This is a genomic window from Methanobacterium sp. BRmetb2 (assembly GCA_003491285.1).
Taxonomy (GTDB): domain Archaea; phylum Methanobacteriota; class Methanobacteria; order Methanobacteriales; family Methanobacteriaceae; genus UBA117.
On the sequence record CP022705.1, the window covers coordinates 617,501 to 675,171 of the forward strand.

Annotated in this window: 60 protein-coding genes, 2 tRNA genes and 1 pseudogene (2 of these 63 running past the window's edge); 33 read left to right on the forward strand and 30 right to left on the reverse strand. The window is 34.7% G+C overall.

Annotated elements, in window-relative coordinates; all coding sequences use genetic code 11:
* From CIT01_02990 to CIT01_03045, 12 genes are all read left to right on the forward strand, one after another.
* Positions 1-1,267, forward strand: the 3' portion of a protein-coding gene (locus tag CIT01_02990) for a DNA-directed RNA polymerase subunit B'' (GenBank protein AXV37237.1). Its footprint begins 281 nt before the window's first position; the window shows 1,267 of its 1,548 coding nt (coding positions 282-1,548); its start codon lies off the left edge, out of view; it ends in the stop codon at positions 1,265-1,267.
* A 16-nt stretch (positions 1,268-1,283) separates the two neighbouring features.
* Positions 1,284-3,095 carry a DNA-directed RNA polymerase subunit B gene (rpoB, locus tag CIT01_02995; GenBank protein ID AXV37238.1) on the forward strand — a complete coding sequence of 604 codons (1,812 nt, stop codon included), beginning with the start codon at positions 1,284-1,286 and terminating at the stop codon, positions 3,093-3,095.
* A 45-nt stretch (positions 3,096-3,140) separates the two neighbouring features.
* A complete protein-coding gene (gene rpoA1 / locus CIT01_03000) occupies positions 3,141-5,750 on the forward strand; it encodes a DNA-directed RNA polymerase subunit A' (protein ID AXV37239.1) in 2,610 nt (869 codons plus the stop codon).
* 12 nt (positions 5,751-5,762) lie between these two features.
* Entirely contained in the window at positions 5,763-6,965 is a 1,203-nt protein-coding gene (gene rpoA2, locus CIT01_03005; GenBank protein AXV37240.1) for a DNA-directed RNA polymerase subunit A'', read from the forward strand.
* A gap of 10 nt (positions 6,966-6,975) precedes the next feature.
* Positions 6,976-7,272, forward strand: coding sequence for a 50S ribosomal protein L30e (locus CIT01_03010; GenBank protein AXV37241.1), 297 nt, complete (start codon positions 6,976-6,978; stop codon positions 7,270-7,272).
* A gap of 5 nt (positions 7,273-7,277) precedes the next feature.
* A complete protein-coding gene (locus CIT01_03015; protein ID AXV37242.1) occupies positions 7,278-7,709 on the forward strand; it encodes a transcription elongation factor NusA in 432 nt (143 codons plus the stop codon).
* Between the two features lie 77 nt (positions 7,710-7,786).
* A complete protein-coding gene (locus CIT01_03020; GenBank protein ID AXV37243.1) occupies positions 7,787-8,212 on the forward strand; it encodes a 30S ribosomal protein S12 in 426 nt (141 codons plus the stop codon).
* A gap of 5 nt (positions 8,213-8,217) precedes the next feature.
* Positions 8,218-8,778: a 30S ribosomal protein S7 gene (locus CIT01_03025; GenBank protein ID AXV37244.1), complete on the forward strand. Its 561-nt coding sequence runs from the start codon at positions 8,218-8,220 to the stop codon at positions 8,776-8,778.
* A gap of 35 nt (positions 8,779-8,813) precedes the next feature.
* Positions 8,814-11,006 carry an elongation factor EF-2 gene (locus CIT01_03030; protein ID AXV38706.1) on the forward strand — a complete coding sequence of 731 codons (2,193 nt, stop codon included), beginning with the start codon at positions 8,814-8,816 and terminating at the stop codon, positions 11,004-11,006.
* A 167-nt stretch (positions 11,007-11,173) separates the two neighbouring features.
* Entirely contained in the window at positions 11,174-12,415 is a 1,242-nt protein-coding gene (tuf, locus tag CIT01_03035; protein AXV37245.1) for a translation elongation factor EF-1 subunit alpha, read from the forward strand.
* A gap of 50 nt (positions 12,416-12,465) precedes the next feature.
* Entirely contained in the window at positions 12,466-12,774 is a 309-nt protein-coding gene (locus CIT01_03040) for a 30S ribosomal protein S10 (protein AXV37246.1), read from the forward strand.
* A 45-nt stretch (positions 12,775-12,819) separates the two neighbouring features.
* A tRNA-Ser gene (locus CIT01_03045) sits at positions 12,820-12,904 on the forward strand.
* A 301-nt stretch (positions 12,905-13,205) separates the two neighbouring features.
* On the opposite strand, the gene CIT01_03050 is transcribed toward CIT01_03045, so the two are convergent.
* Together CIT01_03050 and CIT01_03055 are read right to left on the reverse strand one after the other, a co-directional pair.
* The gene (locus CIT01_03050) at positions 13,206-13,508 is read right to left on the reverse strand and encodes a hypothetical protein (protein ID AXV37247.1); all 303 of its coding nucleotides are present in this window, start codon (positions 13,506-13,508) and stop codon (positions 13,206-13,208) included.
* Positions 13,505-15,265: a hypothetical protein gene (locus CIT01_03055; GenBank protein ID AXV37248.1), complete on the reverse strand. Its 1,761-nt coding sequence runs from the start codon at positions 15,263-15,265 to the stop codon at positions 13,505-13,507. Before CIT01_03055 ends, CIT01_03050 begins: the two co-directional genes overlap by 4 nt.
* A gap of 79 nt (positions 15,266-15,344) precedes the next feature.
* On the opposite strand from CIT01_03055, the gene CIT01_03060 reads away from it, so the two are divergent.
* Complete coding sequence (locus tag CIT01_03060; GenBank protein AXV37249.1) at positions 15,345-15,539, forward strand: hypothetical protein; 195 nt, start codon at positions 15,345-15,347, stop codon at positions 15,537-15,539.
* A 192-nt stretch (positions 15,540-15,731) separates the two neighbouring features.
* Positions 15,732-16,209: pseudogene (locus CIT01_03065) on the forward strand (hypothetical protein).
* A 104-nt stretch (positions 16,210-16,313) separates the two neighbouring features.
* On the opposite strand, the gene CIT01_03070 reads toward CIT01_03065, so the two are convergent.
* Together CIT01_03070 and CIT01_03075 are read right to left on the reverse strand one after the other, a co-directional pair.
* Positions 16,314-16,640 (reverse strand): hypothetical protein, encoded by a 327-nt coding sequence (locus CIT01_03070; protein ID AXV37250.1) that lies wholly within the window; start codon positions 16,638-16,640, stop codon positions 16,314-16,316.
* A 42-nt stretch (positions 16,641-16,682) separates the two neighbouring features.
* Positions 16,683-17,039, reverse strand: a complete 357-nt coding sequence (locus CIT01_03075; protein AXV37251.1) for a hypothetical protein — start codon at positions 17,037-17,039, stop codon at positions 16,683-16,685.
* 114 nt (positions 17,040-17,153) lie between these two features.
* On the opposite strand from CIT01_03075, the gene CIT01_03080 reads away from it, so the two are divergent.
* Positions 17,154-18,575, forward strand: coding sequence for a hypothetical protein (locus CIT01_03080; protein ID AXV37252.1), 1,422 nt, complete (start codon positions 17,154-17,156; stop codon positions 18,573-18,575).
* Between the two features lie 55 nt (positions 18,576-18,630).
* Here the strand turns inward: CIT01_03080 and CIT01_03085 are convergent, their stop codons facing one another.
* The 12 genes from CIT01_03085 to CIT01_03140 form a co-directional block, all read right to left on the reverse strand.
* Complete coding sequence (locus CIT01_03085; GenBank protein ID AXV37253.1) at positions 18,631-19,869, reverse strand: aldo/keto reductase; 1,239 nt, start codon at positions 19,867-19,869, stop codon at positions 18,631-18,633.
* 51 nt (positions 19,870-19,920) lie between these two features.
* Positions 19,921-20,481: a TetR family transcriptional regulator gene (locus CIT01_03090; protein AXV37254.1), complete on the reverse strand. Its 561-nt coding sequence runs from the start codon at positions 20,479-20,481 to the stop codon at positions 19,921-19,923.
* 117 nt (positions 20,482-20,598) lie between these two features.
* Positions 20,599-21,153: an NADPH-dependent FMN reductase gene (locus CIT01_03095; GenBank protein ID AXV37255.1), complete on the reverse strand. Its 555-nt coding sequence runs from the start codon at positions 21,151-21,153 to the stop codon at positions 20,599-20,601.
* Positions 21,154-21,240: 87 nt separating this feature from the next.
* A complete protein-coding gene (locus tag CIT01_03100; protein ID AXV37256.1) occupies positions 21,241-21,798 on the reverse strand; it encodes a hypothetical protein in 558 nt (185 codons plus the stop codon).
* A gap of 97 nt (positions 21,799-21,895) precedes the next feature.
* Positions 21,896-22,120: a hypothetical protein gene (locus CIT01_03105; protein ID AXV38707.1), complete on the reverse strand. Its 225-nt coding sequence runs from the start codon at positions 22,118-22,120 to the stop codon at positions 21,896-21,898.
* Positions 22,121-22,837: 717 nt separating this feature from the next.
* On the reverse strand, positions 22,838-24,769 hold the full coding sequence (locus CIT01_03110) for a hypothetical protein (protein AXV37257.1): 1,932 nt from the start codon (positions 24,767-24,769) through the stop codon (positions 22,838-22,840).
* Positions 24,770-25,299: 530 nt separating this feature from the next.
* On the reverse strand, positions 25,300-25,605 hold the full coding sequence (locus CIT01_03115; protein ID AXV37258.1) for a hypothetical protein: 306 nt from the start codon (positions 25,603-25,605) through the stop codon (positions 25,300-25,302).
* A gap of 30 nt (positions 25,606-25,635) precedes the next feature.
* Positions 25,636-25,926, reverse strand: a complete 291-nt coding sequence (locus tag CIT01_03120; GenBank protein ID AXV37259.1) for a transcriptional regulator — start codon at positions 25,924-25,926, stop codon at positions 25,636-25,638.
* A gap of 394 nt (positions 25,927-26,320) precedes the next feature.
* Entirely contained in the window at positions 26,321-26,785 is a 465-nt protein-coding gene (locus CIT01_03125) for a hypothetical protein (GenBank protein AXV37260.1), read from the reverse strand.
* A 70-nt stretch (positions 26,786-26,855) separates the two neighbouring features.
* On the reverse strand, positions 26,856-27,524 hold the full coding sequence (locus tag CIT01_03130; protein ID AXV37261.1) for a hypothetical protein: 669 nt from the start codon (positions 27,522-27,524) through the stop codon (positions 26,856-26,858).
* A 111-nt stretch (positions 27,525-27,635) separates the two neighbouring features.
* Positions 27,636-27,866 (reverse strand): hypothetical protein, encoded by a 231-nt coding sequence (locus tag CIT01_03135; GenBank protein AXV37262.1) that lies wholly within the window; start codon positions 27,864-27,866, stop codon positions 27,636-27,638.
* A gap of 280 nt (positions 27,867-28,146) precedes the next feature.
* Positions 28,147-29,514, reverse strand: coding sequence for a hypothetical protein (locus tag CIT01_03140; protein ID AXV37263.1), 1,368 nt, complete (start codon positions 29,512-29,514; stop codon positions 28,147-28,149).
* Positions 29,515-29,868: 354 nt separating this feature from the next.
* On the opposite strand from CIT01_03140, the gene CIT01_03145 reads away from it, so the two are divergent.
* From CIT01_03145 to CIT01_03160, 4 genes are all read left to right on the forward strand, one after another.
* Positions 29,869-29,954 (forward strand) — tRNA-Ser (locus tag CIT01_03145).
* A gap of 91 nt (positions 29,955-30,045) precedes the next feature.
* Positions 30,046-30,735: a methyltransferase type 12 gene (locus CIT01_03150; GenBank protein ID AXV37264.1), complete on the forward strand. Its 690-nt coding sequence runs from the start codon at positions 30,046-30,048 to the stop codon at positions 30,733-30,735.
* A gap of 399 nt (positions 30,736-31,134) precedes the next feature.
* Positions 31,135-32,586, forward strand: a complete 1,452-nt coding sequence (locus tag CIT01_03155; GenBank protein ID AXV37265.1) for an MFS transporter — start codon at positions 31,135-31,137, stop codon at positions 32,584-32,586.
* A 10-nt stretch (positions 32,587-32,596) separates the two neighbouring features.
* Positions 32,597-33,391, forward strand: coding sequence for a hypothetical protein (locus CIT01_03160; GenBank protein AXV37266.1), 795 nt, complete (start codon positions 32,597-32,599; stop codon positions 33,389-33,391).
* Positions 33,392-33,533: 142 nt separating this feature from the next.
* On the opposite strand, the gene CIT01_03165 is transcribed toward CIT01_03160, so the two are convergent.
* The 3 genes from CIT01_03165 to CIT01_03175 are packed head-to-tail and all read right to left on the reverse strand — an operon-like array spanning position 33,534 to position 35,590.
* Entirely contained in the window at positions 33,534-34,487 is a 954-nt protein-coding gene (locus tag CIT01_03165; GenBank protein AXV37267.1) for a Fe-S cluster protein, read from the reverse strand.
* 32 nt (positions 34,488-34,519) lie between these two features.
* On the reverse strand, positions 34,520-35,023 hold the full coding sequence (locus CIT01_03170; protein ID AXV37268.1) for a hypothetical protein: 504 nt from the start codon (positions 35,021-35,023) through the stop codon (positions 34,520-34,522).
* Positions 35,024-35,038: 15 nt separating this feature from the next.
* Positions 35,039-35,590: a nitroreductase gene (locus CIT01_03175; protein ID AXV37269.1), complete on the reverse strand. Its 552-nt coding sequence runs from the start codon at positions 35,588-35,590 to the stop codon at positions 35,039-35,041.
* A gap of 617 nt (positions 35,591-36,207) precedes the next feature.
* Here CIT01_03175 and CIT01_03180 point away from each other — a divergent pair.
* The 7 genes from CIT01_03180 (at position 36,208) to CIT01_03210 (ending at position 40,701) form a co-directional block, all read left to right on the forward strand.
* On the forward strand, positions 36,208-36,666 hold the full coding sequence (locus tag CIT01_03180) for an AraC family transcriptional regulator (protein ID AXV37270.1): 459 nt from the start codon (positions 36,208-36,210) through the stop codon (positions 36,664-36,666).
* Between the two features lie 51 nt (positions 36,667-36,717).
* Positions 36,718-37,155, forward strand: a complete 438-nt coding sequence (locus tag CIT01_03185; protein ID AXV37271.1) for a hypothetical protein — start codon at positions 36,718-36,720, stop codon at positions 37,153-37,155.
* 68 nt (positions 37,156-37,223) lie between these two features.
* Positions 37,224-37,787 carry a hypothetical protein gene (locus CIT01_03190; protein ID AXV37272.1) on the forward strand — a complete coding sequence of 188 codons (564 nt, stop codon included), beginning with the start codon at positions 37,224-37,226 and terminating at the stop codon, positions 37,785-37,787.
* Between the two features lie 252 nt (positions 37,788-38,039).
* Complete coding sequence (locus CIT01_03195) at positions 38,040-38,531, forward strand: TIGR00288 family protein (protein AXV37273.1); 492 nt, start codon at positions 38,040-38,042, stop codon at positions 38,529-38,531.
* 139 nt (positions 38,532-38,670) lie between these two features.
* Entirely contained in the window at positions 38,671-38,988 is a 318-nt protein-coding gene (locus CIT01_03200; protein AXV37274.1) for a hypothetical protein, read from the forward strand.
* A 53-nt stretch (positions 38,989-39,041) separates the two neighbouring features.
* Positions 39,042-40,205, forward strand: coding sequence for a hypothetical protein (locus CIT01_03205; GenBank protein ID AXV37275.1), 1,164 nt, complete (start codon positions 39,042-39,044; stop codon positions 40,203-40,205).
* 34 nt (positions 40,206-40,239) lie between these two features.
* Entirely contained in the window at positions 40,240-40,701 is a 462-nt protein-coding gene (locus tag CIT01_03210) for an AraC family transcriptional regulator (GenBank protein ID AXV37276.1), read from the forward strand.
* A 41-nt stretch (positions 40,702-40,742) separates the two neighbouring features.
* Here the strand turns inward: CIT01_03210 and pscS are convergent, their stop codons facing one another.
* The 6 genes from pscS to CIT01_03240 form a co-directional block, all read right to left on the reverse strand.
* Positions 40,743-41,879: an O-phospho-L-seryl-tRNA:Cys-tRNA synthase gene (pscS, locus tag CIT01_03215; protein AXV37277.1), complete on the reverse strand. Its 1,137-nt coding sequence runs from the start codon at positions 41,877-41,879 to the stop codon at positions 40,743-40,745.
* A 63-nt stretch (positions 41,880-41,942) separates the two neighbouring features.
* Positions 41,943-42,512: a nucleoside triphosphatase gene (locus tag CIT01_03220; protein ID AXV37278.1), complete on the reverse strand. Its 570-nt coding sequence runs from the start codon at positions 42,510-42,512 to the stop codon at positions 41,943-41,945.
* 76 nt (positions 42,513-42,588) lie between these two features.
* Positions 42,589-43,569 (reverse strand): radical SAM protein, encoded by a 981-nt coding sequence (locus CIT01_03225; GenBank protein AXV38708.1) that lies wholly within the window; start codon positions 43,567-43,569, stop codon positions 42,589-42,591.
* Between the two features lie 67 nt (positions 43,570-43,636).
* Complete coding sequence (locus CIT01_03230; GenBank protein ID AXV37279.1) at positions 43,637-44,935, reverse strand: peptidase; 1,299 nt, start codon at positions 44,933-44,935, stop codon at positions 43,637-43,639.
* Between the two features lie 87 nt (positions 44,936-45,022).
* A complete protein-coding gene (locus tag CIT01_03235) occupies positions 45,023-45,688 on the reverse strand; it encodes a phosphoglycolate phosphatase (protein ID AXV37280.1) in 666 nt (221 codons plus the stop codon).
* 59 nt (positions 45,689-45,747) lie between these two features.
* A complete protein-coding gene (locus CIT01_03240) occupies positions 45,748-46,794 on the reverse strand; it encodes a hydrogenase formation protein HypD (protein AXV37281.1) in 1,047 nt (348 codons plus the stop codon).
* A gap of 189 nt (positions 46,795-46,983) precedes the next feature.
* On the opposite strand from CIT01_03240, the gene CIT01_03245 reads away from it, so the two are divergent.
* Positions 46,984-47,655 (forward strand): TIGR00266 family protein, encoded by a 672-nt coding sequence (locus tag CIT01_03245; GenBank protein AXV37282.1) that lies wholly within the window; start codon positions 46,984-46,986, stop codon positions 47,653-47,655.
* A 255-nt stretch (positions 47,656-47,910) separates the two neighbouring features.
* Positions 47,911-48,360 (forward strand): phosphatidylethanolamine-binding protein, encoded by a 450-nt coding sequence (locus CIT01_03250; GenBank protein AXV38709.1) that lies wholly within the window; start codon positions 47,911-47,913, stop codon positions 48,358-48,360.
* Positions 48,361-48,456: 96 nt separating this feature from the next.
* Here CIT01_03250 and CIT01_03255 read toward each other — a convergent pair whose 3' ends face one another.
* Complete coding sequence (locus tag CIT01_03255) at positions 48,457-49,872, reverse strand: glutamate decarboxylase (protein ID AXV37283.1); 1,416 nt, start codon at positions 49,870-49,872, stop codon at positions 48,457-48,459.
* A gap of 295 nt (positions 49,873-50,167) precedes the next feature.
* On the opposite strand from CIT01_03255, the gene CIT01_03260 reads away from it, so the two are divergent.
* Positions 50,168-50,608: a signal peptidase I gene (locus CIT01_03260; GenBank protein ID AXV37284.1), complete on the forward strand. Its 441-nt coding sequence runs from the start codon at positions 50,168-50,170 to the stop codon at positions 50,606-50,608.
* A gap of 18 nt (positions 50,609-50,626) precedes the next feature.
* Here CIT01_03260 and CIT01_03265 read toward each other — a convergent pair whose 3' ends face one another.
* Positions 50,627-51,055 (reverse strand): hypothetical protein, encoded by a 429-nt coding sequence (locus CIT01_03265; protein AXV37285.1) that lies wholly within the window; start codon positions 51,053-51,055, stop codon positions 50,627-50,629.
* A 133-nt stretch (positions 51,056-51,188) separates the two neighbouring features.
* Between CIT01_03265 and CIT01_03270 the strand changes: the two genes are divergently transcribed.
* Positions 51,189-51,518, forward strand: a complete 330-nt coding sequence (locus tag CIT01_03270) for a hypothetical protein (GenBank protein ID AXV37286.1) — start codon at positions 51,189-51,191, stop codon at positions 51,516-51,518.
* 170 nt (positions 51,519-51,688) lie between these two features.
* Here CIT01_03270 and CIT01_03275 read toward each other — a convergent pair whose 3' ends face one another.
* Together CIT01_03275 and CIT01_03280 are read right to left on the reverse strand one after the other, a co-directional pair.
* Positions 51,689-52,453, reverse strand: coding sequence for a daunorubicin ABC transporter permease (locus CIT01_03275; GenBank protein AXV37287.1), 765 nt, complete (start codon positions 52,451-52,453; stop codon positions 51,689-51,691).
* The gene (locus CIT01_03280) at positions 52,453-53,394 is read right to left on the reverse strand and encodes an ABC transporter ATP-binding protein (GenBank protein AXV37288.1); all 942 of its coding nucleotides are present in this window, start codon (positions 53,392-53,394) and stop codon (positions 52,453-52,455) included. Before CIT01_03280 ends, CIT01_03275 begins: the two co-directional genes overlap by 1 nt.
* A gap of 168 nt (positions 53,395-53,562) precedes the next feature.
* Between CIT01_03280 and CIT01_03285 the strand changes: the two genes are divergently transcribed.
* Together CIT01_03285 and CIT01_03290 are read left to right on the forward strand one after the other, a co-directional pair.
* Positions 53,563-54,930 (forward strand): MBL fold metallo-hydrolase, encoded by a 1,368-nt coding sequence (locus tag CIT01_03285; GenBank protein ID AXV37289.1) that lies wholly within the window; start codon positions 53,563-53,565, stop codon positions 54,928-54,930.
* 58 nt (positions 54,931-54,988) lie between these two features.
* Positions 54,989-55,459, forward strand: coding sequence for a pyridoxamine 5'-phosphate oxidase (locus CIT01_03290; GenBank protein AXV37290.1), 471 nt, complete (start codon positions 54,989-54,991; stop codon positions 55,457-55,459).
* Positions 55,460-55,506: 47 nt separating this feature from the next.
* Here CIT01_03290 and CIT01_03295 read toward each other — a convergent pair whose 3' ends face one another.
* Entirely contained in the window at positions 55,507-56,193 is a 687-nt protein-coding gene (locus CIT01_03295) for a DNA alkylation repair protein (protein AXV37291.1), read from the reverse strand.
* 188 nt (positions 56,194-56,381) lie between these two features.
* On the opposite strand from CIT01_03295, the gene CIT01_03300 reads away from it, so the two are divergent.
* Positions 56,382-57,671 carry the 5' portion of an MFS transporter gene (locus tag CIT01_03300; GenBank protein ID AXV37292.1) on the forward strand. 111 nt of this gene lie beyond the right edge of the window, so only the first 1,290 of its 1,401 coding nucleotides appear in the window; its start codon is at positions 56,382-56,384; its stop codon lies off the right edge, out of view.

Below are 57,671 nucleotides of genomic sequence, written 5' to 3' on the forward strand. Positions count from 1 at the left end.
GATGGCTTTGATAAAAAAAGGAGAAGAAGAACCTGACTTTGAAAAAGTATACATCGGCGAACTACCTTTAATGCTTAAATCAGACATATGCCATCTTAATGGACTAAATTACGATGAACTAATAGAAAAAGGAGAAGATCCTCAAGACCCCGGAGGATATTTCATTGTGAATGGTTCAGAAAGAGCCATTGTAACTATGGAAGAAATAGCTCCAAACAAGATAATATTAGAAAGAATTGGCGAGGTAGAAGATAGAAGAGCCAGAGCCATAGTAACCTCTATAAAGAGTGGTTTTAGAGCCAGAATTTCATTAGAATACCGGAAACCTAGAAAAAGCGGAGTTTTTCTTAGGATATCATTCCCATATGTTCCAGGGGAAATACCACTAGTTGTTCTACTTAGAGCACTGGGACTGGGAACAGATGAGGAAATTATAACTAAAATTTCAGATGATTTCAACTTCCAGATGGTTGTGGCCGACGATATACAGGTTTCAGAACCTACACTCAAACTTGAAACAGAAGCAATGGAAGAATTTTCCATGGAAGAGAAGAGGGAATACCTGATTAACAGTGCCATTAAATACATAGGAAACCGCGTTGCTAAGGGTATGACTGAAGAATATCGTATTAAAAGAGCAGAAGATGTTATAGACAGATATCTACTGCCACATATCGGTGTCGAACCAGAACATAGAGCAGAAAAAGCAACTTATCTGGCGGAAATGACTGAAATGTTACTTCAAGTAATTTTTGAAATGAGAGAACCACACGATAAAGATCATTACACTAACAAAAGACTCAGAGTATCTGGAGACTTAATGGAAGATTTATTCAGAGTTGCATTTACCAGCCTGACTCGAGACATGACTTACCAATTGGAAAGGAGTTTAGCGCGTGGTAAAGAACCATCAGTTAAACAGGCCGTTAGGTCTGATGTTTTAACTGAGAATATTAAACATGCAATTGCCACTGGAAACTGGGTTGGTGGAAGAGCTGGTGTAAGCCAGCTGTTGGATAGAACCAGTTACATGGGAACATTATCACATTTAAGAAGAGTAGTATCTCCCCTAAGTAGAAGTCAACCTCACTTTGAGGCAAGAGATCTTCACCCCACACAGTTTGGAAAGATATGTCCCAACGAAACACCAGAGGGTCCTAACTGTGGTCTGGTGAAAAACCTGGCGCTTTTATCAAAAATATCAGAAGGTTCAGATCCTGAAGAAATTGAAAATATGATTAAGAAGATGGGAATTTTAGATTCTTAAGCTGGAGGAAGATTTTGTGGAAAAAGCTAAAATTTACATTAATGGTAAACTTATAGGAAGCTGCGAAGAACCTGAAGAATTTGTCCAAGAGATTAGGAAAAAGCGAAGATCAGGCGAAATTTCAGAAGAAACCAATATAACTTATTATAACGATACCAACGAAATTTACATATTTAACGACCCCGGAAGGGCTAGAAGACCTCTTATAATAGTAAACGACGGTCAATCAATGTTAGAAGATGAAATTCTATCTAAACTAAAGCAGGGCGAGATGGAATGGAAAGATCTTCTAAATGATGGTATAATCGAATATTTAGACGCTGAAGAAGAAGAAAACGCTTACATTGCCATGTCTTCGGATCAATTAAACGATGAACACACCCACCTAGAAATAGATCCCTCTACCATGCTGGGGATATGTGCCGGTATTATTCCTTATGCCAATCACAATTCCTCTCCAAGAAATACCATGGAAGCAGGGATGACTAAACAGGCACTGGGTCTATATGTTTCAAATTATAATTTAAGGACAGATACACGAGCTCACCTTTTACATCACCCCCAACTACCTTTAGTCAAAACTAGAATCATCGATGCAACTGCTTATGATAAACGACCTTCTGGCCAAAACTTTGTAGTGGCTGTGATGAGTTATGAAGGATACAACATGGAAGATGCTCTTATCCTCAATAAAGCATCTATTGAAAGAGGATTGTCACGATCATCATTTTTTAGATCATACGAAGCTTCAGAGCGAAGATATCCTGGTGGACAGGAAGACCGGTTTGAAGTGCCAGAAAAGGGTGTTAGAGGATACAGATCCGAGGAAGTTTACAAGCATTTAGATGAAGACGGAATAGTAAACCCCGAGTCGGAAGTAAAATCTGGTGATGTTCTGATTGGTAAAACATCTCCACCCCGATTTTTAGAGGAAATAGACGAATTTGGAACTGTGGCTGAAAGAAGAAGAGAAACCTCAGTAACTGTACGACACGGAGAAAAAGGAATTGTGGATGCAGTACTATTAACTGAAACCGTGGAAGGAAGTAAACTTGCTAAAATACGGGTGCGTGACCAACGTCAACCTGAATTTGGGGATAAATTTGCTTCAAGACACGGACAAAAAGGTGTTGTAGGTTTAATAGTTTCACAAGAGAACATGCCCTTTACAGAAGAAGGTGTTGTTCCAGATCTAGTGGTCAACCCCCACGCTATCCCTTCAAGGATGTCTGTAGGACAGGTTCTTGAGATGATAGCAGGTAAAGCTGGTTGTTTAGAAGGAAAACGAATGGATGGAACACCTTTCAGTGGAGACCATGAAGGAGAAATAAAAGAACTGTTAAAATCCAATGGATTTGAAACAGCGGGTGTTGAATCACTGTATAACGGTATAACCGGTGAAAGAATAGAAGCAGAAATATTCATTGGAGTAGCTTACTACCAGAAATTGCACCACATGACCTCCGACAAAGTTTATGCCAGATCCAGAGGACCGGTCCAGGTATTAACCAGACAACCAACTGAAGGTAGAGCAAGAGAAGGTGGTCTTAGATTTGGAGAAATGGAAAGAGACTGTCTAATAGCACATGGTGCTGCTCTGGCCTTAAAAGAAAGATTATTAGACGAATCAGACAAGTACGAAGCTATTGTTTGTGGTGAGTGTGGAATGATTGCTGTGTATGATCGAATCAGGGATAAGAAATACTGTCCAATATGTGGAGAATCTGATTCATTCCCTGTAGAAATTTCCTACGCATTTAAATTATTACTTGACGAACTTAAGAGCCTATGTATATACCCAAGACTGGTTTTAGAAGATAAAGCATAATCTAAACATTATATATTATGGAGAAAATTAAAGGAGAGAATATTCTTGAGAGGAATTTTAAAAAAGATTTCCCAAATTAATTTTGGATTAATGTCTCCAGACAATATTAGGAAAATGTCAGTGACCAAAATTATGACACCTGACACCTATGATGAGGATGGATACCCTATAGAAAATGGTCTCATGGATCCCCGCCTAGGAGTAATTGACCCGGGACTTAAATGCAGAAGCTGTGGATCTAAAGGTGGTGAGTGTCAAGGGCACTTTGGTAGTATAAACCTGGCAAGGCCAGTTATTCACGTAGGTTTCGCAGATACCATTCACAAAATACTAAGATCCACCTGCAAAAGCTGTGGAAGAGTACTTTTAACTGAAACTGAAATATTCAATTATAAAGAGAAAATAGAAAACCTGATCAAAAATGAGGAAAGTTTAACTCCAATTATAAAGGAGATTTACGCAGAAGCCAGGAGAGACAAATGTCCTCATTGTGAAGAAGAACAAGAAGATGTGAAAATAGATAAACCAGTCTCTATTGTGGAAGGGAATTACAAACTAACACCTAGCGAAGTAAGGGAAAGGCTGGAAGTAATTCCTCCTGAAGATGCACTTATCCTCGGAGTAAATCCAGAAGTTGCAAAACCAGAATGGATGGTTTTAACTGTTCTACCAGTTCCACCGGTAACAGTGCGACCTTCCATAACCCTGGAAACTGGTGAAAGATCTGAAGATGATTTAACCCACAAACTGGTAGATATTTTAAGGATTAACCAGAGACTAAAAGAAAACATGGAAGCAGGAGCGCCTCAACTCATTGTAGAGGATCTTTGGGAACTGTTACAGTACCACGTTACCACTTACTTTGATAATGAAGCATCAGGAGTACCTCCTGCACGACACAGGTCAGGAAGACCATTAAAAACACTTGCTCAGCGGTTAAAAGGTAAAGAAGGAAGATTTAGAAGTAATTTGTCCGGTAAAAGAGTTAACTTTTCAGCAAGGACTGTTATATCTCCTGATCCAAATATCAGTATAAATGAAGTAGGAGTTCCTGAATTAATAGCAAAAGAAGTTACTGTTCCAGTATATGTAACTGATTGGAATGTTGAAGAGTTAAAAGAATACATCAACAACGGCCCGGATATTCACCCTGGAGCCAACTATGTTATCAGACCAGATGATCGAAAGATCAGAATCTACGACGAAACCAAAGAAATGGTAATGGAAAAATTAGAACCAGGATACATAGTGGAAAGACATTTAAAAGACGGAGATGTTGTTCTATTTAACAGACAACCTTCACTTCACAGAATGTCCATGATGGCCCACGAAGTACGAGTTTTACCATATAAAACATTCAGACTTAACCTTTGTGTATGTCCTCCTTACAATGCAGATTTTGATGGGGACGAGATGAACATGCACGTCTTCCAAACTGAAGAATCCCGTGCTGAGGCAAAATCACTTATGAGGGTTCAGGAACACATCTTATCTCCAAGATTTGGTGGTCCTATTATTGGAGGAATACATGATCATATATCTGGTGCATATCTCCTAACTAAAGAAGACTCTGTATTTAGAGAGGATGAAGTATTCCAGATGTTACTTAGATCAAAACTCCCCCTACCAAAGAAAACCGGTAAACCATGGACTGGAAAACAGATATTCAGCCTATTATTACCAAATGATCTTAATCTAGTTTACAAAGCAGAAATATGCCGAAAATGCGACGAATGTTTGAGAAAGGAATGTGAAAATGATGCATACGTTGTGATAGAAGATGGTAACCTGAAATCAGGAGCAATTGATGATAAAGCATATGGTGCATTTTCTGGTAAAATATTAGATCATATTGTAAAAGAATATGGAACAGACCGTGCACGTGAATTCTTGGATGCTTCTACAAAACTTGCCATTTCCGGTATAATGATTAAAGGGTTTACTACCAGTACCAACGACGAAGAAATACCTCGAGAAGCCAAAGAAAGGATTGAAGAACTCTTAGACAAAGCAGAAAATCGGGTTGAACAGTTAATTGAAGCTTATAAAAACGAAGAACTGGAACCACTGCCTGGACGAAGTCTGGAAGAAACTCTGGAAATGAAGATCATGCAGGTTTTAGGTGAAGCCCGGGATAAATCAGGGGAAATAGCAGAAAGTTACTTTGGAATGGACAATCATGCAGTTATAATGGCACTAACAGGTGCTAGAGGTTCCATGTTGAACCTTACCCAGATTACTGCTTGTGTAGGTCAACAATCTGTTCGTGGTGGTCGTATAAAAAGAGGATATTCTGAAAGAACTCTTCCACACTTTAAAAAAGGAGAGTTAGGTGCCAGAGAAGGAGGTTTCGTTCACTCAAGTTATAAAAAAGGTCTCGATCCCTTAGAATTCTTTTTCCACGCTATGGGAGGAAGAGAAGGTCTGGTAGATACTGCTATCCGGACTGCCCAGAGTGGTTACATGCAGCGCAGACTGGTCAATGCATTGCAAGACTTGAATGTTAAACCGGATGGAACTGTGATGGATAATAGAGGAGTAGTAATCCAGACTATGTATGGTGAAGACAAAGTAGATCCTGCAAAAAGTGATTATGGTAAAGTAGTAGATATAGACAAGTTAATTGAGGGAATGAGAATTAAATCAGGTAAATAATAATCCTTATTCATGCCAGTTACATGTGATGGCACGTATTTCATAACCGGGTTTTTAGGTGATTTTGTGCAAGAGTTGGAAAAAAAGGTTGTAAAGATTATAAAGAAAAAGAAGGCTGACTTCCCAGAAAGTTTCATACAGGATATAACTGAAGCGGCCCAGAAACATGAATTAACTGATAAAGAGTTAAATGAGTTAGTAGGCCAGATTAAAAAGGCATACGAACGTGCCAAAGTTGAAGATGGTGAGGCTGTGGGAACTGTGGCCGCCCAATCCGTAGGAGAACCTGGTACTCAGATGACTATGAGAACATTTCACTATGCAGGGGTAGCTGAACTTAACGTTACACTGGGTCTTCCCAGATTAATAGAGATTGTTGATGCTCGTAAAAAGATATCAACTCCCACTATGGCCATATTCTTCGAAGAAGAATTCCGATCTGATGAGGAGTTTGTAAGGAAAATGGCTAATAAAATTGGTAAAAGTACCATGAATGATGTCATAAAAGATTTCAACATAAATTACGCTGAAATGAATGTTATCGTAGAATTAAATGTTGAAAAGATCAATGACAAGAGATTAGATTATGATGACATTATAGCCAGAATTGAAAAAGCTTTTAAAAGAGTACACATAGATAACAACATACTAAGTTTTGAACCTACAACTTCTAACATAAGAGAATTACGACTTTTAGCTGATAAAATTCGTGATTTACAGATAAGCGGTGTTAAAAACATCGGAAAAGTCGTTATAAGAAAAGAAGAAGAAGAATGGGTTATACACACCGAAGGTTCAAATCTTGGAACTGTTCTTAAGATGGAAGGTATAGATAAGGTCAGAACCACTACCAATGATATTCATGAAATAGAAAAGGTTTTAGGGATAGAAGCAGGGCGAAATGCAATAATACACGAAGCACAACGTACCATGGAAGAACAAGGACTTACTGTAGATGTTAGACACATAATGCTAGTAGCAGACATGATGACTGCAGATGGTAAAGTTAAATCCATTGGCCGGCATGGTATAAGTGGTGAGAAGGCAAGTGTTCTTGCTAGAGCTTCTTTTGAAGAAACTGGAAAACACCTTTTAAGGGCCAGTATTCGTGGTGAAATTGATCATCTTACTGGAATAATTGAGAATATTATAATAGGACAACCAATACCACTGGGAACAGGTTCAGTTGGTGTCGTCATGAAACAAAAAAAATAGGAGGCAGTAGATGGACGTAGATAGAGGAATAAGAGTTGCTGTTGATACAGGAAATGTCACATTAGGATCAGATAAATCAATTCAGGAATTAAAACTAGGTAAAGGAAAACTGGTGATAATCGCTGAAAACAGCCCTGAAGATATTAAAGAAGATGTAATTTATTATTCTAATTTATCAGATATTTCTGTTTATAAATATGAGGGTACAAGTGTAGAACTAGGATCAGTATGTGGTAAACCATTCTCGGTGGCCACCCTTATTATAAAAGATCCTGGTGACTCAAACATATTAGAAGTAATGGGGTAATTTCTGTGACTATAAAATTTTCAACCAATGAAATAAGATACATAGCTCTCTTTGAAAGTATGACTGGAGCTATGGTAAAAGACTGTATAATAGATGATTCAAATGGAAAATTAACGTTCCTTGTAAAAAATGGCGATATGGGACTGGCAATAGGTAAAAGAGGAAGTACTGTTACTAAAGTCCAGAAAACCGTTGATAAGGGCGTTGAAGTCATAGAACATTCTGAAGATCCAGTGGAATTTATTAGCAATTTAATGGCCCCTGCAAAAGTCAGGAGTATCCGAATACTTCAAAAAGAAAATGGGGAAAAAATCGCAACTGTTGAAACAGATGCTAGAAATAAAAGAACTGCCATTGGAAAAGGTGGACAAAACATTGAAAGAGCAAGAGTTTTGGCCAAAAGGCAGCATAACATAAACAACATTGTGATAAAGTAATTATATTTATGAAATAAAGTAGATATTCACAATACTATTGTTAAAGATAATCACGATTTTAATGAGGAGGAGTTTCATTGCCAGGATTATTCGCAGCTAAAAAGCTTAAAAAGAACAGACAAAATTTTAGATGGAAAGATACACAATATAAAAGGAAATTATTAAGATTAGATGTTAAAGCTGATCCATTAGAAGGCGCACCTCAAGCTAGAGGAATTGTAATAGAAAAAGTAGGTATAGAAGCAAAACAGCCTAACTCAGCTATAAGAAAGTGTGTAAGGGTTCAGCTCATAAAAAATGGGAAACAATTAACTGCCTTTGCCCCTGGAGACGGGGCTATAGGATTTATAGATGAGCACGACGAGGTTATGATTGAAGGTATAGGTGGACCTTCTGGTAGGTCCATGGGTGATATTCCAGGAGTAAGATGGAAGGTAACCAAAGTTAACAATGTAGCCTTAGAAGAAATGGTTAAGGGCAAAATAGAAAAACCAGTGAGGTAATTTTTATGACTCAGGTATTTGATAAATGGGATTTAGAAGAGGTGAAAGTAGAGGACTTGGGCCTGGTAAATTATATTTGCTTAGACGAAATATTAGTTCCACACACCTTAGGAAGACATGTTAAAAGACAGTTTGCCAAATCCAGAGTTTCAATCGTGGAAAGACTGATGAATAAGGTTATGAAAACCCAGCGAAACTCCGGAAAGAAGAACAAAGCATACAATATGGTAAAAGGAGCCTTTGAAATCATTAACAAACGCTCAAAACAAAATCCAGTTCAGATACTGGTAAAAGCCGTGGAGAATACTGCTCCCCGAGAAGAGACCACCCGTATCAAATACGGTGGTATAGGATACCAGGTAGCAGTGGACATTGCGCCTCAGCGAAGAGTGGACCTGGCTTTAGGTTTCATTACCCGAGGTTCCATGCAGTCATCATTTAAAAGTAAAAGATCTGTAGAGGAAGCGTTGGCTGATGAATTATTATTAGCATCAGAATCTGATACTAGAAGCTTTGCTATTCAGAAAAAAGAAGAAAAAGAGAGAATTGCAAGATCTGCCCACTAATATTATAGGGATTTAAGTATTATTAGGTGATTATGGTGAGTAGACGAAATAAAATGATTAATAAGATTAAAGAATTGATGTACGATCCCAAACACATACGGAACATTGGGATAGTAGCACATATAGATCACGGAAAAACAACCCTTTCTGATAACCTACTTGCAGGTGCAGGTATGATATCATCGGAACTTGCAGGAGACCAGTTATACCTTGACTTTGACGAACAAGAACAAGCAAGAGGTATAACTATTGATGCTGCAAACGTATCCATGGTCCACCAATACAAGGATCATGAATACCTCATAAATTTAATAGATACACCCGGACACGTTGATTTTGGTGGAGACGTAACCCGTGCCATGAGAGCCGTAGACGGTGCAGTGGTAGTTGTATGTGCTGTAGAAGGGATCATGCCCCAAACAGAAACTGTACTAAGACAGGCTCTAAAAGAGAACGTTAAACCAGTATTATTTATAAACAAAGTAGATCGTCTTATAAATGAACTTAAACTGGATGCAAATGAACTACAACAAAGGTTCATTAAGATTATAGCCAGTGCAAACAAGTTAATCAAATCAATGGCGCCAGAAGAGTTCAAAGAGGACTGGTTATCTAAAGTTGAAGATGGTAGTGTGGCCTTTGGTTCAGCCTATCACAACTGGGCTATAAACGTTCCTATCATGCAGAAATCAGGAATAACCTTCACAGACATTTATGATTATTGTAAAGAAGAAAATCAAAAAGAATTAGCTGAAAAAGTTCCATTACACGAAGTTTTACTGGGAATGGTTGTAGAACATCTTCCAAGTCCAGATATTGCCCAAAAATACAGGGTACCCAACATATGGGCAGGAGACATTGAAAGTGAAGAAGGTCAAACCATGATAAACACCAGCCCAGATGGACCCTTAGCAGTAATGGTTACTGATGTAAGTATAGACAAACACGCTGGAGAAATAGCAACTGGACGTGTTTACGGTGGAACCATAGAAAAAGGTAGTGAAATATTCTTCGTAGGCTCCATGGGAAAAGCTCGAGCACAGCAAGTCGGAGTATATATGGGTCCCGAACGGGTAAATACTGACAAAGTTCCTGCTGGAAACATTGTAGCTATAACTGGTGCTAAAAATGCCGTTGCCGGTGAAACCATTACCAATTACGGGAATAAAATAGAGGCATTTGAAGGATTAGAACACATATCAGAACCAGTGGTTACTGTTGCAGTTGAGGCTAAAAATACCAAAGATCTTCCAAAACTCATAGAAGTTTTAAGACAGGTCGGTAAAGAAGACCCGACCGTAAGAGTAGAAATAAACGAAGAAACTGGTGAACACTTAATATCTGGTATGGGTGAACTCCACTTAGAGATTATCGCATACAGAATTAATGAGAAAGGTGTAGAAATAGAAACATCAGCACCAATCGTAGTATACCGGGAGACCATAGCCGGAACCGCCGGTCCAGTGGAAGGAAAATCTCCTAACAAACACAACCGTTTCTACATAGAAATCGAACCACTAGAAGATAAAGTATTCCAGGCTATACAAAACGGAGACATTAAAGAAGGCCGAGTTAAAGGAAAAGAACTGGCAAACACCTTCATCGAATACGGTCTGGAGAAGGATGAAGCCCGTAGAGTATGGGATGTTTACCGCCGATGTCTATTCTTGAATATGACCCGTGGTATCCAGTACCTGGATGAAATAAAGGAACTTCTGATGGAAGGATTTGAAAGTGCGATGGATGACGGTCCAATTGCGCGGGAAAAGGTTATGGGCGTTAAAATAAAATTAATGGATGCCAAGATTCACGAAGACGCTGTTCACAGAGGTCCTGCGCAAGTTTTACCAGCAATCAGGAAAGCATTATATGGTGCTATCATGATGGCCAACCCAACTTTACTGGAGCCAATACAAAAAGTATTTATAAACACACCGCAAGATTATATGGGTGCAGCAACCAGAGAGATACAAAACAGGAGAGGCCAAATAGCAAACATGGAACAAGAAGCAGACATGGTTACAGTGGAATCAAAAGTACCTGTTGCTGAAATGTTTGGATTTGCAGGAGACATAAGATCTGCTGCTGAAGGTAGATGTTTATGGTCTACTGAAAACGCAGGCTTTGAAAGACTTCCTGGAGAACTCCAGAAAAAGATAATACGAGAAATTCGTGACAGAAAAGGATTAAGTCCTGAACCATACGGGCCAGATCACTACATAGGATAATCCCATAATCTAATCAAATAGATATGATCAAAACCCGTCTATCTTATAAATAGATATTTAAATAATCAAGTCAAATACTAAAAGAAGTTAGACTAAAAACTAGTCAATTATAGATTTAGACTAATAAATCAAAAAAAAATGCTAAACACTAAATGGAGGTATATTTAATGGCAAAACAAAAAGAACATATGAATTTAGCGTTTATTGGACACGTAGACCACGGTAAATCCACACTTGTTGGACACTTGCTCTTACAATCTGGAGCAATCGCTGAACAACAACTTTCAGACGGAGAAGACAAGTTTAGATTTGTCATGGATAAATTGACAGAAGAAAGAGAAAGAGGGGTAACTATCGACCTTGCACACGCAAGATTCGACACTCCTAAATACGAATTCACTATTGTGGACTGTCCAGGCCACAGAGATTTCGTTAAAAACATGATTACCGGTGCATCACAAGCAGATGCAGCAGTACTGGTAGTTGCAATAGACGATGGTGTAATGCCACAAACCAAGGAACATGCTTTCCTTGCAAGAACCCTGGGTATCAACCAGTTAATCATTGCAATAAACAAGATGGACCTTGCAAAATACGACGAAGCAAAATTCAACGCACTTAAAGACGAAGTATCTGAACTCATAAAAACAGTAGCATACAAACCATCAGACATCGAATTCATACCACTATCTGCATTCGAAGGTGACAACATCACCAAACCAAGTGAAAACACACCATGGTACAAAGGACCTTCTCTCGTAGAAGCTTTAGACCAATTTGCAGCACCAGAAAAACCAACTGACCTACCACTAAGAGTACCCATCCAGGATGTTTACTCCATCACTGGTGTAGGTACCGTACCAGTAGGAAGAGTAGAAACTGGTGTAATGAACAAAGGTGACAACGTCATATTCGAACCAGCTGGAAAAGCTGGAGAAGTTAAATCCATCGAGATGCACCACGAAATGCTAGAAAAAGCAGAACCTGGTGACAACGTAGGATTCAATGTAAGAGGTGTAGGTAAAAACGACATCAGAAGAGGAGACGTTGCAGGGCACACCGACAACGCACCAACCGTTGCTAAAGAATTCACAGCACAAATTGTGGTATTGCAGCACCCTGGTGTTATCACCGTAGGTTACACGCCTGTATTCCACTGTCACACTGCTCAGGTTGCATGTACTTTCCTAGAACTGCAGAAAAAGTTAGACCCAGCCACTGGTCAGGTTAAAGAAGAAAACCCAGACTTCCTCAAAACCGGGGACGCTGCGTTTGTAAAGGTCAAACCTACCAAGCCAATGGTTATTGAAAATGTTAAAGAAATCCCTCATATGGGAAGATTCGCTATAAGGGACATGGGCCAAACCGTGGCTGCTGGAATGTGTATCGATCTGGTACCAGCAAAATAGGAAAATAAAAATATTTTCCCCCTTCCTTTTATTTTTATTGGAGGATTAAAATGCACAAAGCAAGAATAAAACTTACAGGCACTGACCCAGAGAAACTCGCCTATGTATGTGACCAGCTGCAGAAAATAGCTGAACGTACTGGTGTAGACTTATCAGGTCCAATTCCACTGCCAACCAAGAAACTAGTAGTACCAACCCGGAAATCTCCAGATGGAGAAGGAAAAGCTACCTGGGAAAAATGGGAGCTAAGAATCCACAAAAGATTAGTGGGTATTGAAGCAGATGAAAGGGCCATGAGACAGGTCATGAAGGTCAATGTTCCTGATAATGTGAGCATTGAAATAGAATTAAAAAGCTAATACTCGTATTAGCTGACTACTTATTTTTTATTATATATTCAACCAGCCGGGATAGTCTAGTTTGGTAAGGCGCGGGACTTGAAATCCCGTGGAGGAGTCCTCCGCCTGGGTTCAAATCCCAGTCCCGGCGTTAAATTTTAAACCAATATAAAAATTTGATTAAATTACAAAAAATATATTTCATATTAAAATGATTAAAGATTTTTTTTTGAATTTAAACTTTTTTTTTATAAGTAAAAATTTCGATAATTAACTATCCTCTATAAAATTCACCATTTTTTCCATATTAACCCAAAGCTTTCTAAGTGTTCTCATTGAAAATAATTTGTACTAAATCTGATTTCTTTCATTAGCATCGATTATTTAGAAAATATTTAGAAGCCATTAGTATCACACTATCAAATAAATATCTGTATTTTAAAAATTGAAAACTAAATCATACATATTATATTAGGTATCTGAGAATCCCCACTATAACTATATTTTGGCCTTACCTCAAAAGATTCCGATAATTCAATAATGTTATTAATATTTTCACAATTAAATAATTTCCAACCGTTAGAATGACCAGATTCACTAAAGCCAGAAACTTGAAATGCTCTTAATTTTTCATTATTATTTCTATCTAAACCGTATGCGTGAGGCTCAATAATCCGTTTAGTGCCTTTATAATCTATTTTAAGTCTATTTTTATTTCTAATTGCAAAACAAATTTTTTTATTCATATACTTCAACTCTCCACTAATTTTTCAAGAATATATACGATTTTAGGGTTTAAATCATCCTTTTCAACTATATTTGCTAATGCAATGCCTAAATCAACTTTATCCATACGCACACAACATACATCTGAACTATACTCAGCTAATTTTGTGCTGAATTTTAGATCATTTTCAATGCAAGCTTTTCTAATTAGTTTAATGGACTCATAAAACCATTTTTTCTCAAATTTTTTATACACCTCTGCATCTTCATTCAATTTTACATGTTTTTTCCATGCTATATAAATAATTAAAGGATCAAAAGTATCTTCAAATTCTTTATATCCTAATTCACGTTTATTTTCTTTAGGAATATTCAAGTTTCTGTTGAACTCTTTTAATTTTCTATTTCCATCATTATCTAAAAGAAGGTAAATATAACTCTCTTCAAAAAACTCAAAATCCCTAAAAACTCTTGCTAATTTGGAAGCATCATCAATACCGTTTCCTCGGATGATTTTTACTAAAATATTTTGTAATTTGAATCCATAAATCTTTTCAAAAACCATTGGAATAAATTTTTCTTCAGTGTGACCTTCAACTATTAGTATTTTCTTAGAAAAAAATAAATTAGTGTTGTTAATTCCTAAAGATTTTAATGTTGATATAATATCTTCATCTGTATCAACAGCATTAAGCTCCGTCTGATAATCATTAAGAGTTAAAAGGCGGATATTCTTTGGTGAAAATGAATTTAAAATAAATGGAGAGTGTGAAGTGACAATCACCTGTTTTTTCTTTCTAACAAAACCCCATAATATATTTAATAAATCTAATTGGGCTTTAACATGTAAATGAGTATCTGGTTCATCAAAAATGTATGAATGTAATTGTTCCTCGTCAATTTCTTTTCTGATTTCTAATAAAGCCATTGTAATTCTTCTTTTTGTTCCATCTCCCTTTTTTTCAATGGGTATTATTTCAGTTCCTTCCAATAACTGTACTTTAACACCTATATTCAGCTTTTGAGTTAGTTGTGGAATGATTTTGATTTCTGTAATATTTGGCAAATATGTTTTCAATTTTTCAATTGATCCTTGATCTACAATTTGTCTTTCTAAATCAGATGTTGAATTATATAAATGTTTATTTATAATCTCCTCAACTGTTTCTCCATTAACATCTCTTTTCCAAATATCTTGTCTTATTTGATTAAAATAAAGTTCATCTATATGATCATCTAAATTCTGAAAATGTTTACCATCTAAAAAAAACAAATTATAATCATTAGGAATTCTGGATATAGAAGATGTATAGCTGTTCGATTCTAATTCTGTTATTTTTTCATTTATTTTATTTGTTAGACTATCAATTCTTCGCATATTGCCTTTATTAATCCCCAAATGATCCATTAATTCATACAATCTTCTTCTTTGATCCTCTTCATTTAGCTCTTTAAAAGTATTAGAATCTAACTCTTCTTTTATGTTATTTATAGTTTCTTTAGAAAGTTTAACGCAATTATTTTCTAAAAGTAAACCATTTTCTTCATATTTTACCTGTTTAATGTAAGATCTGTCTTTAATTTTTACTTCAATGACTGCTTCCTTTTCGCCATAAGAAATATCATCTTCTTCAAATTTTTGTTTATTAAAAATAATTTTCAATGACTCAAGTATGGAAGTTTTACCACAATCATTTTCACCTACTATAATTGTTATATCCTCTTCAAAATTCATTTTGAAATTCTTTAGAGAACGAAAATTTTTTACATGAATCCATTCTATCATTTGGACATCCCTAAAAATTAATTATTTTAATAAACTAGTAAATATTTAATGGATATCAATATATAGTTTAGGATTATAAATGATAATATTTTTATACAAAAAGATTTATGACGTAAATATTCATATATCACAAAGTTTTATTGGAACTATGTATAATAAGTGCAAAGGGTTTATTATGATCAAATTCATTATAAAAAAAACTGGGTTTAAAAATAATAAACGAAAAAAGTTATTAAAAGATTATAAAAGACTGTTTTTATGTGAGAATACTTAAATATTTACAATTCCTGCCAATTCTATTTCAACTGTAGCAAATTCCATTTTATATTAGTTTACATCTCAAAGACATTTACAAAAGAAGTTATTCCCTAAGATTTTATACATATTTTATAAAAAAATCTGCTTGTTTACAACTAATATCATATATCTAGTAAGTAATATAAACTTATTAAGGAGGTAAGATTCCATGATGATGGTATCCATAATTATTAGAAGATTGAAAGAAGGAAAAACCTATGAAGACTTCCGAAAAGCATGGTACCACACAACAGGCTTTGGAATAGATTCAAATTTTCCCAACCGATTTTGAACCACCACTGGGACGTCTTTATACAGTAATAAATGCATTCGACCCCCGGGAGATAATAGTCATTGGTTTTGGCCCGGAAATATCCCAGGAAAATCTAAAAGCTACTTTAAACATTGATGTGAAAGAAAGATTAGATAATCCATTAGATGAAGTCATTGAACCAGAAATAGGCCGTTCATTTGGTTTATTGGTCTCAGAAGATGATTTTTCGCCTAAAGGAGAACTGGAATATGAAGATCCATCCGTAAGTGGAGAAAAAACAAATATGGCCGAAATCGAAGGATTAATAAACCTGGTTAAAAAAGAGATAGAATTGGCCTCAGCCAAAAGGGACTCATTAAAAAAAGACCAATAATTAGACACAATTTTGTGTAAGAGATAATCAAATACACTGCCATTGTAGTCTATACTGTCTGAACTGCATTCCCTGCATTGAAAATATTTAATTCGTTTATGTTATCATTGTATAAATATTTCATTTATATTTAATCCAATTACGCCCAACACTATTATTAATAAAAAAATAATTTTTGAAAGATTGTAAGGTTCCTTAAAAAATATTATTCCAATAATCGATATCCCAAAAATACCAAGCCCTGCCCATATTGCATAGGCAAAACTTATATCAAATTTTTTTAAAGCAAATATAAATACAGTTAATCCAATTATCCAAAAAACAAATGTGAATATTGATGGATATAAATTTGTAAATCCATCAGATAGTTTCATACATGTTGAGCCCAGTAGTTCAGCGAGAACACCAATTAATAATAGTAACCACTTCATTTTATTTACTCCATTCTACTCTATTTAATATTGTTATTCTATTTATTCATCTATATCTTCTATATATCTAACGTGTTTTTCGTATTTTTCTTGCCACGCTGGAGTTGTAATACATATCTGCTCTAATTTACCCTTAAAATAAAACTTCTTGCCTGGCGGGACAATTACCACATCTTTTTCTTTAACTTCATATTCTTTATCTTCAATTATCCATTTCCCTTTACCCTTCAAAATATAATAAATAAATGCACTTTTCGTGTGGTAAAATTCTTCTAAGTGTCCTTTGTCAGTTTCTTGATAAACTACAGCTGCTGGGGGACATTCTTCTTTTGTGTTGTAGATACTCATTTTAACGCCATGTTTTTCTATAACTTTGTTATCTTCAAATTTAAAAATCATAAATATAACATCCTACAGTAACCACTGCTTTTTTTAAATATTTTTCATATGTTTTATATACTAATTCCTTCTTTATGTGATCATTTTATATGATAAAGTGTAGTTAAAGCTGGGATGAATTTTTTAGCTGAGAATTTATTGGAAAAGATTATATATTTGATATTAAATATGAATTTCATGGAAAATAACACCGTCCAGAAGTATGTGCTCATCATCTGTGCTCTTTCTAGTTTTGTAATCACAGTTACCACCTCCAGTGTTAATGTAGCCCTTTCTACTATTGGTAGAGATCTCATTGTATCTACTTCTTTTCTCACCTGGCTGCAGAATATATATCTCTTAATAGGGGCCAGTTGTATGATTCCCTTCGGCAGATTGGGAGAGATACATGGTAAAAAGAAGGTTATGTATTATGGGATCATTATATTTACCATAGGATCCTTTTTGTGCGCAGTTTCAACTTCTGGAGATATGTTAATGGTGTTTCGGGCACTGCAAGCCGTGGGAAGTGCCATGATTTTTGCTAATATATTCTCTCTCATCACTTCAGTGGCTACTCCTGGTGAAGGTGGAAAAATCCTTGGAATAGCAGTGGCCATCCCTTACATCGGCTTATCTCTGGGGCCAGTTTTAGGAGGTATGCTCACCCATTATTTGGGATGGAGGAGCATATTCCTTTTCAACGTACCTTTTGGTTTAGCAACAACATTCTTCCTTTTGAAATTGAAAGGCGAATGGTGTGAAGCAGTTGGGGAGAAATTTGACTATATCAGCTCTATAGTAATGGCATTATCTCTCACAGCCATTATTTATGGTCTTTCCACCATCACATCAGCCATAGCACCCTACCTTATTTTAGGAGGGGTCATTGGAATAATTTTATTCTTCTATTTGCAGGGTAAACTGAAAACACCTCTTATTGCACCGGAAATTATTCGTGACCGTATATTCCTTGTGAATAACACCACCTCCCTAATAAATTATGGGCCAGGGATATTCGTTGGATTCCTGTTAAGTTTATATTTCCAAGATATCCGGTTGCTTTCTGCACAGCAGGCCGGTCTTCTATTGGCAGTGCAAAGTGTATTTGTGGCTATATTTTCCTTCATTTCAGGTAGGTTATCTGCTAAAATAAGACCCCGGTTTATTGCTGCAACGGGAATATTCATAACATCCTTTGCTCTGGCGCTTTTTGTTTTCGTGAATGAATATACATCTTATTATTTTATTATAGTAAGTCTTGCTATTCTAGGTTGTGGTTACGGTCTTTCAGCCACATCCAGTACTGAAATTTCCATGAAATATTTCGATAAAAAATTTAGGGGCGTTTCCTCTGCCAGTTTAAACACAACACAGTACGTGGGACAGATGTTAGGAATGGGGATTACTGGAGCTGGTATTGCCATATACATGGGCACATCCCAAATAAACCCCCAAAATTTTGCCCTTTTTATTGAAAGCTTTAAATTACCATTTTTAGTATTCTCTGTCCTCTGTTTCATGGCTGCATTTGCTTATTTTATACCCCGAAAATAAAAAGCACTTTAATTTCAGATTTTTATTATCTTTTAGAGAATTTTTACCTAAATCATTAATCACGTGATCTTCTTGAAATTCTTGTACCTAAAGACAAAAATGTATTAAAAACAGGCATAACCACATTATCTGCCAATATTAGTTTGTATTTGAATCCAAAACCTTCAAATTCTTTAGAAACATCTTTTAAAAGTTCAGGTATCTCCAGTTTTTGAGGACATGCCTTTACACATTTTCCACAGTTTATGCACAGTCCTGCGTATGATTTCTGCCCGGATAAAACTCCTCCTAATTGAGCAAGATATATGAATGACTGACCTTCATCGAACATGTACTTGTTGTTATAAATTTCGAAGCACCGGGTAATGTCCACCTTTACTGGACAAGGCATACAGTAGCCGCATCCGGTACAATCAACGACCATGAGATTGTGATAAACTTCTTTTACCTCATCATAAAGCTTTAAATCATCTTCACTTAATGAGTTGGGTAGAACTTCACTGACTACTTTGATATTTTCTTTAACCTGGTCTTCCCCATTCATTCCTGACAAAACACAAGTTACTTCAGGGTGGTTTAAAACCCATCTTAATGCCCAGTCTGCAGGACTATGTTTAACATTGGCTTTATCCCATATTTCAAGTGCTTTATCTGGTACTTTTCCTGAAAGAAGGCCGCCTTTTAATGGTTCCATAACAAATACCGGTATTCCTTTGGAGTAAGCATATTCTACTCCTTCAGTACCTGCCTGGTTATGTTCATCCAGATAATTGTATTGGATTAAGCAAGCATCCCAAGGGTATGAATCTATGAATTCTTTAAATGCTTCAGTATTGTCGTGGGACGAAAATCCTATGTTTTTTATTTTTCCCCTTGAACGGGCATCTTCTAAAAATTCTAAAACACCCAGTTTTTTAAGTCTTGTAAAACTTTCTTTAGTAAGAGTGTGAATCATGTAGTAATCTATATAATCTGTTTGAAGCTTTTCAAGTTGTATTTCCAGATATCTTTCCATGTCTTCATATTTTTTAATGGACCAGGAAGGCATTTTTGTGCAGAGTTTGACTTTTTCTCGGTATCCACCTTTTAGAATTTCTCCTAAAAATGATTCACTTGATCCTCCGTGATAAGGAAATGCTGTGTCAATAAAGTTCACTCCATGGTCAATTGCATAGTATATCTGTTTTTTAGCCTTTTCTTTATCAATTCTACCGTTTTTGGTAGGTAGTCTCATAGCGCCAAATCCCAGTGCCGAGATTTCATCATCATTTTTTATATTCTTCCTGTACTGCATCCCCATACCTCCTCGATTGACTTGTCAGTCGAATTATTGGTTAAAAAAATTTTATTTGGATATACCATCCCAGAACAGTTCAAATGAAAGTTCTATGTTTTCTTTATTCATTTTTTCAGGATATTTTTCAAAATGCATTACTGTATTAAATACATTACCCCAAAAATAGTCCATAAGTAGTTCATCATAAATTTCCTTGATCTCTTGTTCTTTAAATCCTAGTTTGTATACTTCAAGAAGTTGGACAAACTTATCTTCAATTCTACCTTTAGTAAAGGCTGTGATGTAGGGAGAACAATGAAATGTCAATATAAAATTGAATTTATAGGGGTATTCTATACCAAAACACACAAATTTAAGCCATAATGATCTAACGTTTTCCTTAAATGATTTTTCATGGTTGTAATCGTCACCTACCTCTTCCAGGATGCTTTCTTTGCAGTAGGTATAAATTCTATCAATGAGTTCTCCTTTGGTCTTAAAATAGTGGAAAAGCGTGCCTGTAGCTACACCGGCATTTTTTGCAATTTCTGCTGTGGATGTTCCATGAAAACCCCTTTCAACAAAAAGTTTCAGGGCAGTATCCACTATTTTTTGCTCTTTTTCCTTCAATTTTTTACATCCTGAAATGGTATAAATAGAATATATTGACTGATTAGTCAGTTTAGTATTTATAGTTTTCTAAATGTAGTATAAATAAAAAAAGTTGAAAAATGAAAATATTATTAATTAATCTTTAACCAACTTCCTACCTAACTCCCCTGCCTTTTTCATGTCATTTTCCTTGTTTTTAACCTCTCCAGGAACTGGATTTCCCTTTGAAGAGAGCAAATCAACGACAGTGTAACCAAGGAAGTTGAACATATTTCGGGTGTAATCAAAATATTCTTTGAACATGTTTTCAGGGTTTCCCTGTGAAAATATCAATGCCATGTCTTTTTTACCGTATTTTTCCTCAAAACCAGTTCTAAAGAATGCGTAGAGTCTGTCTGTAAATAGTTTTGCCTGGGCAGACATCTGCCACATGTAAACTGGCGATCCTAATATGAAAGCATCTGCTTCTTTTATTTCTTTATAAATGATCTGCATATCATCATCCGTAATACATTGTCCTTCATTACTTTTACAATGTTGGCATGCCTTACACGGCGTTATGTCCATTTTAGCCAAATTAAAAATCTTTGTCTCGGCTCCAGCGTCATTTGCTCCTTTCAAAGCCTCTTTGACAAGAATTTCGCTGTTACTATCCTCTCGGGGACTTGCTGTAAATCCTACTACCTTCATTTTTGAAACCTCCATTATTTGTCAATTAACTGGAATTATGTAAAGAACCATTACCTGATTTTTTCAATTATTTATAATAACATTAAATTAGTTTATTATTTCATATTCCCCAATTTTAACGTCCATAGTATTCCAAACCTTTGCTTTAAATCTAGAACCAACTTCCAAGCCAAGTAATGTAGTTTCTATATTAGAACTCCCCCCTACTCTAAATACGAAATATCCATCCTCAAAGGTTATTCCAGTTGGAACAACAGTGTGAGAAACTGTGTTATTCCTGTGAAAGGTCTCCCTTACAACTCGAATTATTTTAGCCGGTCTTGCAGTATATAAAAAACCCATGGGGACTTCCATACCATTTTCTATTCCTAAAGATGTCCAGTCAAAGTTTGAACCTCCAGTCTCCACAATCCTGTCAATTTTAACTACTGCTGAATCATTGGGTGCGTGGGACAGTTTACTACCTTCCGAATATGCCACAGATTCATCTATGGAAATAGAAACAATTGTGCCTTCAAATATGATATAAGGGGCTAGGGCAATCTCTGGTTGGGTTTCCGAGTTTTTAAAAGTAATAAAGGAAGTAAAAATCACTCCTAAAACTGCCATAATTAAAATTAAAGTAATCCAATATTTTTGTTGCATATAAATCAGCCCCCTATTGTTTAAAACCCTTAAAATTGCCTTTAAACACAAATAATTGGTTTTCATTCTCCATAAGTGCCGCCAGTATTATCTTTGGTTAAAGTACCAATTTTTCAATTAAAAGTACTTTAACCAGACTTTTACACACTGGACGGTGCACAACACCTTTTGGCACAATTAGGAAATCTCCCTCTTCCAAGTCAATAATTTTGTCTTCAAATTCAATTTTCATTTTTCCTTCAATTATATAAAACATTTCATCGGACTGGTCATGGACATGGAAGTCAAGTGTTCGGTTCTCTACTTGAACTATATTTAACATGTGATCATTTAATTTGCCTACACTTAGATATTTAAATAACTCAGAAAAACTGGTGGCAGTAGACTGCAAATTAACCTTTTTCAATTTTTTGTTTATTATCCCCCATCTTTTCACCAATTAAATAACCTAATGTAATGCTGATTTTTCTTCACTTAAAGCAGGTGATTATGTTATCATGATTTTTTTGTTTGAAATGATTTAATCCATGCTCATATCTACTTTAAATTCGGTTTGGATTAAAAAATGAATTAATTATCCATGATACTATTTTTTGATTTAAATTCTATTAAATTTTAACTGATGATCTTGTTATAAAAATATTATATCTCACTTCTGTATATCTCCAATAATGTAACAGATCCCGTGCAGTAAAATAAGTAGCACGATGTAAACTTATTAATTTCATGACTTCGAATCAATATTCTTGGCAGCCTATATGAAACTCTATAATCACATCAGATTGCCGCAGATTATTTGCATTTTTTAGGACTTAATTAAACTTCAGGTTTATACATGAATGATAAAGCAACCAAATTTTTATTAACAAATCTAAAAAAAAGGAATTAAAAAATTAAAAGTTATCTCAAATATAAACATATTTAAAACCGTTATTAACTACATTAACGGCTTAAATTACTTAAAACACATTTAAAACCCGAAAATAAAATAAGGACTGTTATGGAAATAGTCCATAAAAAATAAATCTTGATAAAAAATTCAATTAATTCTCGTTATGGTGAAATACTTTCCACTGTAAATTATGGTCCCTGATAAGGTTAATTGTCTACCCTTTAATGATCGCCCATCAAAATTTCCACCATCTATGGAACCAGAACTTGTACTTGGAGGTGAAAAATTCGATGGTGGAGTGAAATTTGATGGATCAGTAGAATTTGAAGGTGGCCCATTCAAACCATTTACAGAACTTTGATTACCATTGTCCATGGGATTTTGACCAGGGCCTTTGTTTTGAGATGATTGACGTTCAGTATCAAAAAAGGGTATCTCATCAATTGAATTAGGTAAAATTGGTGGGCCGTAAGGAAGTAAAAAACTTCCACTGTAACTTACATCCTTACTGTTACTACCAGGATTATTCAGATTATCTGGCTGGTTGTTATTCTGTTGTAAAGTTGAACTATTGTTCTGTGGCAATCCAGAATTATCATTATCCTGTTTGAATACAGCATTATTATCATTAGGTTGCATTCCAGAAGTTGTCCCATTACCAGTGGTAACCACGTAGATTGTGCTGTTACTGTATTCTTCTTGTAGTTGCTGAATATTGGACGATTCAGACACATTGCCTCCTAAAACATATTCAACCCAGTACTTTATCTGGAAGTCCTGGGCCACTATAACTGTGTTAGAATTATTTTGTGACTGATTTTCTTTTATAGTCAGTAATTCATTGTACTCGTCAAGGGTTATGGTGGGACTCATATTTTCAAAACTCTCGGAAGCTACAAAGAAACTTGAAAAAGCAAAAACTACTGCAATGGAAGTTACTAAAAGAGTAGTATACTTTTTCTTATCAGGATACTTCAAAATAGCAAGATTTTCAAAGAACTTCAGCCCCAGAGGGATAATTAGTGCAATGGGTAAAAATGCCATTAGAATAAATCTGGATTGATATTCGGTGGACATAATGGACAGGACTCCTAATACTACTCCCAAGGTAAGATACATCCATGCCAGCAATGTGTTCCTTTTCATCTTTCCCATATCAGTAATATTTTCCTTGAATCCCCTATATAACATAATAATTGCGGCAGCTATGCCTAATAAGTAGGGTAAACTAAAAAATACACTTCCATTAATGGAACTACCCATTATACCGGCCCCAGTAGCACTATTAGATGTGGAAGTTATGTTGAAAAATGAGACAACTGTGGTGTATTTGGAAAACATCACAGGATAAGTTACAAACAGGACCATGAAACATACCATGATCATCAAACTCATTATTCCCATGACTTTAAGATCTAATTTCGGAGTTTTATGCGTTTTAAATATTTTAAAGAGTATGTTGAATAGGATTAGGGATATAAATAGAATAACTGCCAGAGCTCCTGTATATATATGGGTTAATAGATTAAATCCCAAAAACAGGGCAGCTAAAACTCCATACTTCTTCCAGTTGCTGATATTTTCCAGCCATTTCACTAAAAAGTACATAAAAAATGTGAGAAAAACTACCCCTACCAGGTTTTGCATGAAATTACCTACCATGGCAAAGTAGTTGATGTTGACGGTTATAAGAAAGGCTGCCAGTAGAGCTGGGATCTTGGAACCTACACCCTTTCTATTAATGTAACACTGGGTAAGTAAATATGCTGGAAAGGCCATAAGGGATCCTAAAAATGCCATTCCAATTTTAATACCTAAAAATGAACTTCCAGTCACTACAACAAATGGTGTTAATAAATAATATGCTAAAGGAGGATCATTACTTGCTGGAAAACCATAGTTTAATATGTTACGAACCTGGATATCATAAAAGGCTCCATCTATTCCATAAGAAAGGGAATATCTTGTTAAAAGATAAATATCCAATATAAAGGAGAATAGGAAAATGGCAACTAGGATTAAAAGCCAATACCTGTCCTTTATGACTTTCATAAATGTTTCCTTTCTATACTGATTCACCAATACACCTCGGATAATGTAATTCTAATAATAGGGAGGGGGGTTAGGGTCTAAGATTAAGGAGGCCCGTGTCAGCTATCTACATAATAAATCTTAGACCCATTTTTTAATCAAACGACTGATTAAACATTTTTAAAAAACTCAAGTTTCATATTGGTGGGGTAAATTATTACACTGAAAATGTACAGTGCAATCTCCCGCTTTTTAAAACTTGTTTTTTGGGGTTTATAATCTGTTTGACTTACTTATTTTAGAAAATAACATATAAAAGTAATTTTTCCCATATTAAACCAGTTAACACCCATTTTATCCAATTTATGCCAGATTCGACCCAAATCTTACTTGAGAAAATAAATAATGGTGAATCTAATTTATAACTGTTTAAACTACTAAAACCTTTTAAAATCAAATATAAATATTTTAATTCCTTAATTAAAAAAATGCGCAATATTCATTACCATATCCCCATCTAAATAGAATAATATGCAATAAATAGTTAATAGCCGTGTTTAACATTTTTATATATATTTTTACTTCCAACTAATTTTTAGAAGGGCTAAAAGCGCCACTAATTGACTTACATTAATTAGTAGAAGTGACAATTCATTTCCATTATTATGTATTTGAGGTAGTGGGTGTGGGGGTTGTGGAGGTGCTAAAAAGCCCAATGAAAGCAGATTCTGAACCAGTAAAAACGTGCCAAAAACCAGAAGTCCAATTGTATACTCGGATTTCCACTTTCTATAATTCTTCCAATAAATTGAAAGTAAGACCACTATAATACAAATGTTAGCAAATGCCACAAATAAACCGAATACACCTAAATAATTAAACAATTTAAAACCTCCATGAAACTCTTTTTTAACTTATTTTTGTCTTTTTTCAGATTCTCTCCATATATCAGTGAAATCATCAAAATTTTCTTTCATAATATCTGAAAGCATGTAAACTGTTCCATATTGTCCTTCACCAGATGAAATAACAATTTTGTTCTTAATTAAAACTTTAATATGATGTCTAACAGTTTTGTAATCTAATTTAAGATTATTTGCCAGTTGATTAGCATTATAAGGTCTGGAATTAAGCTCATTGATTATTCTGGCCCGATTTATTCCGCCCCGCGTTCCAGCAACTAACCACCATAGTAAAGCTTCCATGATATCACATAAAATTATACATTATATTAATTTAGATTAAATCCCTGAAAATATACACTAAACTAATTTTTCAGTTAGTGGGTTTATATTTTGTTAGATTTACATAATATCTGATTATCATTAATATAAAAAACTTTATTAAAAACAGGTAATTTTCATGAAATAATTTCTGAAAAATTTGAGTATATATCAGCATTCGTATAATAAAGATATGTTTTATCAACACCATTCAATTAAAAAGTGATAAAATGAACTCTAAATTGATCTAATCTCAAGGATATCCAGTAAAAAAGTAGATATAAATAAATTTGCTGAAATGGTTGTGAATAATCCTAAAATATGGGATGAAATTGTCAATTTGATGTTGAATCATGGAAAGTATCTCGTTTTGACATTATTTCTGATCTTTATTAAAATCAGTTCCTCTAGTCTCAACTAGCTTTTTAAATATTTTTAATTCTTCTTTTGATTGTTTTATCATCCTTCTGCGAAGGAAAGGTAGTAATAATTTTAAAATAAAAACTTTCCCTTTCCCCAACCATTTTAGGTTCATTTCAGTTTTATTATCAATTGGGCGGAGTGTTGTTTCTACTTGAGCACTTAATGCTTCTCCAGTAACCTGTGATACATATTTTCTCTTGGGTTCACAATATATCAATTCATCCTCCATTATATAGGAACGGCCTTTTTGTAAATAATGCAAACGAGCGATTGAACCAACCTCACCCGGTGCTTTTTTAATTACTTCAAACTTTTCCAGGTCAGTTTGCCAATATGGAAAATTATCAGGATTCATTAAAGCTTTAGATACAATAGATACTGGTTTATTAATAATGATGCTCACTTGAAACATGGTCATAATAGTACCCCCAGAAGAAATAATCTCTAATCTTATATTAACTGGTTAATCCTAAATTATTATATTTATCTCAATTTTTTATAACAGTACTCGCAATTTTTGTTTTACGCCCCTTTTTATACCGAAAATCACATTTAGAATATCCTTCCGCCAGAGTACCTGTCCGGTGCAACCCTAAATTGCCATATTTACTTTCAGGAATATCTGTAGCACACATGTAGGGTACGAATTCGTCAGCTCCATTCTGGTGGAAAAACTTGCAGATGGCACATTCAGTAAAGTCCAGCCCAAAATCAAAATCTTCTCCTTCTATAAAATCATACACATAATCTTCAGGGTATTTACGTTTCTTGGATTCTCCTGCAAGATATTTTAGATAGTTTATTGCCTGAGGATTATCCATGGGCATGATTTTATCACTGTTATCCTTTAAAGACTTGTCTGCGTACTCATAACAAATTTTTCCAATTTCAGCCACATCTTTACCCATTCTTTTTAAAACCAGATACACAGCAAGATCCCTGGTGGTGGAGGTAAGAGTTACTGTTAAAGGATTTTCATCACCACCTATGTAGGGCATGTCCTGAAGAAGAGACTTGAATTCTTTTTTTATATTACGAGCAGCGTTTCTTGCGAATTTTTCGCCAAATTTCTCTGCCATAACTTTTTCAATGCCCTTATTGAAGCTATGAAATTCAGTTAAGAGTTTGATCTTATCTTTTTGGGAATAACCTTTCATAAAAATAAATCTGTTGTCATTTTGTAAAGAAGTTTCGATTTATTCTGCAGATCATGCTAAATTCCTTTTTAAGGGGATGAAAAATTGAAGTAAATTGAACTTAACTTATTTTTAACTTCTTATTATATCAATTATAGCCAGAATAACACCGGCACCTATTAAACTGTAACTTAACCATTCATTATTACCCAAAACAATTCCTAAAATCACCAAGAAAAATGCAATAAAAACGATTTTAGAAGGTTTATCCTGTTTTTTCATTTTACCTGCGTAAATAGCCAATAGAGTTATAATGGCCAGTGCAACTAGGCCTATTAACAGAAAAATACTTGATAAATCCATAAGTTATTGTTATAGGATCTGGTTAATAAATAATTCTGCTACAAGTTATCATTAAATAATATAGAGAAAATAATGTGCTATCAGTGGTTATAGGGTTCATATAATTTATTTTAAATTTTGAATTTAGGAACTACAGAATAGGTAAGATAAGTTTTACCCCACACGGAGAAATACGGATATATAAAGAGAATTTTCCAATTATCATTCGTCAATGACATGTAAATGTTGGTGAAAGTAGAATTGGGTTAGCCAACCATATAAAAGGCAAACTATATCATCCTTAATTTCTTTTCATAACAAAATAGCCGTATATGGACACATAGCAGAGGACGGCAAATATTAGGAAGGGTATTTTACTGCCTTCAATGAAAAGGGCGTAGTTACTGGGATTTAATGGTGCGTGTCCAATAAATATGTTAAGAACAGCTAGCGTAATTCCCATACCCATCATCTGACCCATTACCCTCATAGTATTTAATGTTGCGCTGGAAACACCGTAAAACTTGTTATCAACATAATCCACTGCAATTTGAGTGCTTGAAGATGCAGAAAGACCATAGCCTGATCCAATAACAGCTAGGGCAACTACTATAAGTTCTAAAGTCGTGTTTTCTCCTAAAAACACCAAAAATGTTAATCCAATAGCTGTCAACAACATTCCTATAGCTGCTATATATCTAGCCCGTATTGATTCCAGTAATTTGCCTACTGAAAGCGAAAATATGGCTATAAAAATGGACTGGATACACAGCAATAATCCTGTCTGATTTGGACTCAAGTCCCTGATGCTTTGAAGGTATAAAGTCAAAAGGAAGAGGGTGAAAATTCCTGGCCCGTAATTTATAAGGGATGTTAAATTGTTTATTATGTATATCCTGTCAAATAACAATTCAGGATGTATTAAGGGGTTTTTAACTTTCTTTTGAAGCCAGATAAATAGGATAATCCCCACTGAACCCAATATCAATGTAAATATTCCTATAGTGGTAGTAATTTCTGAAAATCCATACATTATCCCAATTAATGATAATGCAAGAACTGAAGTACTGCTCAGACATAATTTATCATCTTTTGATTCAATCCATTCCCCTTTTAGTTTTAAAATAGCCATAATAGCTGCTAGGCCAAAAGGGACGGAAAATAAGAAAACAGCTCTCCATGTGAAAAATTCAGTCAAAAATCCTCCTAAAACTGGTCCCAGGGAAAGTCCAACATAAGCTACTCCTACACTTAAAGATAAAACTTTACCCTTTTCTTCTTGGGGATAGACAGATGCTATTAAAGAATAAACATTCCCAAAAATCATTGCACTTCCCACTGCCTGTATGATTCGAGATATTAATAATATATCACCCGAAGGAGCCAATGCACATAAAAAACTGCCTAATGTGAATATAACTATTCCATAGGTAATGATCTTCTTTTTACCATAAATATCGGCTATTTTACCAAAAGGAATTAAAAAAATGGCTGAAACAAGTAGGTAGGATGTTGTAATCCAGCCCAAAAATATAGAAGTAAGCAGAAAGGTTTTACCAATTTCTGGTAGTGCAATATTAACCGAAGAACTGATATAAGGAACCAGGAAACTCACTAAAATACTTACCAGTAAGACATACTTCTTTGTTACATCATTTATGTGACTCATACACTTTGTTCTCCATTTACTAAAATGTTCGGATAATTAGATGTTTTGAATCTAATTGAGAGATTGTTAAATAATGAGAGTTTAATTAGGTGTTTACAGGGTTAAAAATCCTGTTTAAGCTTTAATATCAGATATAAATACTATTTCCTGTCTTATCATTAAAAAGGTTTTTTATTTGATCAAACTATATAAATTTTTAATAGGGTTGAATTATCAATTCTTCATAAAAGATTAATCACTTATTATAAAATGGTTAATTTAATAAATATTTAATGAAGTGATGATTATAAATAGAACAAACTTATCTACAAGACCGTATAATTTAGTTATAGACCATAAAAACAGTTATCTATTGCCGGGATAGTCTAGTCTGGTAAGGCGCAGGATTCGAAATCCTGTTTGAGCGTTGCTCTTCCTGGGTTCAAATCCCAGTCCCGGCGTTAAAAAGAATGAATGCAATAATAAATGATTAAGAAAATCAAATAAGAGAATTGAAGATAACTAGAACTCCAGAAGGATAGTTGAGTTAATATGGAAAAGGACAACACTACCCCTTACCACTCCCAAGATTATGATGCAAATGTTTTAAATACACTCCCCTATTACCAGTCCTACCACCAGGAAACCATTAATCTAATCAAATCAATAAATACTGAACCAAAAAATTGGTTGGATACAGGATGTGGAACCGGTACAATGATAAATTTGGCAGTTAAAGAATTTCCAAAAACCAAGTTCCTACTTCTAGATCCGGCAGATAGTATGGTGCAACAGGCCCGGATGAAGTTTTGTAATCTAAGTAAAAATCGTTTAAAATTTCTCAAACCATCCACAACCCAGGATTTTAATGAAAAACTGGAAGAAAAAGTAGATGTGATAACTGCCATTCAATGCCACCATTATTTATCACCTAGAGATAGAAAAAAAGCCGTTCAAATTTGCTACGATAACTTAAAAGAAAATGGAATATTTGTAACCTTTGAAAATATACGTCCACTGACCAAAAAAGGGGTAGAAATTGGAAAAGAATACTGGAAAAAATTCCAATTAGAACATGGCCGAGATATAAAAGAAATAGAACCCCAACTAAAACGTTTTGATGTGGAATATTTCCCTATAACCGTAGAAGAGCATTTGAAATTGTTAAGAGAATCTGGTTTTAAAATTGTGGAAATTCTGTGGTATTCTTACCTACAAGCAGGTTTTTACTGCATTAAATAATAAAATAATGAGTTTAAAGTTTTAAATACATTATTCCAGTCTTATTATTAACCTAATTATTGGAGTAGTTAAATATTATTTTTAATATCATTTTGTTTTAGATTTTAGTTAATTTAATTAATTTTTTGAGTCGTAACGAGTTTCATAGAGATATTGATAAGAGAAATCCATTTGAAAATATGATTTCAGTTTTTTGAAATTGAAAAACCATAGAAATTTACTCACAACCACCTTTAATTAAAACACATAATGAGAACTTTAGATCACAATTAGTAAAATATTTATATCTCTTAAAAGTCTCTAATGTTCATGATAAAGAACCTAACAAAACCCAGAATATCTATGCAAAATCCACGCCAGATGTGGTTCGTACTAGTTGCTGTATGTTTAGTGAATTTCATGTTCAACTTTTACATTGGAATGATGAATATCTGTCTACCTAACATAACCGAATATTTCGGGGCCAGTGTAATGACGGCTACTTGGATATCCAACATTTATTTGGTTACCCTGACCATTTCAGTTATATTTCTGGGTCGCATTGGGGGATTATGGAGTAGAAAAAAATTTTTCATACTTGGAACACTAATATGGATTGCTATGTCCTTTGCGAACTATTTTGTTACCTCTGCAGACATGTTAATTCTTTTTAGAGCCATTCAAGGTGTGGCTGCTGGTTTCATGGCGGCAGTGTATTATGCTATACTGGATAAAACCTTTCCCAAGGAAAAGCTTGGTTTGGCCATGGGATGTCTCTTGGTGGCCCTCTCCTCAGGTTATGCTATCGGTCCCTTTGTAGGAGGATATATAGCTGCTTTCATTGGTTGGCAGAGTATCTTTCTTGCTACTATTCCCTTCGGTTTGTTAAGCATAGCCGTATATCTCATAACAGCTCAAAATCCCACAGCAGATAAGGACTATGAACTGATAGAAAAGATGGAGAAAAAAAATAGAATACAAAAAAAGAATGGAATAATAAAAACCTTGAAAAACCTAGATGTTAGAGGTGCTATATTACAAGCATTATTTTTATTTTTACTTACCTTTGTTTTAATACTGGCTCAAAAATTTGGTTTCAGTCCATTGGATACTATAATACTGGCCGTGACATTTATATTGGGAGGCGTCTTTATATGGGTAGAAGCCAAACACGAAGAACCACTTTTCAGGTTCACCATCTTCCGTAGCATCACATTTTCCGCTTATATCACTGGACTGCTCCTCAACTATATCGTACTTTACATGATGTTTTTTACCATGCCTTTTTACCTACAGAAGGTAGTGGGAGTTCCAGTTAATATCTCTGGAAGTTTAATAAGCATCACCATGTTCACCGCCATGTTCCTATCAATTATAGCCGGAGCACTGGCAGATAAGATAGGAGTTAAACCATTGGCTCTTGGAGCTAGTCTATGCTGCATAATTGCTACAGTCATGATTAGCGCCTTTAATACATCAACAGGACTTTTTTTCGTTATAGGAGCACTGATCGCCATGGGCTTTGGCTATGGATTATACCAATCTCCTAACAATAAAATGCTGCTATCAGTAACACCAGCTAGCTTTAAAACCCAGGTGTCGAGTATGATGACACTTACTAAAAACCTGGGTTCTGTGTTGGGTAACTGTTTTGCTGGGCTAATTATAACCACATCCATTGCACAAAACACGCTAAACAGTAAACTGGTATTGCAGGGAGCTCAGGCTACAAATTTTATGACGGGTATGGAAAGAGTGTTCATTTTCGGAGCAATTTTAAGTATAATGCTGCTTGTGTCAACCCTGGATTTGCAGAAATACTTCCCTCAAAGAGCAATAACAAAAGACACAAAACAACAAGCAAGGAGTTAGAGGTGTAAAAATGGAAAATGAATACAAATATCTTATAATAACTCTTACAATTTTGGCCATAGTAGCCATTTCAATACTATTTTTCAGTGGGGCAGATGACTCCCAAACAATTCAAATTGTAGGATCTACCTCAATGGAGCCTATAGCTGAGAGATTATCTCAAGCCTACATGAAAAAGCATCCTGAAGTTAAAATCATTGTACAGGGCGGTGATTCTGAGGTAGGTGTTAAAAGTGTCCGCAGAGGAACTGTAGATATTGGTATGTCTTCCCGGAACCTTACTTCCCAAGAATCTGAAGGAATATACCAAATGTTCATTGCTAATGGGGGAATTGCCATCATTGTAAATAATAACAATTCTGTGAATGATTTAACCAAAGAACAGGTGAATGACATTTTTTCTGGTCATATTACAAACTGGAAAGAGGTAGGGGGAAATGATGAACCAATCACTGTGATCAACCGTGAGGTGGGTTCTGGAACCAGGTTGTCTTTAGAACAACTTACCAATACTAAAATCACAGAAAAGGCCATGATTTCGTTATCCAGTAAGGATATGATGCACGATGTAGCTGTACTGCCAAATGCTGTAGGATTCGTGGCTTCCAGTGCAATTAATGCAGATATAAATGAAGTGAAGGTTCTGAAGATAAACAACGTATCCCTTACTAACGAAACTGTGAAATCTGGAGAATATCCCCTGAACAGGCCTTTATTATTCCTGGTCAAAGGTACACCCACCGGCGTTATTAAGGAGTTCCTGGAATTTGTTCAGAGCCCAGAAGGACAGGTGTTGATTTATTAATTTATCACAATGCGAAAAAAGGGCATGATCAAAAAAATGTATTAATAACCCATAAACTGAAAATCTAACTATTAAACCCAATTAATTATTGTAGGAACCGATATTCATTCAGTATCACAAAAATTTCTTCTTATTCAACTATTTAATAGTGAATTGGACTATCAACAAGGCAATCATTTAGTAACATGTAGATATCCACTATTTTATCAGGAGTTACTGATGACATGTTAAGATAACAGAAAGGACAGTAAGTTACAATTCTTTCAGACCTATTTTCTATTGTTTTTCTTGCTTTTTTAGTGGCAACTAATTTATTATGGGCCATTACACCCGCACCTGCTCCGCAACAAGGGCTTGCACTTTTATTTTGTGAACCTGGCAAGATTTTCCGCAAGGTGCCGGCCTTTTCCCGGGCATGGCACGGATCCTGGATCATTAAATCTTCACTTTCCATGGTTAAAGAATCCAATAAATCAACAGCCAAGATAATTTCCGGTTTAAATCCATTTTGAGTCCTGTAATACTTATTAAATGCATTATAACAGCCAGGGCATATGGTTATGATCCTTTTTACTCCTGCTGCATTAAATTTATCTATATTCCTTCGGACTGCGTCTTGACCTGATCCAGTATCGCCTAAATTGAATAATAGGTTACCACAACATGTTTCGTCATCCATGATCTCGTATTTTATGCCTTTACGTTTGAGAAGACTTTCTGATGCTGCTAGTATCTCAGGTGTTTTATGGGTAGGTGTACATCCTCTAAAAAGTAGAGTTTCTATAGTTTTTTGACTACTTTTACTTTTTACAGTCTTAATACCATAAGAATTACCTGACTCCATAATATTTTTACGGATTTCAGCCACATGGTGTGTTATAAGACTCTTGGTAACTGCTTTTTCCATGGTACCTTTATTAAAAGTCGCAAGATGGCAGCTATTACATAAACTGCAATTGTACAACTTATTAAGGTCGTTATCTTTCAACTTACCTGTAACATTAATTTTTAGATTACAGTACAGAAAACTTAATGGAGAACATTTAGAATCTTTTCCCTGTGATTGTACATTTGTTGTTTTTATTTCAGTTTTCATATCTAAAACCTTTTAATTCAGTTTTTTCAAATTTATTTCATCAAAAAATCTCTCTTTTTCTCTAAAGATTCAATAAATTTTTTGCTTTCTTCTGCTATAGCCTGAACTTGGCTGTTATAATCTTTTATTATCTCCAACTCATCCTGATAATCTTCCATGTCTTTGTATTTTTCAATTATGGTTGAAAGTTTTTTTAAAGCTGGTTTAGTGCTCTGATCATATCTTTTCTTTTGTAATTCCTTAAAAAGAGAGATAATATCCTTATCCATCAAAACATAGACCTTTCTTGATCTGGGCTTCTTAAATCTTTTAACCATATTTATATCTTCCATACCTCTGATAATGGGACTCAAAGTAGAAAGACTATATCCGGTTATTTCAGCAAGTTCTCCCAAAGATATCTCTTTTGTTTCACTTTGAAGGACAGAAATTAGTCTAGATGGTAAATCATCAAGCCCCATAGCTTTACAACTATTATATATTACTTCTTTGAACTCTTCTTTAAGAGAATTTTTTGTATTGATCATATTATCCAAAATCCGGCCATTAGATTATTTAAAGTAAGTGAATACGTCTCTATTCCTCTCTAAGGCTTCTGGATTTTTTCTCACTTTGTATCCTAAGGACACTCCGAAATGGACCTCGTTTCCCTTCGGAATCTGGAATTTTTCCATATTTTCTGGTTTTAAAAAGAAGAATTTGGCAAACCCGATCCAGCATGACCCGATATCCATGCTTTCTGCGGCAAGAAGCATGTTCTCTACTGCGGCAGCACAATCCACCATAGGAGTTACTGCGTCTTTTTTTGCAGATACTATTATGGCAGTAGGTGCCCTGTGAAAAATGTTCAGTTCTTTAGAAGCCCCCATTTGAGCTATCCATTCAATATCCATTGTTCTCATGACGGCTTTAGCTCCTTCACTGATCTCGTTTATCAAATCAATATCTTGAACAATGGTAAAATGCCATGGCTGATCAAAATGACCTGTAGGAGCATATATAGCTGATTCAAGGATTTTTTCAAGTTCTTCATCTTTTATTTGTTCCGTACTATATTGACGTACGCTTCTTCTATTTTTTATTGTTTCTAATACTTGGTTCATAATCTCACAACTTTTACTATTTTTGTAACTTTCGGTATTTTCTAAAAGTTAAAAATAATAGATATGTTTTACTATATAAAGTTTTCGTAGCGAAGATCCTGTTAACTAAATAGTCATTTCAAAAAAAGTTTGATTAAATCTCTTAAATAAAAGAAAATGTTACTAAAGGAATAAAAATTACCTTACCCTCTTTTTTATTTTACTTGTTCTATTGGAGATTACAATTCCATATTCAGATTTGTATCTATTAATGGCCTTCATAATTTGGCTTTTATCCTTCCTTCCAACACCTACTTCAACAGGTATTATGCTTTCATCTGAACTTTAGAGTAAAGTCAACACCATTTTCCGGGATCGTAAAATATTCCTAAAGGCATATTAGATGTTTCTTTCAACCTGAAAAAATAGGATGCAATGAGACTTTCAACTAAAATTCCTAAGAGTTTCCTATCTCTTGTATCATATTTACCTAATTTGAATCTTATAGTGGTATTTATTGATGGAGAAAAAAATAATATTTTACTTAAATAACAGTCATACTATTTATTACCATATTTCCACTAAAAATAATTAAAAGCACAATATATTATTTATAAAGATTATCGGAGATGATTATTATGGAGATAAAGGAGAAACGAATTGAAGCAGCAAAAGTAGCATATATCCCCTATACTGGAAGTTACCAGAAAATCCCAGAGCATATACAGGAAGTAGGTCAACTGGTGATGGAAAAAGAATTAGAAATGACTGGCATGGTCTATGGAACCTATTTCAACAGCCCCGAAGATGTTCCGGAGGAACAACTCCAATATGAAATTGGTTTTTCAGTAAACGAAGATTTTCAACAGGTGGACAAATTAGGCTTTAAAGAGATACCAGAACATACAGTAATTGCAGCCATGCACCAGGGAGCTTATACTGAGGTAGGACCAGTAATTCACGCTGTAGTTGATTATGCTGTTAAAAATGGTTATGATATTATAGGACCCATCACAGAAGTGTATCTAAACGACCCCAGTCAAGTGCCAGAAAGTGAATTGCTCACTGAAGTTAGAATACCAGTGATAAAAATATAAATTATCCTATTTTCAAATATATTCCCTAAAAAACAGCAGTTGTGGGCTATAATGGACGATAAATCCAAAGATACTGACTTTAAATCAATTTCCCAGTTAAAAAAAGAAACAATAGTTTTTCTAGGGATACTTTCAGTTTTAACCTTAATCCATTTTATCTGGTTCTACATTAATTATGGTTCTTGGGGTAATGTACCGTTTTATACTACTTTTGTACACATGCTCATACCTGCCTCATCAGCTATTATCTGTCTGGTTCTTTTTAGAGATAAGGCACTTAGCAGGGAATCTAAGTTCTTCTTAGGAATATTCATATTATACGTTGTAGTATTTTTAATTGAAAGTTTTTATAAACCTTTAATACCCTCTCCTTTAATTAACTTCCCTGTAGTTAAAGTTGCTCCTCTTCTATCATCGATTATAGCAATTTTTGGTTTTATAAGCATAATAATACTCAATATCCGGAAAAATGGAGAGAAAGCCTTATAAAAACCAAATTATGGTTTGGAGAGAATAAAAAATTCTCCATTGGATTCAGCATTTTATTTGCCCTTTTAATGATAGTACTCAATTATTTAAACCATTTATTTGGGTTTGGCCAAGCTTTAATCCAATATAATCTTCTAAATTTCCTTAGTACCTATATCATATTGCTGTTTTTGAGTTTTATAATTATTTGGCCCCAATATTTTGGGGAAGAATTTGGTTGGAGGGTTTACCTGCAGGACCGGTTGTTTCCTCTCTTTGGATCATATGCAGGAGTTTTAATTTTAGGAGTGATTTGGGGCATCTGGCATGCCGGAAATATTTACATGGGTATGAACTGGCCGGGACAACCCATTCTAGGCATATTAAATATTACAATCATGACAATAATCCTGGCGGTTATCTATGGTTATGCAGTTCTAGTAACCAGAAGCGTCTGGGTGGCAGTAGCTCTACATTTAATTATGGATACTAGCGAAGTTGCTTCAATTTTGTATCTATCCCAATCTGAATCCATATTCGCATTCGGAGGAGGTTTATATAGCGTTATTATACTGGGGGTATTCGCACTTTTACTAATCATACTGGGTAAAAATAGTTGGAATAAAGTAAAAGCAGTTAAAATTCATAATTAATCCCTAATTTATTCAATAGTTTAATAACAACTAGAATTATTGATAAAAAATCTTAAAATTAATTTAGGCGAGATTTGGGCATAACTATTTAATGTTCTTTTTATAAAATAGAATATAAGTTTAGATATTTATAAAAATTTATAAAAGATTAAAATAGTTCTTTGGAACTATCATGTAAAATAATGGTATTAATAATATTCGAATTCCCAAAAAAAAGATTTTTAGGTTTTTGATATACCGTGGAGGTATAAAATGCGCCAAACATTAAGTTCATTTAAAGATTATCTTCCTATTAAAAAAGGAAATTCTAAAGATAAAAATGTGGGATTACTAATAGATGGTCCCAACATGCTCAGAAGGGAATTTGATCTTGACTTGGATTTGGTAAAAGATATTTTGGGGGAATATGGAAATATAAGAGTTGTTAAAGTATTTTTAAATCAATATGCATCAGATAAATTAATAGAAGCTGTCACCAATGAAGGATTCTCCCCTATAGTAGTTGCGGGGGAAACAGATGTTCACATTGCCGTGGAAGCATATGAACTTATTCACAACCCTAATATTGATATAATTGCATTAATGACACGAGATGTGGATTTTTTCCCATTAATTAGTATAGCTAAAGAAAATGGTAAAGAAACTATTGTTCTTGGGGCCGAACCTGGTTTCAGTACTGCTCTTAAAAATTCTGCAGATAGTGCCATAATCTTAAATCCGCCTAAACCACATAAAACAGTATAAACCTCGTTTTTAGAATATATCTGTGGTTTAATACATTTTTTCTCTTTTTTTAATAAATTTAAAGTAATGTTGAATTTCTAAATTACAATAAATAACTATATTAAGAATCAGTTGATTTATATAAATTCAAGTGACCATTATGGATACTAATAATCTAATGAGAAACTTGAAGATATTTATTGTAATTGCATTTATTATTGGACTTATTGCTGCTCTATTTTATTTAGGTTATGGATTTTTTATAATCTGGCAAGGTATGGCCGCCGGAATTATAATTGGATTGTTATTAATTCTGGTTTTAATACTTTTAGGCATTTGCATATATTTATGGTTGAAAAATCTGTGGACAAAAAGAGAGTATAAAAAGTTGGAATATCAGTTAAACAGATGCCAAACCGAGTTAAAACACGAAAAGGCAAAAAAAGCAGAACAGCTTGAAATTTCAATTGAAGAATAACGATTCTCTATATAATTAATTTTAATTAAAGAATAAGAGTCTATAAGGATAAAATGGCTAAATTCATTGAAATTGAATCAAAAAGCATCCTTTATCGTCATAACTTTAAAGACAACTGGTTTTGGATGAGATATGCTATTAATCCCTACCGTGGATGTGAATTTGCATGTACCTACTGTGACGCCTTAACTGATAAGTATCTGATTCACAAAGATTATCGAAATTTTGCAAAGGAAATATTTGTCAAAAAGAATGCACCCAATATCCTAAAAAGAGATATAAAAAGATTTAAACCCGATGTTGTGGGTTTATCTGGTGTAACTGATCCTTATCAGCCCGCAGAGAAAAATTATCTATTATCCCGCCGAATTCTAGAGATTTTAAGAGATAATCAGTTCCCAGTGCACATTGCCACTAAAAGCGACTTAGTTTTGAGAGATATGGACATATTAAAAGATATATCTAAAAATTCATGGTGTACTGTTTCTTTTACGATTATTACATTTGATGAAAACATTTTACCCTACCTTGAACCAGCAGCAACCCGCCCTAAAAAAAGGTTATCAGCAATAAAAAAGCTAAAAAAAGAAGGAATAATGGTGGGAGTTAATTTCATCCCTATTATTCCTTACCTTTTAGATAATCCGGATAATATTGAAAATGTTATAAAAAAATCATCTAAATATGTGGATTACATAATTATAGGTTCTGGTATGACTTTACGCTCTAATCAGAGAATTCGATTTATGAAATTACTTGAAAATAAATTTCCTGAGCTTGTTGAAGAGTACAATAGCATGTATACAAATAGGACTGATCCTCCCCATCAATACAAATTAAAAATAAACAATTTAGCTTTGAAATTCTGTAAAAAATATGGGATACAGAATTTTATTGATCCACCTGATTTTAAAGTAAAATCTCATCAAAGAACACTTATACCCACTGAGGATTATGTAAAATTTAATCGTGACGTGGCACAACATCTGCTGCTTATTGCATTTTTTAAAGAGTTTAAATCTGGATATACTGGTTCAAACTGGAATTACCATAAAGCTGCTGAAAACATTGAGAATTTAAATGGAAGTATCCGTAAATATTATGATAAAAGAAGATTAAAGGAAATTCCTGGTGTGGGAGAACAAATAGAAAATATTATTGAAGATTTTATTTTTAATGGTAAAAGTTCAGTGCTGGAAAGAGAAATGTCTTTATGATAAGATATTGCATAAATTGTAGTGAGGTCTTATTATGGAGATAAATGAAAAAGAAGTTCCAGAAATGCAAGTTGCATATATTTTCCACACCGGACCACCGGAAGCCATGCCAGAATTGATTGGGAAAGTAGTAGGATGGGTTATGGAGAAAGGGTTACAGATAGTTGGTCCGCCATTTGGTATATACTATAACAGCCCTGCAGAAGTTGGTATGGAAAATATGCAGTATGACGTGGGAATTGCTGTAGTCGGAGAAGTTGCAGAAGAGGGAGAAGTAAAAATCAAAAAACTTCCCCAGAGAACTGTTCTTTCAACCATACATAAAGGGTCTTACCATGATGTGGCACCGGTATATGCAATGGTCTACGAATATTCAGTGAAAAATGGCTATGCTATGACTGGAGCGCCCATGGAGATCTACCTGAACGATCCTATGGAAGTTCCAGAAAGTGAATGGTTAACTGAAATTCAATTTCCAGTCCAGAAAATTGAATAAAAATTTAATTTTTAGTTAAAGATTAACATCTTTTATTTTTTTTATCTATTTTTTTCAGCAATTTTCTTAAACGAATCTGCTATATAATTGATCTGCTCTTGGGAAAATCCGTAGACACTGCATTTGAACCATTTGGTTTGGCCTCGCTTAACTCCCACTATATTCCTCTTTTTCAGCTCTTCATATAAAAAAAACCCTTTTCTTGGATGAGTTTGGGCTATTTCGTCAAATCCCGGAGTTTCAAATCTTACAAGATCATGTTCTGTTGGTTTAAGTCCAATCTGAGTTACACCATCTATTTCCTCCATGCTTCTAACGAAATTTCTACTTTTTTCAAGTTCCACGTCCCATGCATTAACCCTTGCTATTACATGGGGAAGGGAGGCCATCAGGGTTGCCACTGGGGCTCCTCTGCTGGTACAACCTAACATTTCAAGTTCCTTGACTTCATGTCTTTTAGATCTTTTAAGTACTGTTTCGGCCCACTCTTCTTTCATCCCTAAAACACCAATTGGACCTGAGGCAGCCATGCTTTTATGTCCACTTCCCACTACAAAATCAACATTTAACTTTTTTGCATCTATGGGAAGTCTTCCCATGGAATATGCACAGTTTAAAAGGAGTGGAATATTGTTATCTCCAGCAATTTTACCTATTTTGGCAGCATCAGTTAAGTTACCATAATCACCATCTACATGGGTTAACACTGCTAATTTAATGTCCTGACCTTTATCAATTTCACTTTCCAATACTTCCCTGTATTTTTCAGGGGTTACTGCATATTCTGGATGCGAAGTGTTTGGAACTTCAATTAGTTCCAGTCCGCATCTTTCTGCTCCTAGATGGGTGGTGTAATGGGCATTGCCGTCAACAATTATGGTATCTCCAGGATCACATAGGGCATGCATCACTGCAAATTTACCTTCTCTAGCCCCGTGTACAGTTCTGGCCACATCTACATTAATAAATTTAGCCAAATCGTCTAGAAATGAGGATATTGCTGGTTTAGTCACCTGGTCCAGGCGTCCGGCACAGTAGTCGCAGACACTGTAACCATCTGAAAACTCGTAAAGGGCAACTCTTGCCTCTTTAGGTAGTACTCCCCCACGTTGTAATGGATTTAGGTTTAAATTTCTCCTTTCAGTGGCCCTATTGAGCCCGTAATCTTGACATTCCATATAATCACCACAAAACAATGTTTTTTATAAACTTTCTGTAAAAATTGAATAAATTAGGAAATATTATACATCTTCATGTTTTATTCTATTTGAATTGATAAATAAATTATCACCATAAAATAATTTTTTTAATATGTCTCTATGAATTGAATCCCGATTTTCTTTAGTTATTTCAAATATTTTCACATCATCCCTATTTTTTAACTTTAAGATAAATGGGTTTCTGGATTTTTTATGTATAACTGCAATAACCGTTTTTGGACTATCAAATGCTTCTGAAACTGCCCTGCAAAAATTCTGGCTGTGTAATTCCATAGGGGCAATTTCATCAATTAATATGAAATCCGCCTGATCTAAAGCTTGGTAGATTGCTGATGTACCAATATCATCTAAATCTGACAAATTTACCCTATATTTACCTACACGTGGCCCTTTACAGTTTATATGGGATAGAATACCTTCAGTTCTGGTCATTAAGTTAATTATTTTAAATCCTACTCTCTGTCGATTTATGCGTATTTCAGGGCAATATAATCCACCAATTCTATAATCATTATCCTGGAGATGGTGCTGTATCTGGGTTAAGACCGTGGTTTTTCCAACTCCCGGGGTTCCAGTTAATAATATATTCATCTAATCATCTTTCTAATTTCATTAATTTAATGTATTATATATTAAAAATGCCATTGTCAAATTTGTAGATTATTCATTAGTGTATAACGTTGGTTAGTCCTAAACTTTTAGCATATTTAACTGCTTCCCTTATTTCATCGGGATAAACGTATCTTCGCAGTTCCTCATAATCGTTCGCCTTGTAAAGCGGTCGGTACTGACCCATAATATTTACAACTGTGTCTTTTTTAAGATTTTGAGCTATCCACTCTAATAATGGTTTAGTGCAACATTCAAGGTGATTAGGTAAAACCAAATGTCTGATTATTAAATCCCCACTTTTTTCTGCCATTTTGTGATTTCTCCTTACAACTTCCCAGTAATTATCTATTTTAGAGAGTCTCTTTGCACATTCGTCATTTCCATATTTAAAATCAGTTAAAAAGAGATCAATAAAGCCATCCAACAATTTCATAGCTTCCATGGACATGTAGAAATTGCTGTTCCAGACCACAGGAATGTTTTCTTCAACAAGATTCATAGTTTTTAAGATGTATGGTAAATTAGGAGTGGGATCGCCCCCTACAAAATTCACATTCCGTGACCCGTGCTTTCTATTTTTGTCAATAATCTCTGCTAAATCCTCTGGTCTTACCTGAATACCAGCAAGTGGATTTTGACTGATATCATAATTCTGGCAGAAAACACATTGAAAATTACATCCTGAGAAAAATATGGTGTGACTGGGTACCAACACTCTTTCTTCGCCTGTGTGAATAAACTGGGACGCAATTCTGGGGTTTTTAACACCACAGCTCCCCTTAATAAGATTGCGATTAATATTACATCTTCTCTCACATAAATGGCAGTTTTCCCGTATTTTTTCTGCAATTTCTATTTTTAAATCCAGAAAAGAAAAATCTGCCTTTTCAATCTTTTTATGTGCTAAATCTCCATATAAATCTATAAATTTATCTCTTACCTCTTCATGTTCTCTCCAGAGTTGATCTATATCATTGTCAAAAGCAGTTTTTATTTTAGATGATACTTTGGATTTGGAGAGTTTTTTATTTAACATTACCTGAAAGTAATGAGATAATGAATCTTCTATTTTCTTATTTTCCAGCATAATAACCTATAAAACTTTATCCTACCACCCTTAGTTTGGTGTGAATACGAGGAGTTATGAATGGCCCCAGCTGACGAGTTTCTTTAGAGATTGAAGAGGAATTTTTAAGCACTTGGAATATGTTTCCAGATATCATGGCCTTTTTAATGGGATGTTTTATTTTGCCTTTTTCAATTTTAAAGGCGTTGTTAGTCTCTACTGAAAAGTCTCCAGATATAGGGTTGGCTGTATGGGCCCCTAGAACATCTGTCACCAATAATCCTTCTTTAACATCTGAAATTTCAAGAGAATCCGTATAATCCATGACAAAATTGGTTAAACTAACATTGGGAGTATCTGAAAAAGAGGCTCTCATTCCGTTACCTGTGCTTTGAGTGTTTCCTTTTTTGGCAGTGTAGAGATCATAGACAAAGTTTTTTAGTTCTCCTTTTTCTATGATTGTGGTTTTTTGGGAAGGTGAACCTTCATCATCGCATTTTGAAGTACCGAGCCCTTGTTTTATGGTTCCATCATCATAAATGCTCAAATTAGGAGAAACTACTTCTTGCCCAATTTTATCAGCCAATAGTGACCTTCCTCTTTGCACATTATCAGCATTTATTGAATGGGTGAATGTGGAAAGCAAACCAGAAGCCGCGTGATAATCTAATACTACTTCTAAATCTTTTGTTTCAACAGGTTTACCTCCCGCAGAGTTTCTGGCAATTCCAGATGCTTGGCAGGCAATCCACTCAGGATCTATATCCATATACCTGGAAGCATCTGACTCGTAGGCCGTGGATATTTCATCATTTTCGTAGTTTACAGATATGTATCCATAAAATGCCGTGGATTTATCTTTACAGTTTATTCCTTCAGAATTTTTAACTAAACTCTCTAAACATCTTGCAGAGAATCCACCAGAAGTTGGTTGGCATTTCTCATCCTGAGCCGTGCTGATCATGGATTTGGCAAATTCAATTGAATCATCTAATTCCAGAGTTTCTATTTTAGAGTCATAGGTTCCTTCTACTTTTTTATATTCCGATTTTGTGGCGAAAGAATAATTTTCATCTTTTATGTTGGCCTGGGCATTAAAAACAGCTTTTTCGACCATTAAATTTAGTTTATCCATGTTGCTGGTGTAAGAAAAACCCATCTTATCATCTATGATTACTCTAACACCTGCTCCCAACACGTATAACTCTTTGGCAAAGTCAACATTGTCTTTTTGAATATCTATATCCCAATTCTTTTCCTTTTCAACATAAACCTCAGCAAGATCAGCATGTTTAAGTGCAAGATCTAAGGTTTGATTGGCTACATCGTCTAACATATAGAAACCCTCATTATCAAAAATTTTCTCAAATTATTCCAATCTATTTTTTAAATTATTTTAATAGTTTAAAATGTAAATTATTAATTATAAAACGAATTTATGAATGGCCTCTGCAGCTCCATCCCCATAATAACTGGTGGTTACATAGTCAGCTATATCTTTTAGTTCCGGGTTGGCATTGGCAACTGCCACCTTAAAACCTGCTACTTCTAGAAATTCCATATCGTTCTCGCTGTCTCCAATGGCTATAATATCATGAACATTAATTCCTAAGTCCTCTGCCACCATCTTAAGTGAAGACCCTTTACTAACAGCCGGGTCAGTTAAATGAATAGCGAATTTTGAATCATATATTTTAATTTCAAAGTCTTTTAATGTTTCTTTAATAATCTCAACTGGAATTTTTCTCGTTAAAGCAATTTCAGATATCCTATGACTGGATAGATCTACTTTTTCCACATCGTGTTTGGATTTTAGATAATTATATGCATTTTCACATTTAGAAAAATCACCCAGTACCTTTCGACCTTTAGGCGTTTCTATAATTCCACCGTTTTCAGCCACCAAACCTCCGGTAGTTCCAAGTAGTGTTGAAATCATTTTTGAACTGCACAACATGTTTCCGGTGACAATAATAACTGGAATCCCACTATCTTCTGCCTGGTGAATTGCTTTAATGGCACTTACACATGCTCTTCTATTTTTATTGGTAATTGTGCCGTCCACATCCAGAGCTATGGCCTTCATCATTTACCTCGTTATAGTTATATAGTAAACTGTATCAAAACACTGCATTGGAGGTTGAAATGTTATAGGGAACCGTATCTAAATGCTATGTTACATGTCCCTTCTTTACTAACCATGCACGCGCCTATAGGATTCATAGGTGTGCACTCTTTTTTGAAAAGTTTGCATTCCTCTGGTCTGGCCACTCCCCGCAGTATTGGGCCACAGATACATCCAGTTACAACATCTTCACCCTTTTCTATGTTAATATCAAATTTTTCACGGGCATTGAAATCTACAAATTCATCCCGTATCTCGTATACAGAATCTGGTATGTCAGGAAAACCTCTCCACTCGCGGGTCCTTATGTAAAATACTTCATCTAAGAGTTTTTGTGCCTTTACATTACCTTCTTCTCTTACTGCTCTCTTGTATTCGTTTTGAACCTCTGCTTTCCCATTTTTAAGCTGTTTTAATATCATGTAAATTGCTATTAGAACGTCAAATGGGTTGAATCCCGCCACTACCTGGGGTATGTTGTATTTTTCAGAAAACGGTAGGTAAGGCCAGGTCCCGATTATAGTTGAAACGTGACCTGGTTCGATTAAAGCTGTGAGATTTACTTCTCCAGATTCAATGAGGAATTTTAGTGCGGGGGGAATTAATCTGTGACATGATAGTACTGAAAAGTTTTCTGGAGGCCCTGAAACTATCTCTGATGCAGTGGTAGGGGCTGTGGTTTCAAAACCTGCTGCCATAAATACTACTTCATTATCAATTTTTTGGGCAATATCAACTGCGTTGTTTACTCCATAGACCACTCTTACATCAGCACCTTCTGCCCGGGCATCGGCCAGGGTTCCCTTTGATCCTGGAACCCTTAACATGTCCCCAAAAGTGGTTATAGTAACACCTTTTCTGGCAAGTTCTAAGCATTCGTCAATTTCTCGGGAGGGAACACAACAAACTGGACATCCTGGTCCTGCCACTACTTCTACTTCTTTTGGTATTAAAGACCTTATACCGTGCTGCATTATGGTGTGTTCGTGTGATCCGCAGACGTGCATTATTTTGACTGGTTGAGCAATTTCTTCTATACGTTGTACTATTTCTCTGGATAGATTTTTCATGATGTCACCAATTATCTTGAATATAAATTGTTTATATGATTTGCATAATATACTTTGCAATAGCTGATCCTATAAACCCTCAATAATAAGATCAATTCTAAAAAAAATTTAAGATCATAAAAATTTAATTATCCTTTATAATTCATAGATATGTATCAACTTGAATGATTTACTCAAAAGGTGAAAAAAATGGACTATGAAATTTTATATCAACCATCCTATGCCCTACTCAAATTAGATTTAGAAACATCTGAACAAGTAAATGCTGAAGCTGGCGCGTTGGTAAGTATGTCCAGTGGAATTTCAATTGAAACTGGAATGAAAGGCGGACTTTTCGGTGGTTTAAAAAGAAGTTTGGTTGGGGGAGAAAGTTTCTTTATAAATAAATTTACAGCAGAATCTCCAGGAGAGATAACAATGGCCCCGCCACTACCTGGTGATATCCATGCCATGGACCTAAATGATCAGGTAATATTTGTTCAATCTGGATCATTTATGTCTGCCACCACAGATATTGATATTGACACTAAATGGGGAGGATCAAAAACCTTCTTCTCCAAGGAAGGACTTTTCTTATTAAAAATAGAAGGTACTGGTAAACTATTTGCATCCAGTTTCGGTGCTATTCATCCCATTAATTTAGAAGCAGGAGAAAAATACATTGTAGATACTGGACATATAGTGGCCTTTGATGATAATGTAGGATATAATGTGAAAAAAATAGGGGGAATGAAATCCACTTTATTTAGTGGTGAAGGCTTAGTAGTAGAATTAACTGGTCCTGGAAAAGCTTGGATACAATCTAGAAGTGAAGATTCATTCTTATCTTGGCTGATACCACGTTTACCCAATAAAGGTTAATTAAATATTATTCTTTTTTTATTATTTTTTTTATTAGGAAATAATTTATTTTGCTAACAAATCTAAAAGCGAGGAAACCTACCAAGATTTATATCAATTTTAACATAGTATTAACTAGTTTTAAAAAATGGAGGGGTGAATTTTTTGAAAAGATATCTAATTTTTTCGTTGTCTATATTGACTTTAGTGATACTGGCTTCTGGCTGTACTTCACAGGAATCAAACCAAACTGAAAATGGAACGGGTGAATTTGCGATAACGAGTAGTGCTTTTACACAGGGAAAAGATATACCTTTAAAATACACTGCTGATGGGGAAAACGTGTCTCCGCCTCTGGCATGGACATCAGCTCCAGCAGATACCAAAACCTTTACCATAATATGTGAGGACCCAGATTCTACTGGTGGCTCTTTTATCCATTGGATAGTGTTCAACATACCTGCAGATGTTACAAAACTCGATGAAGGTATAACTAATCAGGAAACATTGGAAAATGGGGCAAAACAGGGATTAAACAGCTTTAATACAATAGGATACAGCGGTCCGGCGCCACCACCAGGACAAACCCATAGATACGCCTTCAAAATATATGCTCTGGACATTGAACTTAATTTAGAACCTGGAAGCACAATAGAACAAGTTAACAATGTTATGGAAGGACATATACTGGCTCAAACGCAGATAACAGGTAGATATACGGGATGAAAATAATTCAGTTAATAATGTTTGAATTTTTAAGAAAAAAAATAAAGAAGAATTCAATTAATGACATTAAGAAGAAATAAAAAAGAATTTAGTTAATTAGCATATTTTATGTTTATGTTTTCTAGATTCTTTTTCGTCTTCCTTAGCTGACTCTTGATGTTCTTTTGGATCTTTTTCCAGAAAATCATAGGCATACATCATATCATCCATTAAAAGATCTGCCATGTCCCTGCTGAAATTTTCCTTGATGACCATCCTAAGGACTGCCACATCTTCAGCATTAGGAGGGAGCGTATATGCCGGGACGATCCATCCTTTTTCACGGAGTTTCTCAGATAGCTGGAAAACGCTGAACTTTGAATTCTTTAATTTAAATGTTACCAGAGGAAACATTAGATGTTTATTGATTACCTCAAATTTACCGGATTTTTCCAGTTCATTAGCAATGTAAGTGGTTGTTTCCATCAAATTTTCCATTATATCTTTATAACCATCTTTACCCAGTCTTAAAAAGTTGTAATATTGGGCTATTATGGTGCTACTGCCTTTGGAAAAATTTAGGGAATAGTTGGGCATTAAACCACCTAAATAATTAACTTCGAAAATCAATTCGTTAGGTAAGTCTTTCTCATCTTTAAATACCAGCCATCCAACACCAGGGTACACTAAACCGTATTTATGTCCAGATACATTGATTGATTTAACTTGTTCTAATCTGAAATCCCATTGCATGTCTGGATTGGTAAAGGGTATCACCATGCCGCCGCTGGCACCATCCACATGCATTGGTATGTCCCAACCCTTAGTTTGTTTGATATCAATTAATAATTGGTTAATCTCTTTGATGGGATCCATTTGTCCTGTAAAGGTTGTTCCTAAAACTGCCCCCACACAGATTGTATTTTCATCAATTTCTTTGGCTACCTCATCAACAGTTACTGTATAAGTATCTCGTTCTAAAGGTATTAATTTCAGTTCAACGTCAAAATAACGGGCAAATTTCTCCCAAACAGTGTGTACGTCTGCACCCATAACAATATTGGGTTTATCATAGGGTTTACCTTCTTTTTGTCTTCGTTTTTTCCAAGTCCATTTATGGGCTAAAAGACCCAGCATTATTGCTTCTGATGAACCAATAGTACCGGTTCCCACTGATTGACAGTTTTTAGGGACGTTGAATAATCGGGCCAACATATTGACCACTCTTTCTTGAATCTTTTGTGTCTGAGGATACTCATCATTGTCCACAAAGTTTTTGCCAATGCTTTCCATTATCAGTTTATCTGCTTCTGGTTCCATCCAGGTTGTGACAAAACTGGCCAGATTCAATGCAGGATTCCCATCCAGATTTAGTTCATCATGAACCAGGTGGTATGCTGCTTTTGATGGCATTCCCTCATCCGGCATTTCATACTTAGGTACTTTCTTAGAAAAATAGCGGGTCCCATAAGTTGTGGTGTGTTCCCTATCCGATTCTTTCATCTTTTTTAAGTTAACCTTTTTAGATAACATAGAATCATCTTTCCATCTTAAAAAACTAAAATATATCCATAGCAAAGTTAATTATTAAACTTTCACATATTTTAGAAATTTTTGGTGTAGCTTAATAATTATTAAATTTTTTATTGATTATGGTATTTATTTTTTGTTTTTATGAATTTAGGGGATAATTGTCTTTTTTTGGTTTTCCGTTGACAAAAAATAAAGTTTTCAATAATAAAATAAATATTTAATAATTTAAATAGTATTAAATATATGTAATATAATATTATTATTGATATAATAAAAATGATTTTTTGGTGATGGGATGGATGTTACTAAACGTAAATATCAGGAAATACTTATTTATCTTAGTATTATTGTAATAGCTCTTTTTTGTAGTCAGCACATGAATGTTGTGGTTTCTAAAAGCATGGAACCTGTACTGTACCGGGGAGATATTGTTATAATTGAAAAAACTAATTTTATAGGTCTAAATGAATTTAATATCGGTGATATAGAAGTGGGGGATATTGTAGTTTATGATGCAGTTTGGTTTAATGATGGGCCAGTAATACATCGGGTTATTGGTTCTAACATAGACGGTAAAGGAAATAAATATTATATTATTAAAGGTGATAATAACCATGCACCAGATCCAATGGTAGTTTACCCCACTCAAATTAGGGCAAAAGTTGTCAAAATTAGTGATAAACTATTAATCATACCCCAATTAGGACAGATAATCTTAGCATTAAAAGGTTTATGATAATAAAAATTCATATATTCATTTATTTTTGAATTGAACCAGATTATACCCGATAAATCCAGCAAAAACGCCATTTAACATTTGAAAGATCAAATTAGGAATTATATAGTAATAGAAAATATCAATGGTGAATATATCCATAGGAATACTGCTGGATGTTAACTGAATTAACAGTGCAAAGAATATTATAATCAATAAAGTAACTACTTCTCCAAAAAACCCTATGAAAATACCGCTAACTAAACTTTTTTTAAGATTAGCATTTAATAATAAGGAAACTCCGATACTTGCTAAAAAAACTAATAAAAATGTGATAAAAGTATCTAAATTTACAAAAATTGTCACGTTTGGGAAAATTAATTCTATAACTGCTCCAATCTGCCATAATAATGTAAAAATTGTGGGAATACTTACCCCTATTATTAACACTTTAAAATTTAATTTCATAAAAAATCACCACCACGAAAATTATTAAGGTAGTTAGTAATAAATTTTATTATTAATATATTACTAATAAATTTTATAAACTTTATTTTATTATTTTTTATTAATTTAGTAATAATTAAAGTGGAGGAACAATATGAAAAAAGGAGCTATATTTTGTATAATCATAATAGCTATTGGGCTTTTATGTGTATCCCCTGTATCTGCACGAACGGTTTCTGTAAAGGTATCAAAATATAATATTAATAAAGCGAGCTCAGCAGTGACTCCTTACATTGATATTGGATACTGGCATTATGGATCCTATTCAATAAAAGGCAGTATTTACTATAAGTACAATGGAAATCGAAAATGGCAGTATGCAGATAGTGGAACTATTTTACCAACATTTTCAAGGTATTGGGGCTGGAGATTCAAAGCACCGTATATATACACCTGGAAATTTACAGGGACAGCGTATTTTTAAGTATTGAGTAATTTAAAAATTAAATTACTCTTTTAACTTTTAAAAGATATTAAATTCTATAAATAAACTTTATGAATTAAACAGTTTAAAATTAATACTTACTTCTTTTAACTATTAGTAAAATTGAATAAACTGTAAAAAAATAAAAATAAAGAAAAAATAAGCTCTAATTACATCAAGCTCTGTTCTTTCTTACTGAAGATAAAAGCAGATATAAATATCATCAATAAGGCAAAGCCAAAAACTACAATAACATTAATATACAATGGAAGAGTAGATGTTCCTAAAATAGTGTACCTTAAAGCATCAACTCCATAAGTAAGTGGATTTAAATAGACAGCAAATTGAAGCCATGATGGAAGTCCAGTTATGGGGAATAATGCTCCACTTAAAAGGAACATTGGTAATACTATAAAGCTCAATATAAGGTTAAATCCTTCCATACTATCTGTAAAAGATGCGATAAGCAAACCTAAGCTTGCAAGACCCAATGAAATCATCACAATCAATATAGTACTAACCAAAAAACAGAGTGGAGTCATTTGGATTCCCACTATAAATGACAGTACTAATAGTATTACTCCCTGGATTAACGAGGCCGTGCTTATTCCCAGGGCTTTACCCATTACTATAGATGGTCTGGATATTGGTGCCACAAGTATTTCCTTTAAAAAACCGTATTGACGGTCAATAATCACGGAAACACCAGAAAAAACGGATGTAAAAAGTATGGTTTGACCTATAATGCCTGGAAAGATAAATTGTTGGTATCCCCCAGCCATTCCACCAAATCTAACAGCAGAACCTAAACCGGTTCCAAAGATAATAAGCCACAATAAAGGAGTTACCACTGAAGTCACTATTCTTGAACGATATCGGATGTATCTCTTGGTTTCCCGAAGCCATATGGTGAATATTCCTTCCCAATCACTCATTATCTCTCCCCCTGTATACTGGAACCAGTATAATTAATGAAAACATCTTCCAAATTGGGGTGTTCCAGTTCAACTGATTGAATCTGGACTCCAATTTTACTTGCAAATTCTACAACATCAGTAACTAAATTTTCCCCCCGTTCAACCATTAATTTTATCTCAGAATCAACCTGAAATATGTCCTTAACAAATTCCAGATTTTTAGCATTTTTGATGAACTTCTCTGAATCATCAACAATAACAGTTATGGTATCTGCTTTTAATTTCCTTTTAAGATTACGTGGCGAATCTGATGTTATTATCTGACCACTGTTAATTATTGCTACCTCATCACATAGCTTATCTGCTTCTTCCATGTAATGGGTGGTCATTAAAACAGTTATATCCTCGTTTTTATTCAAGTTTTCAATGTAATCCCAAATACTTTCCCTGGTCTGAGGATCCAAGCCCAGAGTTGGTTCATCTAAGAATAATACCTTAGGGTAATGGATCAATCCCCGGCCAATTTCCAATCTTCTTTTCATTCCACCAGAGTATGTTTTTACATACTCGTCAGCTTTTTTCCCTAGTGCTATTAATTCAAGAATTTCGTCTATGCGTGTACTCCGAAGGTCCTTGGGCACCCCATACAATGATGCGTGCATTTCCAGGTGCTCCCTGCCAGTTAAAATATCGTCTAAAGCCCGTGACTGGAATACTATTCCAATGGATCTTCTAACTTCAGTAGGATTTTTCACCACATCAAAACCGTTTACATGTGCTTTACCTGAAGAAGGGTGCAAAATAGTACATAACATTGAAATTAAAGTTGTTTTACCCGCCCCATTTGGACCTAAAACACCATAAACACTATTTTTTGGTACTTGAAGATTCACTGAATCAACTGCAGTGAAATCATCATATTTTTTGGTTATATCCCATGTTTCAATTATATTATCCATTACACACACAGCCTTGAATTAATACGAAATATTGACATTTAACATATTAATTAATAATTAATTTCTTCTATAATAAAGATAATATACAATACCAACATAAAAATTGGGAGTAATTAGCTGAAATGATTTTATTACAAAATTGTTAATTTTTTTAGAAGGGGTGTGGAAATGATATTTGAAATAATAAAATCTGAGGGAATTGCACATAAATCATATTTTATTGGTTCTAAGGGAAATGCAGCAGTAATAGATCCTAGAAGAGACGTGGATACATACCTGGATGTTGCCACTTCTAATAATATGAAGATTACCCATATTTTTGAAACTCACCGCAACGAGGATTATATAATTGGGTCTTTGGAACTTGCAGATGTTACTGGTGCAGAAATATATCACGGATCCAAAATGGATTTTCTTTATGGGACTCCCATCTATGACGGAGACATTTTTAAGATAGGATCACTTGAATTAGAGGTACTGGAAACCCCAGGACATACACATGAAAGTGTATCAATATCTTTAACTGATAAAACATCATCAGATGAACCTTACATGATTTTTACTGGAGACGCATTATTTGCTGGAGAGGTAGGTAGAACTGACCTTCTGGGGGAAAAAGAAGCACCAGAAATGGCTGAATTTTTATACAGCAGCCTATATGAAAAAATCTTGCCTCTGGGAGATAATGTAATTGTTTGCCCTGCCCATGGGGCTGGATCAGTTTGCGGATCAGACCTGCGAGATCAGGACATTACCACCATTGGTTACGAGAAAAAAACAAACCCTATGCTTCAATTAACTAAAGAAAAATTCATTAAAAGTAAAACCGAAGAAAAAATTTACACTCCCCCTTATTTCAAAGTAATGGAAGTTAATAATTTAAATGGTCCCCATATTATGGAAAGACTCCCCTACTGTCATCCACTTAAACCTGTGGAAATAAAAAAATTAACAAAAAAAGGAGCTCAATTAGTAGATATAAGGAAACCGACCAGTTTTGGAGGGGGCCATATACCCCAAACCATAAACATCTGGAGGGAAGGATTCTCAGCATTTGTCGGATATTTCCTTAACTATGAAGATCCAATAATCATAATCAACGACAACGAAGGTTATATAAATGATATCACCCGTCAGCTGGTAAGACTGGGGTATGATAACATATACGGTTATCTGGCAGGCGGTTTTCCAGCATGGTACATGGCTGCCCAACAAGTAGATAAATTAGATATGTGGTCTGTTCACCAGTTGAAAAAGGCGCTGGACCAGAAGGAAGATATTTTTCTGCTGGATGTTCGAAAAATTAACGATTATGAAAAGGTGCATCTAGAAGGATCCCACCCAATCTGGGTGGGCCATATAAATCAGCACCTGGAAGAGATTCCTCAAGATAAGCACGTTGTGGTATATTGTGATTCTGGATACAAGTCAACGATTGCCTGCAGTATTCTTAAAAAGAATGGTTACTCCCAGTTGAGCAGTGTGCTAGGGAGTATGGGGGCCTGGTTAAAAGCAGATTATCCCGTGTTAAAATGAAAAAAATTAATTTAATTAAAAAGTAAATAATTAATAAGAAACGGGTTAGGTGATAACTATGAGCTTATATAAAATACCTTTAATGGATAAAGAAGAGTATGATGAGTTGATAAATGAAAACTTCATGAGCAGAATCGCTTTTAATGGAGAATATCCCTATATTGCCCCATTTTTATACGTATTCGACCAGAAGTATCTGTACTTTTTATCCACCAAGTATGGTAAGAAAATTCAACGCCTGAAAGAAAACCCTAAGGTTTCAGTGGAAATTGAAGAGTATGCTCCTGATTTATCTGAATATAAGTTTGTTGCACTAAGAGGACATATAGTAAAAGAGACTGACGATGAAAAGAAAAAAGAGGTACGTAAAAAGTTTGCAGACCTTATTAAATCCCGTGGACTGTCTAAAAATATAATGGCTGCCCTGGGGCTTGATCCTGATGATCCACTGGCCTGTCTGGTGGAGGTAGATAGCTCTTTCGTGTGGAAACTGGTGGATGTGAAAGAAATAATTGCTCTAAAAAATTAGACAATTTTATTTTTATTAATGAAAATTGTAGAACAGTAGCTACGAAGTTATTTCTTTTGATTTTTCATTCTACTTTGAATCTTTTCACTTTTTAATTCCCTTAATGCATCAGCTGCAATCCATTTGGCTGTTTTATTATCAATTTCCCGAATTTTACTGGCAATTTCAATAGCCTTCTTATTGAGGTGAATATTTCTTTTCCCGATCTGTCTTAAAGCCCAATTCACTGCTTTTTTTACAAAATTTCTCTCATCACATGATTCACGGAAAATGAGGGGAAAAAGCTCTTCAAATGTATCATCTGAAGCTTTTTTATCATGAACTGCCAGAGTAGCAATCAAAGCGAAAGCAGCTCTTTTAACGAATTCTTCATCCCTCCCGCTCCACTGGTAAACCTTTTCATAAGCAAATGGAGTTTTTCTAAACAGATTCATGCAGCACTGGTCGCAAACGGCCCACGTATCAAAGTCAAGAGCCCAATCATCCATTTGTTCTTCTGTAACAATTTTGGGGTCTTCAATCATACATGCCAGGATCATGGTCTCCTGATAACCTGCCACCCAAAGTTTCTCGGCCAAAAGGTGATCTTTCCCTGCTTTCTTCGCTATTTGCCGTAAATCAGGCATTCTTACACCATATACCTTTTGGGAACTGATTCCGAATCGTGCCATCCCCTCCACATCTTCGGGATTGGATAATCTTTCCAGTTCATTTATGATATCATTGTAGTCCATTTAATATCTCCTTGAATCCTCTTTCAAACTTCAGTTTTAAATTATTAATATTATCACTAATCTAAAAGTATATTATTATCCTAAAGATAGATTATTTAACAAGATTTGAAAAACCCTTCCGAATAGGGTGTTAATCATATTTGTGGTAACATAGAACATTAGATTAGATATATGATAGGGGGTTTTAAATGCTTGAAAGTTTAAGAAATAATCATAAACTTACCCTAATGGTAATTTCATTGGCCAGTTTCATGTCTTTTCTTGATATATCTATTGTTAATGTTTCTTTGCCTACTATGGCTAAGTTTTTCCACGTGACGACTAACGATATTTTATGGGTTATTCTTATTTATATTATTGTTTTAGGTAGTTTTTTAATTGTTTTTGGGAAATTAGCTCAACAGAAGGGTTTTAAAAAGGTTTTCTTAACTGGTTTTCTCATTTTTATCATAGGGTCAAGTTTGAGTGGAATTGCAAGCCAATTTCATGAATTGATTATTTTTAGGTTAATCCAGGCCTTTGGTGCCGCCATGTTTTCTGCTTTAACTGCTGCTATGGTTTTAAACTATCTCCCTAAAGATAAGAGGGGCAGGAATATTGGAATTATGACCACTATAGGCTCGCTTGGTTTAGCTTTAGGCCCACTTCTAGGAGGTTTCATCACAGAATACCTCAATTTTCATTGGATATTCTTTATTAATGTCCCAATAGGGATTTTTGGTATAATACTTGGCCAGGCCGTTCTACATGAAACTGAAAAAAAACCCGGATCCCTGGACATACCGGGAGTGGCCATATTCTTTATTGCCCAAAGTACTCTCATTTTTGCCCTCAATAAGGGGCTGGACTTCGGTTGGACTTCCATCATAATAATAGGCAGTATAATCTGCTCTGTAATATTTTGGATATTATTTGTTTATCACGAATCAAGGACAACTGAACCCTTAATAAATCTGAATTATTTAAAGATGAAACAGATTGCATTGGCTAATGGTGCTAATATCCTCTCTAACATGCCCTTCTCAGGGGCTATAGTCCTTTTACCTTTTTACTTTGAAGTGGTCAAGGGGATGAGTGTAGGTTATTCTGGTTTAATGTTGACCATCATGCCTATTGCCATTTTTATTGTGGGGCCGATTTCCGGCACAATTTCTGATAAAATTTCACCTAACCGTATAACCTTGGTGGGAGGTATAATTGGAGTAATTGCCTGCCTTATCTTAGCATCATTTAATCCTTCCAGTAGTTTGATCTATATTACAGTAGGTCTGTTGATGTTAGGGGCTTCAGTGGCCGCATTCAACCCACCTAACACTAAATTCATACTGGCAGAAAGTCCATCTGAATACAGGGGAATAGCATCGGGGCTGGTTAACACCACTAATATGATTGGTAATGGTTTCGGAACAGGAATTCTTGGTACTGTGGCAGCTATGGTCATTTACAATGCAGTGGGACCCAGTACTAGTGATAGATTA

What these genes read in the sequence shown, in the direction of transcription:
- rpoA2 (AXV37240.1), top strand. Translation starts at nt 5,763, where the DNA reads ATGCCAGTTACATGTGATGGCACGTATTTCATAACCGGGTTTTTAGGT.
- CIT01_03010 (AXV37241.1), top strand. Translation starts at nt 6,976, where the DNA reads ATGGACGTAGATAGAGGAATAAGAGTTGCTGTTGATACAGGAAATGTC.
- CIT01_03025 (AXV37244.1), top strand. Translation starts at nt 8,218, where the DNA reads ATGACTCAGGTATTTGATAAATGGGATTTAGAAGAGGTGAAAGTAGAG.
- tuf (AXV37245.1), top strand. Translation starts at nt 11,174, where the DNA reads ATGGCAAAACAAAAAGAACATATGAATTTAGCGTTTATTGGACACGTA.
- CIT01_03040 (AXV37246.1), top strand. Translation starts at nt 12,466, where the DNA reads ATGCACAAAGCAAGAATAAAACTTACAGGCACTGACCCAGAGAAACTC.
- CIT01_03055 (AXV37248.1), bottom strand. Translation starts at nt 15,265, where the DNA reads ATGATAGAATGGATTCATGTAAAAAATTTTCGTTCTCTAAAGAATTTC.
- CIT01_03060 (AXV37249.1), top strand. Translation starts at nt 15,345, where the DNA reads ATGATAATATTTTTATACAAAAAGATTTATGACGTAAATATTCATATA.
- CIT01_03070 (AXV37250.1), bottom strand. Translation starts at nt 16,640, where the DNA reads ATGAAGTGGTTACTATTATTAATTGGTGTTCTCGCTGAACTACTGGGC.
- CIT01_03075 (AXV37251.1), bottom strand. Translation starts at nt 17,039, where the DNA reads ATGATTTTTAAATTTGAAGATAACAAAGTTATAGAAAAACATGGCGTT.
- CIT01_03080 (AXV37252.1), top strand. Translation starts at nt 17,154, where the DNA reads ATGAATTTTTTAGCTGAGAATTTATTGGAAAAGATTATATATTTGATA.
- CIT01_03085 (AXV37253.1), bottom strand. Translation starts at nt 19,869, where the DNA reads ATGCAGTACAGGAAGAATATAAAAAATGATGATGAAATCTCGGCACTG.
- CIT01_03095 (AXV37255.1), bottom strand. Translation starts at nt 21,153, where the DNA reads ATGAAGGTAGTAGGATTTACAGCAAGTCCCCGAGAGGATAGTAACAGC.
- CIT01_03100 (AXV37256.1), bottom strand. Translation starts at nt 21,798, where the DNA reads ATGCAACAAAAATATTGGATTACTTTAATTTTAATTATGGCAGTTTTA.
- CIT01_03105 (AXV38707.1), bottom strand. Translation starts at nt 22,120, where the DNA reads ATGTTAAATATAGTTCAAGTAGAGAACCGAACACTTGACTTCCATGTC.
- CIT01_03120 (AXV37259.1), bottom strand. Translation starts at nt 25,926, where the DNA reads ATGGAAGCTTTACTATGGTGGTTAGTTGCTGGAACGCGGGGCGGAATA.
- CIT01_03125 (AXV37260.1), bottom strand. Translation starts at nt 26,785, where the DNA reads ATGACCATGTTTCAAGTGAGCATCATTATTAATAAACCAGTATCTATT.
- CIT01_03130 (AXV37261.1), bottom strand. Translation starts at nt 27,524, where the DNA reads ATGAAAGGTTATTCCCAAAAAGATAAGATCAAACTCTTAACTGAATTT.
- CIT01_03135 (AXV37262.1), bottom strand. Translation starts at nt 27,866, where the DNA reads ATGGATTTATCAAGTATTTTTCTGTTAATAGGCCTAGTTGCACTGGCC.
- CIT01_03140 (AXV37263.1), bottom strand. Translation starts at nt 29,514, where the DNA reads ATGAGTCACATAAATGATGTAACAAAGAAGTATGTCTTACTGGTAAGT.
- CIT01_03150 (AXV37264.1), top strand. Translation starts at nt 30,046, where the DNA reads ATGGAAAAGGACAACACTACCCCTTACCACTCCCAAGATTATGATGCA.
- CIT01_03155 (AXV37265.1), top strand. Translation starts at nt 31,135, where the DNA reads ATGTTCAACTTTTACATTGGAATGATGAATATCTGTCTACCTAACATA.
- CIT01_03160 (AXV37266.1), top strand. Translation starts at nt 32,597, where the DNA reads ATGGAAAATGAATACAAATATCTTATAATAACTCTTACAATTTTGGCC.
- CIT01_03165 (AXV37267.1), bottom strand. Translation starts at nt 34,487, where the DNA reads ATGAAAACTGAAATAAAAACAACAAATGTACAATCACAGGGAAAAGAT.
- CIT01_03175 (AXV37269.1), bottom strand. Translation starts at nt 35,590, where the DNA reads ATGAACCAAGTATTAGAAACAATAAAAAATAGAAGAAGCGTACGTCAA.
- CIT01_03180 (AXV37270.1), top strand. Translation starts at nt 36,208, where the DNA reads ATGGAGATAAAGGAGAAACGAATTGAAGCAGCAAAAGTAGCATATATC.
- CIT01_03185 (AXV37271.1), top strand. Translation starts at nt 36,718, where the DNA reads ATGGACGATAAATCCAAAGATACTGACTTTAAATCAATTTCCCAGTTA.
- CIT01_03190 (AXV37272.1), top strand. Translation starts at nt 37,224, where the DNA reads ATGATAGTACTCAATTATTTAAACCATTTATTTGGGTTTGGCCAAGCT.
- CIT01_03195 (AXV37273.1), top strand. Translation starts at nt 38,040, where the DNA reads ATGCGCCAAACATTAAGTTCATTTAAAGATTATCTTCCTATTAAAAAA.
- CIT01_03200 (AXV37274.1), top strand. Translation starts at nt 38,671, where the DNA reads ATGGATACTAATAATCTAATGAGAAACTTGAAGATATTTATTGTAATT.
- CIT01_03205 (AXV37275.1), top strand. Translation starts at nt 39,042, where the DNA reads ATGGCTAAATTCATTGAAATTGAATCAAAAAGCATCCTTTATCGTCAT.
- CIT01_03210 (AXV37276.1), top strand. Translation starts at nt 40,240, where the DNA reads ATGGAGATAAATGAAAAAGAAGTTCCAGAAATGCAAGTTGCATATATT.
- pscS (AXV37277.1), bottom strand. Translation starts at nt 41,879, where the DNA reads ATGGAATGTCAAGATTACGGGCTCAATAGGGCCACTGAAAGGAGAAAT.
- CIT01_03220 (AXV37278.1), bottom strand. Translation starts at nt 42,512, where the DNA reads ATGAATATATTATTAACTGGAACCCCGGGAGTTGGAAAAACCACGGTC.
- CIT01_03225 (AXV38708.1), bottom strand. Translation starts at nt 43,569, where the DNA reads ATGTTAAATAAAAAACTCTCCAAATCCAAAGTATCATCTAAAATAAAA.
- CIT01_03230 (AXV37279.1), bottom strand. Translation starts at nt 44,935, where the DNA reads ATGTTAGACGATGTAGCCAATCAAACCTTAGATCTTGCACTTAAACAT.
- CIT01_03235 (AXV37280.1), bottom strand. Translation starts at nt 45,688, where the DNA reads ATGATGAAGGCCATAGCTCTGGATGTGGACGGCACAATTACCAATAAA.
- CIT01_03240 (AXV37281.1), bottom strand. Translation starts at nt 46,794, where the DNA reads ATGAAAAATCTATCCAGAGAAATAGTACAACGTATAGAAGAAATTGCT.
- CIT01_03245 (AXV37282.1), top strand. Translation starts at nt 46,984, where the DNA reads ATGGACTATGAAATTTTATATCAACCATCCTATGCCCTACTCAAATTA.
- CIT01_03255 (AXV37283.1), bottom strand. Translation starts at nt 49,872, where the DNA reads ATGTTATCTAAAAAGGTTAACTTAAAAAAGATGAAAGAATCGGATAGG.
- CIT01_03260 (AXV37284.1), top strand. Translation starts at nt 50,168, where the DNA reads ATGGATGTTACTAAACGTAAATATCAGGAAATACTTATTTATCTTAGT.
- CIT01_03265 (AXV37285.1), bottom strand. Translation starts at nt 51,055, where the DNA reads ATGAAATTAAATTTTAAAGTGTTAATAATAGGGGTAAGTATTCCCACA.
- CIT01_03270 (AXV37286.1), top strand. Translation starts at nt 51,189, where the DNA reads ATGAAAAAAGGAGCTATATTTTGTATAATCATAATAGCTATTGGGCTT.
- CIT01_03275 (AXV37287.1), bottom strand. Translation starts at nt 52,453, where the DNA reads ATGAGTGATTGGGAAGGAATATTCACCATATGGCTTCGGGAAACCAAG.
- CIT01_03280 (AXV37288.1), bottom strand. Translation starts at nt 53,394, where the DNA reads ATGGATAATATAATTGAAACATGGGATATAACCAAAAAATATGATGAT.
- CIT01_03285 (AXV37289.1), top strand. Translation starts at nt 53,563, where the DNA reads ATGATATTTGAAATAATAAAATCTGAGGGAATTGCACATAAATCATAT.
- CIT01_03290 (AXV37290.1), top strand. Translation starts at nt 54,989, where the DNA reads ATGAGCTTATATAAAATACCTTTAATGGATAAAGAAGAGTATGATGAG.
- CIT01_03295 (AXV37291.1), bottom strand. Translation starts at nt 56,193, where the DNA reads ATGGACTACAATGATATCATAAATGAACTGGAAAGATTATCCAATCCC.